Genomic DNA, 57,671 nt, shown 5'->3' on the forward strand with positions numbered 1-57,671 from the left:
GAGCGCTCCATCGCGTTCTCCGCGTAGCCGGTCATGAACAACACCGGCAAGGCGGGGCGCCAGGCGCGCGCGGCCTCGGCCAGTTCGCGGCCATCCATGCCCGGCATGCCGATGTCGGTCAGCAGCAGGTCGATGGGGTCGTCGCCGCGGAGCATGCGCAGGGCGTATTCCGTGTCACCGGTGGCGACGCAGGCATAGCCGGCCTGGGTAAGCAGTTCCGCGGCGAGGTTGCGTAAGGGCGCGGTATCTTCCACCAGCAGGATGCGCTCGCCCTGGCCGTTGGCCAGGACGTCCGGGAGGGACCCGGCCACCTCCACTTCGCGCTGGCTGGCCGGCAGGAAGAGCGACACGTCCGTGCCCCGTCCGACCGTGCTCCGGATGCGCGCTTCGCCGCCGGACTGGCGGGCGAAGCCGTAGATCATGGACAGGCCCAGCCCCGTGCCCTGCCCCATCGGCTTGGTGGTGAAGAAGGGCTCGAACACCTTCTCCAGCGTGGCCGGATCGATGCCCGAGCCATTGTCCGAGACCGTCAGTTCGACGTAGTCGCCTTCGCCCAGCGATGCATCCCGTGCGATCCGCTGCCGCCGCGTGCTGACCCGAATGATCCCACCTTCGGGCATGGCGTCGCGCGCGTTGATGACGAGGTTGATCACCGCGTTCTCGAGCTGGTTCGCGTCCACGTCCGCCACCATGGGCGACGATGCGAGGTCGAGGTCCAGCAAGACGCGCTCGCCGAGCGTCCGGCGCAACATGTCGTCGAGCGAACGGATGCACCGGTTCACGTCCGTCGCCTTCGCATCCAGGGGCTGCTGTCGCGCGAAGGCGAGCAGGCGGTGCGTGAGCGCGGCAGCGCGGCGCGCGGATCCGAGCGCGGCATCGGCGAAGCGCCTGAGCTTTTCCGGCTGTCCCGCCTCGAGCTGGCGATTGATGAGGTCGATGCCGGTGATGATGCTGGTGAGGAGGTTGTTGAAGTCGTGGGCGATGCCGCCGGTGAGCTTGCCCAGCGCGTCCATCTTCTGCGCCTGGAGCAACTGCGACTCGGTTCGCTCGCGCTCCGCGATCTCGATCGCCAGCTGGCTGTGCGCGCTGTCGATCTTCTCCAGCTGGTCGCGCTCGCGTCGGCGCTGCTCGGTCACGTCGTCCACGAAGACCAGTCCCGCCTCGTCGCGATACGGCGTGACGCGCCATTCGGTCTCCCGCGTGCCCGCCCGCGAGCGCATGCAGAGGATGCCGCGCCAGCGTTGCTTGCCCGCCAGGTTCCCGCGCATCTCGTCGAGGATGGCGTCCTGCCCCGGCTCGAAGCATGCGTCGAGCCTGCCATGGCACCCGGCGTCGTCGAGCAGCCGCTCGAAGGCCTGGTTGCAATCCACGATTTGCAGTTCGCCGTCCACCACGGCGATGGGCGCCGCGATGTTGGTGAATATCTCGCGGAAACGGGCCTCGGCGGCGCGCAGCGCATCCTCGGTGTCGCGCACGCGGATCAGGGTGCGCAGCGTCGCCAGCAGCACGTCCGGGTCCACGGGGTGGATGAGGTAGGCGTCGGCGCCGTTCTCCAGCCCGGTAATGAGGTCGCCGGTGTCGATGGATGCGGCCGACACGTGCACCACCGGCAGCAACATGGTCTCCGGCGCGTCGCGCAACTGCCGCACGATGTCGAAGCCGCTCATGTCCGGCAGGTTCACGTCCAGGATGACCGCGGCGAACTCCTGTTCCGCCAGTAGCGCCAGGCCCTCCGATCCGGTGCCGGCCTCCATCGCCTGGTAGCCGTGGCGCTCCACGGTCCGGCGCATGGCGTACCGGGTGGCGGCGTTGTCGTCGACGATCAGGAGGCGATTAATCCGCGGCATGCACAGCATCCATCGGCAACGTCAGGGGCAGCACCACGTGGAACACCGAGCCGGCACCGGGCGTGCTGGTCACGCCGACCTCGCCGCCCAGCAGGTGCGCGAACTGGCGGCACAGCGAAAGGCCCAGCCCGGTGCCGCGGAGGCGCTTCTGCAAGGGCGAGTCGACCTGGGTGAAATCCTCGAACAGCGAGCCCTGGAGTTCGGCGGGAATACCGATCCCGGTGTCGCTGACGGCGAAGCGGACGTGGTCGTCGCCCTCCAGGTGCGCTGACACCCGGATCTCCCCGCGCGGCGTGAACTTCATCGCGTTGGAGATGAAGTTGCGCAGGATCTGGGCAAGTTTCTTGTCGTCGGTGTAGAGCCGGGGCATGTTCTCCGGCTCCTCGAAGATCAGGTCGGCCTCGGTGGCGTCCATGATCGGCCGGAACATGCCGCGCAGGGCGGCGAACAGGTCCATCAGCTCGAACCACGCGGGCGAGATGGTGATGCGTCCGGCCTCGACCTTGGCCAGGTCGAGCAGGTCGTCCACCATGTCGCTGAGCTCGCGCGCGGCGCTGGCGACGAACGCCACCTGCTTGTGCTGCTCGGGCGCCAGCGCGCCGTCCAGTTCATCGGTAAGCAGGCGCGCGATGCTGAGGATCGAGCCCAGCGGCGTGCGGAACTCGTGGCTCATGTAGGACAGGAACCGGCTCTTGAGTTCCGAGGCCTGGCGCAATTGCTCGGCCTGCTTGTCCAGTTCGGCGTAGAGCGCGAGCACGCCCTGGTTGGTCTCTTCCAGCTCCGCGCGGAGGCCCGCGTTCTCCGCCTGCAGCCGCTCGACGTCGTCGTTCTCGGTCATGGGTCGGTTCCAAGGTGCATGGCGACGATGGTGACGTCATCGCGTCCGCGATTGAAGTCCCGGTGCAGCAGGGCCGTCACCACGGCCGGGTGGCGCGACGCCACCCCGGGGTAGTCACGAAGGTTCCAGCGCGAGATCAGGCCATCGCTGTACATCAGCATCAACTTGCCCTTCGCATCGGGGAAGTCGAAGGGCTGCGCGCGACGCGCCTGCACGCCCACGATCCCGGGATGCGACGCCAGTCCGCGAGAGCCCTCGAGCGTGGCCAGGCTGCCCGCGATGTTGCCGATGCCGGTATAGCGCAGGGATCCGCTCGCTCCGTCGAATTGCGCCACGGCGACCGCGCCGCCGCGCGTCCCATTCATGGCCGCGTGCAGCGTCGCCAGCAGCGACACCGGATCGTCGAAGGCCTGCGCCACGAAAGCCGCGGTGCCGGCCAGCGCGGCGTCATGGGCCGAGAGGCCATGGCCCAGTCCATCGACCACCAGGACCGAGGCCTTGTCTCCTTGCACGGCCACCGCCCAACCATCGCCGCAAACCGACTCGCCATCCATGCGCTGCTGGGTGGCGCCGAGACGGATGTCGGCCGTGCCGAAGCCTTTGGGGTACAGGCGCGCCATCACCACCGCGCCTCGCGCGTCGGCGTACATGTCCATGACATCGGACTGGCGCGAGACGGCACCCAGGCCTTCGCCGCGCGTCCCCCCCGTGGAAAAGCCATCGGCGAGGCATTCGGCCAGGTTGAAGCCCGGGCCACGATCCACGGCCACCACCTCGACCCCCATCGTGCCGTTGCCTGGCACCACCGCCACATGGATTTCCCCGACCTTCGCGTGCTTCAGCACGTTCGTGGCGAGTTCCGTGGCGACCAGGCCGACGCGGCCGCTATCGGTGGCATCGAATCCCGCATCGGCGGCCGCCTGCTGGGCGATGCGCCGGGCCTGCCCGACCTGGGTCGGCTCCTCGATCGTAACGATACGGCTATGGGTGCCGACGAACGTCAGGTCCATTTGCAGATCGTTACTCGGGTACCCGCGCCCGGCGCACTCTCCAGGGAGAACTCATCGACGAGCCGCTTTGCACCGGTGAGGCCGAGGCCGAGGCCGTGGCCGGACGTCCAGCCGTCGGTCATCGCCAGCTTCACGTCGGGGATGCCGGGGCCTTCGTCGCGAAACACGAGGCGCAGCCCTCGACGCGGGCCGTCTTCGAGGATCTCCCAATCCATATGCCCACCGCCCCCATAGATGACGGCGTTGCGGGCCAGCTCGCTGGCCGCCGTGATCAGCTTGGTCTGGTCGACCAGGCGCAGGCCGCACTCGATGGCCAGCTTGCGTGCCGTCTGCCGTGCCAGCACGACATCCTGCTCGACCCGCACCGCCTGTGTGCCGTCCATGACGGCGCTCATCGCGCGTGCACGCGTTCGCGCAGCAGGCTCATGCCGCGCTCGACGTTCAGCGCGGTGCTCACTCCGGGAAGGGTCAGGCCGAGCTCGACCAGGGTGATGGCGACGGCCGGCTGCATGCCCACCAGCACCGTCTCCGCGTCCATGATCTTGGACAGGCTGGAAATGGTGCCGATCATGCGGCCGATGAAGGAGTCGACGATGTCGAGCGCCGAGATGTCGATGAGGACGCCTTTTGATCCGTGCCGGTTGATGCTTTCGGACAGATCGTCCTGCAGGGTCAGCGCGAGCTGGTCGTGCATGTCGACCTGGATGGTGACGAGGAGAAACTCGCCCATGCGCAGGATAGGGATGCGATCCATGGCGTCGTCAGACCTTGCTGACCGTGAAGCCGGAACGCTTCAGCGCGAGCGCCAGCGCGTCGGCGAGGTTCGACTTGGTGACGATGCCCTGCAGGTCGAGGCCGAGATGGACGATGGTCTGGGCGATCTGCGGGCGCACGCCGCTGATGATCGCATCGGCACCCATCAACCGGATGGCCGTCACCGTCTTCAGCAGGTGCTGGGCCACGAGGGTGTCGACCGTCGGCACGCCGGTGATGTCGATGATGGCGATCTCCGCCCCCGTTTCGACGATCCGCTGCAGCAGCGACTCCATGACCACCTGGGTACGCTGCGAGTCGAGCGTCCCGATCATGGGCAGGGCGAGCACGCCGTCCCACAGCTTCACGACCGGAGTCGAGAGCTCCAGCAGTTCCTCCTGCTGGCGCGCGATCACTTCCTCGCGCGACTTCTGGAACGTGCGGATCGTGTGCATGCCCAGCGCGTCGAGCAGTTCCGAGATCGCCCACATCTGGGCGACGAGCTCGTTCGGGTCGGCGGCGTACTCGACCTGGAGCAGGTCGAACAGCGGGCGCTTCAGCGAGAAGATGAAGCTGGCCGTGGCCTGCGAATCGAAGCCCTGCAGCGCGCGACTGCGCGACAGGCGCTCGAGGAACGTGCGGGTCTCGCTCCAGTCGTTGCCCGAGATCGAGGTGTCCCCGACGCGGGCGTTGCTGGCGAGCAGGCGGATGAACTCGCGCGTCTGGTTGTCGATGTCGATGGCCGTGACGCGCGCGTCGCGCGACGCGCCCGTGGCTTCCAGGCTGGCCGTCCAATTCGCCTGCAGGTCGGCTTCGTTTTTGCGAATGACATCGATCGTGCGCTGGGTCAGAGTCGTCATGGGCATCCCCCTGAAAACCGTTATGATGCGTTGACGCACGGCACAATGGAATAGTGTCGAAGCCCGACATTTTTGTTGACGAAGCCTTCACGCGCGGCGGCGTATCTGCGTCGCGCACTACCCTCGAGAGCGGATTCCATGGCCACCGATCGTCCCCTCGTCGTACTCCTCGTCGAGGATGATGACGCGATTCGCGAACTCACCGCGATGATCCTCGAAGACGCGGGCCACGAAGTCCATGCCATGCCAGACGGCGACGCCGCCGATCGATGGCTGCAGGCGCACCGGGCCGATGTGCTGTTCACCGACGTGCGCATGCCGGGCACGGTCAGCGGGCGGGACCTCGCCGAGCGACACGCCGACATGCACGTCCTGGTGACCTCGGGCGAGATGCGGGAGCAGCACGCCTGGCTGACCGACGCCATGGACTACCTGCCCAAGCCCTACGACCGGAAGACCCTGCTCGCCGCCGTGGGACGCGCGATCGCCTGAAGGTGCCGCGTCAGGCCTTGTCGACCACGCGGCAGATCCTGCCGCCCGAGAAATCGAACTCCGAACGTCCCCGCATCTCGATGACCGTGCCTGCGCGGGGCCCTTCGGGAATGTCCTCGGCGACCTCGCCATGGAAGTCGATCGTCGCCACGAGCGTGTCGCCCACGGCTTCCACCGCCACGATGCTCTGTCGCCGCGCCGCGAACATCGCCGCGCCGACGCGCGCCAGCTTCTCGAAGTCTCCCTTGCCGTCCGTCGCCACGCCCAGTTCGCCGCCGGAGTGGTGCTCGAAGCGGACGTCGTCCGACAGGGTGGCGAGCATGCCGTCGATGTCGAAACGGTTGTACGCGTCGATGTAGGCCTCGATGAGTGCCTGGCGGTCGCGGTCGATCATGCGGGACTCCGTTGGGTGGTCGTGGGAAGCATGCGGCGATAGTACATAGACGCCCGTGTCCGCGGTGTCCGCCGTGCGTCCGAGGACACCGCACGGGACCCATGGGATGTTCGGGAGGCGAGTGCTGCCCTGTGCCGTCCTGCTGGCCTGGCGATTGCAAGGACGTCCCCGACCACCAAGGAGCGGCAATGGCAGGCAACCGTACCCGATATTCTTTTTTCCTGGCGGTCCTGTCCGCCTTCGCCACCGTCGCCACCGCCGGGGATGTCACGCCCTTGCGTTACGACCTCGCCTTCCACATGCAGGGCGACACCCTGGCGAACGTCGATGTTCGTCTGTCGACCCGGGCCGGTCCCGACGGCATCGTCGATGTCGCCGTTCCCTCCCGGCAAGCGACCGGCGTGGGTGTCGAACATGGCACCCTGGACACGTCCGTTCCGGGACGCTGGATCGTCCGCACCGCGCCCGAAGGCAACGTGGTGCTGGCGTGGCAGAGCCAGCTGGCGGGTGCGTCCCGGACACTCGACTGGGACACGGGCCAATCGGTGCTCGTGCGCTCCGACGCCCTGGCGGCGGCGGGCAATGTGTTGTTCGCACTGCCCGAAGGCCCTGCGAAGCGCCCTGTCGAGGTGCATTGGCAGGCACCCCACGGTTGGGTGGTATCGACCTCACTGGTGCAGGGCATGCAAGACCTCGAACAGGTCGCGGGCGGAACATTCCTGGCCGCGCGCCATGCCCGCAGCGCCACCCGGCGCATGGGCGACGCGACCGTCACGATCACGACGCTGGACGGCTCGCGCGACGTGGCGCGGATCGCGCGCGACGTCGCCAACGTGGTGTCGAACGTGACGCCACCCGCGTCGCGCCACGACTACACGCTCAACATCGTGGATGTCGACGGCACCGGTACGGGCGCGGGGATGGTCTCCTCGACCATCGGAGGGACGGCTTACCTCATGGCGGGTTCCGAGGACGACGCGTGGATGCCATGGCTCATCGCGTCCGCCGCGTTGCCGCGGCACGCACCGGAGGAGGCCTCCCTCGCTTGGTACACCCAGGGCGTCGCCGCCTTCCGAATCATCCGCAAGCTGTACGACAAGGGCCATCTGCCGCCGCCCGCGCTCGCCTACATGCTCAACGACGCGACGACGAGCTATGGCAACTCACCGCTCCGGCGCGCGCCAGGAAGCCAGGTCGCGGAGCTCTACGCAAGCTCGCGCGACATGCGGGACCTGGTCGCGCGCCGGGGCGAACTGCTCGCCTGGCTCCTCGACGCGCACATCCGCGCAGTCACCGGCGGAAGGAGATCTCTGGAGGATGCGCTGGCCCGGATGGGTGAGCCGACGGGGGACCCCGGCGCGGCGCTCGTCGACGCCACCGCCGCCATCGGCGCCGGCGACATCGGCCCGCTCTACCGCCGCTACATCGTGGACGGCGACCTGCTGCAACTCCCGCGCGACGCCCTCGGGCCCTGTTTCACCATCGGCACCGTCGCCGACTGGGGCGGTTGGCAAGTGCAGCACGTTTTTGCGAAGCCCGCGTGCCGACGCTAGGTTCGTGCCTTGCCGCCACCCCGCGCGACCCGTATGGTTCCGGCTTCCGTCCCGACCGAGCATCCCGATGTCGCATTCGCAGGAGCAGTCCCCCGAGCACCTCAGGCGTAGCCTGTCGAATCGCCACCTGCAACTGATCGCCATCGGCGGAGCCATCGGCACCGGCCTCTTCATGGGATCGGGCAAGACCATCAGCCTCGCCGGGCCGTCGATCCTGCTGGTGTACCTGATCATCGGCGTGATGCTGTTCTTCGTGATGCGGGCGATGGGCGAGCTGCTGCTCTCCAACCTCAACTACAAGTCATTCATCGACTTCTCCACCGACCTGCTCGGGCCATGGGCGGGCTTCTTCTGCGGCTGGACGTACTGGTTCTGCTGGATCATCACCGCGATCGCCGACGTGATCGCCATCGCCTCGTATGCGCAGTTCTGGTTTCCCGGCCTTGCGCCGTGGATACCGGCATTGCTGTGTGTCGCCCTGCTCCTGACCCTGAACCTCACCACCGTGCGACTGTTCGGTGAGCTGGAGTTCTGGTTCGCCCTGATCAAGATCGTTGCGATCTGCGCGCTCATCGTCACCGGCTTCGGCATGGTGGCGTGGGCGTTCCGTTCGCCGGACGGGCACGTGGCTTCGCTCGCCAACCTGTGGAACGACGGCGGCATGTTTCCCATGGGCATCGGTGGCTTCTTCGCCGGTTTCCAGATCGCCGTGTTCGCCTTCGTCGGCATCGAGCTGGTCGGCACCACCGCGGCCGAAACGGCGGACCCGGAACGCAACCTGCCCAAGGCGATCAACTCGATCCCCGTGCGCATCATCCTGTTCTACGTGCTCTCGCTCGTCGTGATCATGTCGGTGACGCCGTGGCGGCAGGTGCTGCCGGGCAAGAGCCCCTTCGTGGAGCTGTTCGTGCTCGCTGGCATCCCGGCCGCCGCCAGCCTCATCAACTTCGTCGTGCTCACCTCGGCCACCTCGTCGGCCAACAGCGGCATCTTCTCCACCAGCCGCATGCTTTACGGCCTGGCCGAAGAAGACCACGCGCCCAAGGGCTTCCACCAGCTGTCGAAAGCGGCCGTACCGTCGCGCGGACTGTTCTTCTCCTGCATCTGCCTGCTCGCCGGCGCGATGCTCGTGTACGTGATCCCCAACCTCGTCACAGCCTTCACCCTGGTGACGACGCTGGCGGCCATCCTCTTCATGTTCGTCTGGTCGTTGATCCTGGTGGCTTATATGGCGTACCGGAAAAACCGACCCGAGCTGCATGCGGTGTCGAGCTACAAGATGCCCGGCGGCGTGTTCATGTGCTGGGCGTGCCTCGTCTTCTTCGCTTTCGTGCTGGTCTTGCTGGCGCTGGAAAGCGACACACGCCAGGCCTTGATCGCCAGCCCGGTGTGGTTCGCCATCCTCGGTATCGGTTACGCGCTGCGCCGCCGCAAGGCCTGACCTCGCAGCGTTCTTCCGGAATGGAGATGGAAAGGCCGCCCCATGATGGGGCGGCCAGCGATTCGGCAGTGCCGCAATGCGCTCAGCGCGCTTCCGGCGGCGGCGGCGGAACCACCGCCGACAACAGCAGCGAGCCGCGCTTGACCTTCACGTACACCGAGGCCACGGGCTCCAGCTTTCCGCCGGTCAGACGCCAAGCCGAAATCAGCCAGTCGTCGTTGATGCGCCAGCCGACATGGCCGTGCCCGATGACACCGAGCAACGTCTCTCCCCGGAAATCGATCGGGAACAGGCTGGCCTCGGGCCCATACCCGGCCATCTCGCCATCCGCGAATCCCGCTCCGAAATCAGGCAGGTCCGCATAGGTGGCGGACCCGCCCTTCGGTACGATGCCCGACGGCGCCCGGGCGGCGGCGGCCATGGCATCGAAGTCCGTTTTGGCCGCGCCCTTCAGGGAGCGATCCAATGTGCCGGGCACTGGGCTGCGGTCATAGCGCGCCACGGCCGCCATGGCCGCCGTCGTGAAGTCGTCGCAGGGTGACTGTTTCGGCGCGCAGGCGCTGCCGAGCGGGCTCAGCGCGTGATCGAACCGCAGCGTGAGCTGCGCATCGGGACCGAACTTCCCGCCATCCCAACGGCTGGTTTCGAGGTTCATCTCGTCCGCCGACGGATTGGTCAGCACGGTCGCGACGATGTCGTCGCCAATGCGGGCCATGCCGTGCATCGTCATGCAGTCGCCATCCCACGCGCTCGGCACGACGACCGCGATCGCCTTCTTGCCTTCGATGCGAAAGGGCGCCTCCGTCCAGCAATGCGCCGTGCCGCCCACGGAAAACAACGAGCTCACCGGCATGCCGGCCAACTGACGGTAGCCCGACGAGGCGTCCAGCGCGCCGAGGGCCTTGCGCATACCGGCGTCCGGCTCGAACGGGAACGCTTTGGCGTCGTCGAGCGGAACGTCCGTCGCCACGGTGACGGGCAGGCCCGCCTTGCCGAGGTCGGCGAGGACGTCGGAGGAACCTGCCGGAAGATGCGACAGCGCGCCCTGCACCGCGTCCAGCGGCTCCGGCGCCTTCGCGTCGAGGCCGTGCAGGAAATCGATCCGCGCCGGGTACTGGCCGACGGTGGCGGCCAGGGGCTTGCCGGGGTTGTCACGCAGGAAATCGGCGATCGCCGCGTCCCGATCCGCGAGCCAATGAAGCTGGTCGAGCTTCAAGGCGATGCTCTTGTCGGGGTGGTTTTTCAGCGCGGTGCGAAAAGCCTCGCCCAACTGACCGTCCAGTGCCGACACCTTCGGCGAGGCGCAGATCGCCTTTTCCACGGCATTCGATGCCTTGCCGCAGTCGAACCCCGCCGCGCAAGCCATCCCGGCCGTCAGCAACAGCGGTGCTCCCACCATCCATCCCATCGTCTTCCTCACGCGCGTACCTCCATGCTGCCGGCCTCCCGGCGATCGAGGGACATTCTACGGAAAGACTATTTCCCGTTTGCCCATGGTGACTTCAGCATCAGGCTGCTGAAGTCCCGGCGGACGAACGTCGGGTCCTTGTACGCCATGATATCGGCGAGGCCGGTGCCCTGGGTCGCTTCGGGACGGTGCTTCATGCCGTCGTAGACGGCTTGCATGAAATCTTCCGCGAAGCCCGGCGGATGCGGATGCGCCGCCTCGACGGCGCTGCGTTCGGCCGCCGTGAAGCCGTCATAGCCTGCACCCACGAGGTCCATGTTCGCGCCCTCGGCGAGGAGCGTCGCGACGGGGAACAAATGCGGCGAAATGCCATTGGTGGTGTGCAACGCGATCGCCAGCCAGATGTTCTGGCTCTCCGCCTCCGATGCGCCGTGCTTGCGCAGGAAGTCGCGCGCGGCATCCGCGCCGTCCACCTCGAAGCGCGAGTGGCTCGTGCCGTAACGAGCCGTCAGGCCGTAATCGTGGAACATGGCGGCGACGTAAAGAAGCTCGGGATCCACACTGAGGCCCTTCCGCTTTCCCGCCAGGGCCGCCCAGTAGTAAACGCGCACCGAATGCTCATAAAGGAACTCGCCCTCTGCACGACGGACGAGGTCGGCGGCATCGCGAGCGAGCTTGCTGTCGGGAATTCGCATATCGGCGACGTCATGGCTGGCTTTCGGGGCCGTTGGAGCAGGTGCGCGCACCTGGGCCCGAACCTCCGCTGCCACCACGGCGGACAACAGGCAGCCTGCGGCGATGAGCATACGAATCAACATGACGGTCTCCGCAGTTCCTGGCGAATGGTGGCTCATCCGTGCCCCGGATGCTTGTAAAGAACAAGCGGCGAGCCCCGGGGGTCGCGCATGATGATGGTTCCGCCCCGAAGGAACCGTGCGATGCGTCAATTGACCGAAGAGAGCCTCACACACGCGGTGCTTGCCGCCACCGATACGAGCGTCGATCCGCGCACACGGGACGTCGCAAACGCGTTGATCCGCCATCTGCACGCGTTCGTCAGGGAGATCGAGCCGTCGGAAGCGGAGTGGCTGAAGGGAATCGAATTCCTGACGCGTACCGGTCACACTTGCGACGCGAACCGCCAGGAGTTCATCCTCCTCTCCGACACGCTCGGCGTCTCGATGCTCGTCGATGCGATCAATCATCGCCGCCCCGGCAACGTCACCGAAAGCACCGTGCTGGGTCCCTTCCACGTCCACGGCGCGCCGGCGTTGCCCATGGGGGCGAACCTCGCCGAGGGCGTCGACGGCGGCTCCCCCGCCTTCGTCGAAGGCCGAGTGCTGGACGGTAACGGGAAGCCCATCGCAGGCGCGCGCCTCGATGTGTGGCAGGTGCGGCCCGACCGTCTCTACGACGTGCAGGACCCGGAGCAACCATCGATGCAGCTAAGGGCCGTCTTTCACACCGCCGCCGACGGCCGGTACCGTTTCCGGACCGTCATGCCGGTGAGCTACGCCATCCCGGACGACGGACCGGTCGGCGAGATGCTGCGTGCCCTCGGGCGTCATCCGTGGCGTCCCGCGCATATCCATTTCATCGTGTCGGCGCCGGGCCATGCACCGGTGGTCACCCATGTCTTCGTCGAAGACGATCCCTATCTCGATTCAGACGCCGTTTTCGGTGTGAAAGATTCGCTCGTGGTCGCTTTTGAGGAACGCCCACCCGGTATGGCACCGGATGGCGCGCCCATGGAGACGCACTTCCACGTCGCGCACCACGACTTCAGCCTCTCGGCGCGATAGCTCTGCTAAACCAAAGCAATCCTTCACAAACGTCTTTTTTGGCTACCGGCCAATGTACTCCGCTTGCACGATTCGACAGGCATCCTCGCGCCAGCTTTGCATCCCAACCCGCGCGCGGCAGGCGCAACGGCCCGATCATGACTTCCTGAACAGGGAGGCGTGGACGTCGCAACGAGGAGTCTGCCGCATGTTGGAGCCACGACTTGTGTTGGCGTGCGCGGTCTCCGCCACCGTCACCGCGTCGATGATCGTGATCATGTGCCGCCTCGCCGGCCCCTGTGGCATGGTGGATCGTCCGGGCGGCCGGAAAACGCATGCCGGTGAGATTCCACTGATCGGCGGTCTCGCCATCCTGACGGGGCTCCTCGCCAGCCTGCCCCTGCTTAGCATTCCGCTGGGCCTGCAACTCCACCTCGTGGCGACGGCGGCCATCCTTTCGTTGGCCGGCGCAGTCGACGATCGCTTCGGCATGGGTGCGCGATCGCGGCTCGCCCTGGAAGTCTGCGCCGCCGCCTGGATGATCGTCGCCGGCGCGCCCCATATCGCCTGCCTGGGTCGCGTCGGCGACGCGGTGGTGCACACCGGCGATCTCGGTGTGCCATTGACCATCATCGCGGTGGTCGGCCTGGTGAACGCCTTCAACATGCTCGACGGCATCGATGGGCTGGCCGCGGCGCTCGCGCTCGTGGCCATCGGCGCGATGATCGTCTACGCCGATGGCAATGTCGCGATGGTCCATATCCTGCTCGTGCTCGCCGCGGGCATCCTCCCGTTCCTGCTCGCCAATCTCGGCGTCTTCCGGCAACGCATTTTCCTTGGCGACGCGGGCAGCATGCTGATCGGCTACCTCATCGCGTGGGCACTTATCGCCGTGAGCCAGGCGACGCCCCGCGACGTCTCCCTGCCTGCGGCCGCGTGGTGCGTCGCCCTTCCCGCATTCGATACCCTCGCGGTGGTGTACCGGCGCATGCGCAGCGGTCGCTCGCCATTCGCCGCCGACCGGAGCCATATCCATCACCTCCTCCTGGCCGCCGGGCTGGGGCCGCGGCAAACCTTGCTTGTCCTCGTCGTGCTGGCCAGCGCGTTCGCAGCGACCGGCTATGCGCTGCGGCACCTTGCGCCGGGAAGCAGCCTGCTGGCGCTCGCGGCATCCGCCCTGGCCTACGTGGGCGCGAGGAAACTCGCTTGCAGGGCCCTCGCGCGCAGGGCGCAGACGCGACAGGTCAATGCACCGATCCTCCGGCCACTCGAGCCGGAGTGACCATCGCTGCGCCCAGCTGCTGGCATCCCACCAGTTCGCCATACACGCGCAAGGTCTGGTCGATGACGATCGACTGGTCGAAGTGCGCCACCGCGTTTGCGCGGGCGCGCGTCGCCAGGCGGTGTAACAGCGACCGGTCCGCATCCAGCCTGACGATGGCATCGGCCAGTGCCACCGCGTCCTTGCAAGGCACATGCAGGCCATCCACGCCGTCCGTCGCGACGACCTCGCGGCAGCCGGGCCTGTTCGTCGTCACGATCGCGAGGCCCGCGGCGGCCCCCTCGATGAGCGAGCGGGGCACGCCTTCGCCGTAGTAACTCGGCAACACCATCACGTCGGCAGTGGCGAGCAGCGACGCCATGTCATCCACATGCCCCACCCAGCGAACGACGCCTTCATGGTTCCACGAGGCCACGCGCTCCGGCGAGATGGAATGGGGATTGCCCGGATCGGGCGCACCAGAGAGTACGAAGTCGATGTCGCGGCCGGCGCGTTTCAGCAATCGCGCCGCCTCCACGAACTCCTCGACGCCTTTTTCCCTGAGCAGCCGCGAGGCCAGCACCACACGCAGGCGTCCCTCCGGATGCGGCACCGGGTGGAACCGGCCGGTGTCGACACCGGAACCGCGGATCACCCGGATACGCAACGGATCGACGAGTCCCGCGCGCGCCACCGCCGCGGCATCGTCCGGGTTCTGCAGGACCAGCAGGGAGGAACGGCGATCCAGCGTCCGTCGCATCAGGAAGGTCAGCACGGGCCGGAGGGCATGCGCCAGCGCGTCGTCACCGGCGTAGACATAGCCCATGCCGGTGATGGCATTCACGACGGACGGAACACCCGCAATCCGCGCGGCGAACGAACCATAGACGGCGCAGCGGAGCGTGAAGTTGTGCAAGACGTCGGGCTGCTCGTCGCGAAGCGCGGACACCGTGGCGCGAACCGTCCGCGCTTCCCGCAGCGGATCGAGGTGCCCGCGACACATCGGTACTTCCCGCCAGCGCAGGCCGTGGTCCGCGAATCGTTCTGCGTAGGCGTCCGGTGGGGACGCGAGCAGCACGTCGTGGCCGAGCTCGTGCAAGCGTAGCGCCGTGCCGAGCCGGAAGTTGTAGAGGTACCACGCCGTATTGGCGAAGAGCATGATTTTCACGATGGACTCCGGGGAAGGTCGATCTTCACGTTCAGTCGCGGGTCCGTGCCGCTTGGCGTGGCGCGCCACTGCGTGCCGTTGTCGCTGACGTCGTTCGTGCCGAGCGTGGCGTCGCGCACGTTGCGCGCCAGCACCAGCCCTTGCCTGCCCTGCCGACGTATGGTGCAGCCGCGAATATCGATGCCCGTCACGCCACGCGCGAGGACGCCGTGCGTGCGATTGCCTTCGATGACGCAGTCGACGATCGCCAGGTCGTGCACGTCGCCGCTACACTCGATGCCGCATCCGTCATTCCGTGACAGCGTGCTGCGCAACACGCGGATGCCGCGTGCCGCGCCTTGTCGTTGTGGCTCGATGTCGATGCCGGACGAAGGCGCCGTGCCGCGAGTGTCCGTGAACGTACAGGCGTCGACGACCACGTCGCTCGCCACGGTGATCGAAAGGCCTTGCCGGCGGTTGTGGCTGCACGTCACCCGCTGCAGCCGGATGTCCTGGCTCGGCCTGGCCTCCCCCGCCTTTCCCAGCGCCCCGACGTAGACGCCGTCGCCCCAGCACTCGGCAATGGCGATATCCGCCAGCGCGATGCGGCTCGACGACACGATGCGTATGCCATGCCCCCATTCGCCCCCGCCGCCGTGCGTGCCACGGTTCCCCACCAGCCGCCCGCCGCGGATCGAGACGTCGCTCACGCTGGTCAGGTCGATGATGGCGGAACGCGGCGCGTTGTCGGGAAGTGCCTGGAGGACGGCACCGTCGTCGAGCACGATGGACGACCCCGGTCGGGGACGCAATGAGCGCAGTGCGTCGATACGATAGACCCCGGCTGGAATGTGCACCACGACGCCTGTGCGCGCCGCGTCGAGCACGGCCTGCAGGGCCTGGGTGTCGTCTGCCCGACCGTCGCCGCGCGCACCGAACGATCGGGCATCCATGGCCTGCGCCATGCGCACCGCAGGAATCGCCGCACCCGCAAGGACCGATGCGGCACCCATCAGGAAGCGGCGACGGTGGGTCGAGACGCGTGTGTTCGGACCCGGCATCGCGTCACTCCTAGCGATCCGCGGGGTGCAACCGGCTGTATACCCAAGGCAATACGACCGCCAACAGGTAAAACTTGGACGCGTGGTACTTGTTGTCGAGCCGGCGGCGATGGCCCTCCAGCCATGCCGTGGCACCGGGGACGACGTCCGCGCAGGCGACCGAGAATGCATGCACCTGGTCGAAACGCGCGTGGGCGAGTTGCCTCACGTCGAAGCGGAAGCAACCCTTGGCGCGAACGTAGGGAAGCCGCTCGAAGTAGCGCGCGATATGCGCGCGGACCAGGCGCTTGTTCTGGCCGTTCGGTCCCATCCGCCACGCGGGTGGCACTTCGCGCAGGACGAACCCGGAGATGGCGGGATCGCAATACGGGTATGCCACATCCATGCCCGTCGCCGCGGTGACGAACATGCCTTTGCCGAAGCTGGCCGCCTCGACGATCGTCGCGGCGAGGCCGCGCCGTGTCGCGAGCCGCGTGGCCGCGGCAATCTCAGGACGGAACAGCTCGAGGCGGTGGCGCGAAGCCAGCACGGGCCCCGGCGTACCGAGCAAGCCGTCGACTTCGCCGTCGCTGAAACGCGACCCCGGGAACAGCCGCTCGAAGGCGTTCATCTGCAAGGTACCCAGCGCGTAGCTCAACCGGAACCACTGCGTGAGCGGCTGCCAGTCGGCAAGTCCACGCGGCACCCGCATGCCTCGCGCCAGCAGCGCCAGCATGCGATGACGCAGGTGCGCGTGCATGCCGAAGTACGAGTCCGATCCCGTCGCATCGACGATGCCGTCGCCGCTATTCGACCCCACGTGCGCGACCAGGTCCGCGTAGGACAGCAAGGCGAAGTCCGCGGTGAGCAACGGCATGCGCGGGACCATCGCGAGGTAGCGATCGTAGGCTCGTGGCGCATCGCATACCAGGCACTCGTGCCGCAGTCCGAGGTGGCGCGCGACGAAGCGAGCGGAGTCCAGTTCGTCTTCCTCGCTGCCTCCACGGTACGTGATGCAGGTCGCGTCCGGACGGGCTTCGGCCAAGGCGATGGCCATGGAGGTCGAATCCTTGCCCCCACTTTGCAGCAACCAGGGCGACGCCATGCGGGCCGTCGAGGTCGCGGCCGCTTCGGCCAGCAGTGCGTGGTAACGCGCGACCAGTGCCGCATCGTCCACGTCCGACACCACCGCGGCCAGGGCCAGGTACGGAAACCGGAAACGAACCTCGCCGTGCAGGTCCGAGGCATCGTCGAAACCGGCGGTGATCGCCACCTTCACGTCCTCGTAGATCGAATGCGGCGGGTAAACGAAGGCGTTGCGCAGCAGGTCCGCGATGGAGGCCATGTCGATCGCACCCGTGCTCTGCACGAGGCTACTGAAGTCGGGTCGCCGCGTGCCGGGCGCAAGCCGCACCTGCACGCCACGCTTTGCCGAGCCGTCCGCCGGCACGTTCATAGCGCCACCCCTTGGCTTATGTAGAACGCGAACACGCCGGCGCTCATGAGCAGTCCCAGCCCGATGACCACGGGGTGGCGCAACAGGGGAAGACGCGAATGGACGCACAGGGCGGCCACCACCAGCGAGGCGAACAGCCATGCGGGTAACAGGAACCGGTTCGAGTAATTGCCCCAGCCGACCAACAGGAAAGGCAACACCAGCACCAGGTAGACGCCTTGCAGATCCACGATGCGCCCGGCCCACGGCTCGCGCACGGAACGCGCGACGAGCATCGGCAGCCCGTACCAGAACAGCGTGAAGACCGCGAAATCGAGGCGCACGCCGGCGCGGTAGACAGCGTACGGGCCATACGCCATGACCGCGGCGTACGCCGAGGGCGAGAGGATCCGCGTCGCGATCATGGTCAAGCCGGCGGCGTAGGCGGCGAAGGCCAGCGCGGCCACGCCCTGCAACCACCGGGGCGGCAAGAGCAGCACCGGCGCCAGTGCGATGTAAAGCAACGCCGAGTAATGAAACCCGGTCGCCACGGCGGACCACACGACGAAGGCCACCCAGCGTCGCCCCTGGAACGCCAGCAGCGCGGCGATGATGGGAAATGCCGCGAGCCCTTGGCGCGTCGCGTTGATGGATGCGTTGACGAACACCGGCGACAGCAGCAGGAACATCGTCGCCGCCGGCAGCAGTTTGTTTGCGGTGGACCCGAGGTCCCGCGCATAGGCCCGCGTTGCCACCGCACCGCCGCCGGCGAGGAGCAGGAACAGCAAGCCCTGCCATGCCGACACGCCGAGGCCCCCGGCGCTCGACAGGCGCGATGCCAGCACGAAGAGCGGCTCGAAACGTGTCACGACGACGCCGCTGCGCAGCGAGAGGTACCAGGCGGCGTAGATCGGTGTATCCGTACCCTGCCACGGCGCGCGCCAGGCCACGCTGCAAAGCGCGACCAAGCCCGCCAGGACCAGGGCGGACCCGCCAAGGACGACCCATGCGTTCGCGGCCGCGATGCGTCGGGAAGGAAGGACCACGCTATTCACGATGCACCTCCCTCCGCGCCCACGACGCACGGTGGGTCCGCTCCCGCATGCGCGTGATGACCCGCCTGCGCGCATACCGCGCGTTGGCGAGCAAATCGGCCGAGCGGTAGTGCCACCAGCCCAGGAAACCCTCGCGGTACAGCTCCGCGCGCGCGCGACGACCCGCGGCGTACATGGCCCGCAAGTCGCCACTGAGTCCACTCGCACCGAAGGCCGGTTTATGCAGCGATCCGAGCACGTGCTCGATCTTGGCGCAGCGGTAACCGGACAACAGGATCTGCGCCCAGAGCAGGAAATCCTCCGACCGCCGGAAGTTCTCGTTGAAGCGAAAGGGAACGTCACGGCGAAGCACGATCGACGGCGTCTGGAAGGGGCTCCGCCATTGCAGGAGATGCGGTTGCACCACGCGCACCCTCAACGGATAACGCTGGGGCGGCGGAGGCGCGCCGCGCTCCTGCACGTTCATACGGTGGGCCAGCAAGGCGAGGTCGGGCTGCTCCTCCAGCACACCCATCTGCACGGCGAGTTTCTGCGGATGCCACGTGTCATCGGCATCCAGGAAGGCGATGCAGGGCTGCGCGGCATGGCGCCATGCGAGGTTTCGGGCGGCTGCGGGACCGGCGTTCATGTCGGAACCCAGCACGCGGATCCATCCCGGCTCGTGCCGGCGCGCCACGGCGTGCAGGTACTCCAGCGTGCCGTCCCTGCTGCCGTCGTCGACCAGCAGCACTTCCGCCGGACGCAAGCGCTGGGCCGAGATCGACGCCACGGCGGCATCGATGGTGTCGGCGCAGCGGTAGCACGGGACGATCGTGCTGACGGGCGCGCAGGCCTTGTTCATGCCGCCCTCCCCGTCAATCCGAGTTCAACGGCTACCCTGCCGGCGGCTCGCCGTGCTTCGTCGCGCGCATGGGCCGCGCGCATCGCCAGGCGTGACCGCATGCGTTCCTCGCCCGCCTCCAGGCCGTCGAGTGCCGCGCGCAACGAGACCTCGTCGACGTCCTGGGCGTCCAACACCTCCTGTTCGTCGCCCAGGAGGTCGCGATGGATGCCCCGCGCCTTGACGCTGTAGGCGATCGACACGGTGGGCACGCCGCTGGACAGCGCGGCGATCGCCGCGTGCGTGCGCGCGCCGATGAAGAAGCGCGTTTGCGAGATGGCGGCCTTCGTTTGTGGCGCATTGAGTCCTTGCGGCAGCATCCGCACCGCGTGGCCGAGATCGTCGAGCGTGGCAAGCAGTCCCGCGAGGTAAGCACGATCGCCATCTTCGGCCGTGCGCAGGCCGTCGACGTGTGGGATGAGCAAGACGTCCATCCCCCGTTCCCGCACGGCGTGGCGCAGGAAGGCCGACGCTTCGCGGCGAAGGTCGCCGCCGTCCCGCCGATATCGCTCGAGCAAGGGGCTCAGGTTGAAACCCAGCGTTCCACCGGGCGCCGGCCTTTGCTGCGGCACATCGTTCGCATCCGGCGACAGCGCGAACGCCGGGTCGGCCATGCGCGTGACACGGTCCATGCGCATCGTGTCCTGCAGATAGGCCTCGCTGATCGATTCGCGGACGGCGAGCAGGTGCATGCGCGCAAGGTGGACCGCGACCGTGTCGATGAAATGGGGCTCGCGATCGAACGGGCCGACCGAGGCGCCCCACAACGCCACCGGGCGCTCCATGTCCATGGCCCAGGCATCCACGGCCATCACCGGCGTCGGCAGCTGGTAATCGAGGGAGTAGTTGTCGCCGCCGATGGCGAGCACCGCATCGACGGATTCCAGCTGCCGCCGTAACCATGCCGGCGGCGGCACAGGCCATCGGGCGCGCTTGAGCATGGGGACCGGCAACCGCTGCAGCCGTACCCACCAGCGGCCATGCCGTGGTTGCCACGCGCGGATGAAATGCACGCCCTGCTCCGCCGCGCCGGGCCATTGCCGGCCGTCGCGCGCCGGGTCCGTGCTTGGAACGAGGAATTCCGCTGACGGCACGTGCTCGCGCATCAGCGCCACCGTGGCGCGGACGATGGCTTCGCATCCGCGATTCCCGAACGTCCGCTGGCCGGAAAGGTAGATGCGCATCACGGCCCTCCGTCGAGGTCGGTGAGGATGTCGCGCGGCGCGCGACGCGCGGAATAGCAGACTTTCAGTGTGTCGCTGGGATGGCCGACGGCCAGCATCATGATCACCGTATGGTGCGGCGCCAGCGGCATCGCGCGGCGCAGCGCCCGGTCGTCGCGCGGTCCGCGGCTCCAGTTGAGGCAGCACGTGGCCAAGCCGAGCGAGTGCAGGGCCATCACCAGCGCCATAGCGAACATGCCGCCGTCGATCCAGTGCTGGTAGCGCTCGCCCAGCGTGTCGAAGGCGCGCAGGTCGGCCGTCAGCACCAGCAGGCACGGCACCGTATGCCCGAATCCCGCGTTGCCGTCCTGTCTGGCGAGGATGCGATCGATCGTTTCCCGGCGCTGCGTGCGGTAAACATGCCACGCCTGCCGGTTGCACACCGACGGCGACCGCATCGCCAGCGCGATGGCGCGCTCCACGGCGCCCGCCTCCACGCGTGCATCGCTGAAGTCGCGCACGGAGTGGCGGCTCTCGAAGAACCGCTCGGGATCGTCCAGACGACCCTGCCGGATGTAATCGGCGCTGGTGGACAGCGCACCGCCGCGCGTCGTGCGCGGGGGTACGGCGTCGACGAACGCCGGGACCCGCGATGCCGTGGGTGGGTCGCCCGCGGCCGCCCTGAAATCGTGCAACACCTTCACACCCACCGCCGCATGCATGCCCGCCGGTGCGGCCTCGCTTGGGGCACGCTGCAGCAGGGACACCAGGTCGTCCGCCGCGGCCCATCCGGCTCCCGCCCGACGCTGGGCGAAGGCGAGGCTCTTCTCGAGCCGGTGGTACGTCTTCACGGTGCGGAACTCGTGTCGCTCGGGCTCGCGCGGACCGGACCAGCCGCCGTATCGCGCGTAGCGCCATGCGTCATAAGCAAAACCCTCGAGCGCTCCCGCGAGATGCCGCCAGGGACGAAGCAAGCGAATGAGACGCTGCGGCCGGTTCATGGGCGCACCGCCGACAGCACGGGCACGGAGCGGCGAACCGCGAACCACGACGAGACCAGCAGCACGATTTCGCCGCCCACCGTGGCGAACGCCGTGCCCAGTGCCTGGTAACGCGGGATGAGGAGCAGGTTGAGGAGCACCACGGCGGCGGCGCTGCCACCCATCATCAGCACGCGAAGGCGCGCCTGCCGTTCGTCGAGCAATGCCGAGGCGATGGCGACGGAGAGGAAGCGCAGCGGCGCACAGATCGAAAGCACGACGATCACCGCGGCGGCACCGACGAAGGCCGGACCGAAGGCCGCCTGCACGAACAGGTGCGCGAGTCCGGCTACCAGCGCGCCGCAAACCAGACCCGCCACCAGCATGATCCACGCGCCGTGGCGATGCACGCGGCGGAATTTCTCCGGGTCATGCACCGCCCAGCGGTGCAACCGCGACAGCAGGTATTTCTGGTAGACGGTGGCGGGCAGGAGGTAGACGGCGGTCATGACGCCGAGCCCGATGCCGAACAGTCCGGCCTCCCGCGGTCCCGCCATGCGGTCGAGCATCACCGTGCCGACCTGGAAGAACACGGGATACAACAGGGCGGAGAGCCCATAGGCCCAGCCCATGCGCCACACGGCGCGTATCGACGCATCCCGGTGGTCACCGGCACGGTCCTCCCGGGGTGCATGGCCACGCAAGTTGAATTCGCCCCGGCGCATCGCCGCCAGCGCCGGCATGCCCGCTACCGCCACGGCCATGCCCACCAGGCCGAATCCGGCCGCGGCGGTGACGGCGCCGAACGTGTGCCACGGCCATACCGCGAGCACGAATGCGATGCGCGAGGCGGGCAAGGCGAGTTGCCACGCCGCGAGCCCCCGATCGTCTTCCTCGAGGCGTAACTTGCTCGACACCAAGCCGACGACGAGCGTGCAAGGAATGGCCGGCAACAACCACCAGACCAGCGCCGCCGTCCCTTCCGGCGCACCCGCCGCCGACCATGCGATGGCCGCGACGCAGGCGGCCAACGTCGTCCACACGACGAAGCGCAGCGAAGGCAGCAACCATCGCCTCGCCTGCCACCCTTCCGCGCCATACAGGCGTAGCCACAACTGTGGCAGGCCGAAGCCCGCCATCGGCGCGACCATGGTGACCGTCGCGAGCGCGGCGATGAAACGGCCGAAATCCACGGGGCCGAGCCGTCGCGCCAGCAATACCTGGACGAGGAAGGTCAGTACGGCGCCCAACGCGGTCGCCATCCACAGCAAGGAAATCCCAGCGGCGGCCTTCCGCCACGCCGGTGGCAACAGCGCCCACGGTGCGCGCAGGGTGTCGATGGATGGACGCACGGTCACGCCTGCGCCAGGGGATAGTTGTACCGCGTGTCCGTTTCATCGCGGCGCCGTGGCCGGTCCACGGCGTTGAAGATCGCGCCGCGCACGGTCGCCCGCCCCTGGGCCAGCCGCTGCCAGACGGCCGTGACATCGCGCGGCTGATCCACACCGTAACGGACCACCAGCAGCGTCGTGCCCGCATGCTTGCCGATGAGCGTGGCATCGGTGAAAGCCAGGGCCGGCGGTGCGTCAATGACGACCGTGCCATAGCGCGCACCAAGCTCGGCCAGGAGCGTCACGAAGCGCTCGTGCATGAGCAGCTCCGACGGATTCGGCGGCAGCGCGCCGCGCGGAATGAACATGAGCCGCCCCACCCCGGGCACCGGCCTCACCGCATCCTCGATGGTCGTATCACCGCGGATCAATTCCGAGAGTCCCGGGCCCGCGCCGCTGCTCAGGCTCTCATGCAGCTCGCCACCACGCATGTCGCCGTCGACGAGCAGTACCTCCTGGCCCGCATTGGCGATGACCGTCGCCAGGTTCGCGCTGACGAAACTCTTGCCGCTGCCCGTCCACGCGCTGGTCACCAGCAAGACGTTGTTTGGCGCGTCGAGGCGCGTGGCGTCGAGGCAGGTACGCAGGCCCCGCAGCGCCTCCACCGCCACTTCCCTCGGACGATTGGCGAGGAGCAGCGCGGGTGTGCGCGCATCGCGTGTCAGCCGTCGCGTCGAAACCGCGCGACCGGCGCGGCTCCAGGGGATGCAGGCGAATACAGGCAAACCGAGTTCCTCGATCTCCGCTTCGTCTTCGATGGCACGGCGGAGCAACTGGCGCAGGAACACGAAGGCCAGCCCGGCGACAGCCCCCAGCAAGATCGCGCCCGGGATAAGCAACAGCGGCAACGGCCACACCGGACGGGAAACGTCCACCGCGGCAGGATCGATGAGACGCGCATCGCCGATGGCGGATTCGCGCACCGCCTCCAACTGCTGGGACTGGTGCAGGAGGTTCGCATACGCCTGCTCGCTTTCCTGCACGTCCCGCGTCAGCCGTGGCAGCTCCTGCTGCGACGCGGGCAGCTGTTTCATCTTTCGCGCCAGCGCGGCCTTCCGCCCTTCGAGGATGCCGAGCTGCGTGTCGAGGGCCCGCATCACGGGATGGCCCGAGGCGAAGCGCTGGTCGGCGTCGACGCGTTGCAGGCGCAGTTGCTGGATGCTCGTTTCGAGCGTGGCGGTTTCATTGAGCAGGCTGCCCGCCTGCAGGTTGGTGTCGATCGCCCCTGTCCGACTCTGGTAATCGTTCAACGCGCGGCTCGTACGATCGAGGTCCGCCTTCGCACGCGGCAACTGCCGTTGCACGACTTCCAGGCTGCTCGTGGCTTCCGCCGTGTTCCGCTGGACGTTCTGCCGCAGGTACCCGCGCGTGATGCGATCTAGCAGCGCCGTCGCGGCGACGGGATCGATAGCGCGATAGGTCAGCGAAATGATGCCCGAATCCTTGCCCTGCTCCGTCGCGACCAGGTTCGCCTGGATCTGGCCCACCGTCGTCAGCGGCGCATGGCGAACCACGTCGAAACGCGCACCCGGGTTCGCACGAAGCCGATCGACGAGAAGCGACACGTTGTGACCGTTCGCGATTGCGCCGATGCGTCCAGACAGGAGCGTGTCCCCGTCGTCGCCGAGCAAACGGTACGTTCCGCCTTCACCGACGACGAGCTCCATGCGCTGGTCGAGTAGCGCCGGCGGCACGTCGAGACGCGCGATCGCCAGCTGCGACCCACCCCAGTCGTACTGCGGCATGCCCAGCCAGGGTTCCGAGACGAGACTCGGATTCGCCGTTCGGAAACGCCGCGCGAGCCATCCACCGACCAGCGGAAAACGTTGCGGGCGCACCTCCGTGAGCAGACCGAGCTCAATGACCGCCCGGTTGATGACGCTGCGCGAAGTCAGCAGGGGAATCTCGGTGGAGGCGCGCGAGCCGGACGCGTCCAGCATTTTTGCGACGTCATCGACGGCGGGCATGCCCTGGCCCACCTGGATGACGGCGTTGGCTTCGTAAACGGGAGACGCGAAGGTCGAATAGAGCAACGCGGCGAAGGCGAACGCCGCGGCGAATCCGATCACCATCCAGCGATGATCGTGCACCGTACGCAGCAACGCGCGAAGGTCGATGTCGTCCTGGCGCGGCGGATTCTGCACGTCGACATACGCCTGCACGCGCGGCGCGGCGGAAATGGGCAAGTTGTTGAACACGGTTCGCTCCCTCGTCTAGCGAGAAGAAGAACGAGCCGCGGAACCCTGCCTGATCCGGGCACTGATGTAGCGGAGAGGAGCATACGCACGTGCGAACGGCGAAGGCAAACGTCCATTCGTGATCGCGTGGTGAACGACGGAACGTGAGAACGCGCCGAAATTTCCTTGACGCGTGCATCACGCGGCGCGTGGCTTAACTTCCGCACCCTCGCTTACCGAGGGCCCGCCGGCAGGGCGGTCAGCGCCAGCTTCCAAGGAGCCCTGCCGATGCATCGCCTCGTCCTGCTCGTCGTCTGCTGCATGGCCTTCAGCGCCTGCGCCATCGTCCCCGGCCAACGCATGGACGTCGGCGAACTCAAGGGCGATCCTCACGTCACTTTCGTTCCCATCACGTACGAACTCGTCACGTCGACGCAACAGGACGCGACGGTCCCCGCGGACTTCGGCGAGACCAAACCGGTCGACTACACCATCGGTCCGGGCGACACGCTCTACATCACCGTGTGGAACCATCCGGAACTCACATCCCCCGCGGGCACGCAACAGCAGACGGTGGCAAATGGCCGTCCGGTGGGCACGGATGGCACGTTCTACTTCCCCCATGTCGGCGTGGTGCGTGCCTCGGGAAAAACGGTGCCGCAGCTACGCGACGAGCTTTCGAAGGCACTCACGGATTACGTGAAGGAGCCACAGGTCGACGTGACCGTCGTGCAGTACGCCAGCCAGCGCATCTCGCTCGAGGGCGCGTTCCGCCGCACCGATCCGGCCGTGATCGGCGCGGTGCCGCTGACGCTGGGCGAGGCCATGGGCACGGCGGGCGTGGATCCCGCACTCGCCGACCTCTCCGGCCTCACCCTGACCCGGAACGGCAAGACATACCGCATCGACGCGAGCGGCACCTCCGGGCAACCGCTGCCGGTGATATGGCTGCAACCGGGCGACCGCATCTACCTGCCGTTCAACGACAACCACGAGGTCTACGTGGTGGGCGAGGTGATGCGACCCGCGGCGCTGTCGTTCCGCACGGCGCACATCAGCCTGACCCAGGCCATCGGCCGCGCGGGCGGACTCAGTCCCGTCACGGCGAATGCGAACGAGGTGTACGTCATTCGCGGCTCGAAGAATCTGTCGCAGACGCCGACGCAGGTGTTCCACCTCGAGGCACGCTCGCCGGCCGCGTTCGGGCTGGCAGATGCTTTCCCCGTGGAGGCCGGCGACGTCGTCTTCGTCGGGGCCTCCGGCGTCACCAAATGGAACCGTGTCCTGAGCCAGTTGCTGCCGTTGTCGGGCTTCATCTACAACGCGTCCCGCGTCGACAATCCGGCCAACTAGAACGCCCAGTTCAAGCTCAATCTCGCGGACTGGTCCTTGGCATCGTTCGCGAACTGGCCCGAGTACGAGGCATCGATCGTGACCGATGCCGCGGGCTTGAAGCGCAGACCGAACGTGGCGACGCCGGCGTTCTCCGCGATCGGCGTGCCGGCCACCTGGAACGCATCGCCGCCGCTGGCGAACCGCTGGCGGCTCAGCGTCTCGGTATCGCCCCACGCATGTTGCCAACCGACGCTGCCGAAGAGGCCGATGCCACCTTCCGCGGAGAGGTCCCAGCGACCGCGCAGCCCCACCGTGCCGAAGGTCTGCGCGCTCTTGTCGCCCATCACGTCCAGCGCGGCGTCGCCACCGCGCTCATGCAGGCCGCCCGTGCGCAGTTCCTGCCGGGCGAGGTTGAGGTACGGCGCCAGCGAGGCGCGGTCGAAGCGGAACTCATACGCGCCTTCGACGAAAACTTGCGCCGACCGCGCACGCAGGTTTCCGTTGAGACGATCCTGGAAGTCGCCTTCGTCCAGGGAGCGATGCGTGTCGATGTCGCGATGACTGTAGAGCGCACCGGCCTGCAGGAGCACGTTGCCGTAGTGGCCGCTGCCGTACAGGCCGGCCGTGCGCGTGTCGCCACTGGCCGAATCGGCGCGGGCCGACGCGGAAACATGACCCGTGCCGAGCGCGAAGCCGAGGCGCGTGTCGCTGCCGACGCCGGTATCGGCACCAACGAGCACACCGCTGCCGTTCGCGCTCAGGCGCGCGGCGTTGCCGTCGCCGTCATGGTTGCCCCAATGGCCCCACGTCGATGCCCATGCCGTCGTCGCCTCGCCCGTTCCGTCCGCGTACTGCGTGAGGAGATGCTGGTTGATCGCGTCGCGCTGGTAGCGGTCGTCGTCGGTGAGCGCCCCGCGCAGGTTGGCGTGGATCTCGCCGGACAGCGCGTCGAAGCCACGGCGTGCGCCGGCGGCGTCCAGTTGCAGGAAGGCGTCATAAAGCGGCGCGCCCAGGCCCAACGACTGCAGGGCGCCCGCGGTCGCGCGCTGGTTGCGCGTGGCGGCCACTTCCGCGAAGTCGACATTGTTGCGGGTGAGCGTGAGGTTCACGGCAGTCGCGGCATAGGCCAACGAAGGCGTGAGGAAGGCCAGGTCCGAGGAAACATCCGCGAACGTGCCGTCGACGCCGCCGCGCGCCGAGAGGATCGTGTACGTCGTGAGCGTATTCCAATGGCCACCCGTGCCCAGGCTGACGACGGAACCGCCATGCAACATGGCCTTGCCGTCGACCGCCACCGAATCGCCTTGTCCCGCATCCGAGACATCGACCGTGTAGCGGACGCCAGACGCCATCTGCAGGTCGCCCCCGAACGACAGCGTGCCGATGGCACCGCTGCCACCCGGTGAGAGTTCGCTTCCGGACGCGAGCGATGCCGAGCCGGCTTTGCCGGTACCGCTGAGCACGGACCCGCTCGCCATGGCGAGCGAGCCGCCGAGGGATCCATCGAGTTGCAGGGTGCCACCGTCGATGGTCGTCGTTCCCGCGAACGCACTGCTGTCGCCGGTCAGGTGCAGATCGTTGCCACCCAGCTTGTGGAACGTGCCGGTGCCCGAAAGTATGCCTGCGTAGTCCACCGCGTCGGAACGGTCGAGAACGAGGGTCGCATTGTCGGCGATGGTGTTCGACAAGGTGCCGCGCGTACCGCCATCGCCGACGTGCAAGACGCCCTCGGCGACCGTCGTGGCGCCCGTGTTGGCCGCCGTACCGAGCAGCACCAGCGTGCCGGCGCCGGTCTTGGTCAGCGAGCCCGCCACCGGCGCACCGGTTGTGCCCGGTAGCGCGCTGTCGGAGATACTGCCAGCCAGCGTCGCCGTATCACCTGCGTCCACATCGACGGTCGCGGCGCCCGCCAGCCGCACGGCATTGGCGAACGACAGGCCGTCCTTGGCGAGCTCCAGCGTGCCGCCGCTCAACACCAGATCGCCCGCGGCGATGGCACCGCTGTCGCCCAGGCGCAGCGTGCCGTCGGCGAGCCAGGTCAAGCCGCCGTAGTTGTTCGCATGGTTGAGCACCAGCGTGCCCGCACCCGTCTTTTCCCAGGTGCCCGGCCCCCTGATCGGCCCGTTCCAGGTGAAGACGTTGGAGGCATCGTCGATGTCGATTCCGCCGCCCGTCTGCAGCGTCAACGGACGATCGGTCGACGTGTAGCCTGTTCCCGTGATCCGCAATTCGCCGCCGCCCAGGTTGACATCGTTGGCGGCGTCGCCAAGGTTCCGGTCGTCGCTCACCGAGAGCGTGCCGCCGTGGATGGCCACGCCGCCGGCGAACGTGTTGGCACCGTTCAACACGAGCGTGCCGGCATCCGTCTTCGTCAGGCCCTGTACACCCGTCAGGACTGAATCGATCGTGGCGACATAGTCCCTGCCCGCTTGCGATCCGTCGCCCACGCGTACGATCACCGGGCCGCCCGAGGCTACGAGGTCCAAGGGACCGCCGGTGATGCGATACCCGTCGCTCAGGAACTGCATGCCCGTGGCACTGACCGCACCGCCTGTGTTGTCGATGGTGACCGTGCCTGGCGCACCACCGAAAATGGCGAAGCCGGGCTGCGGATTCATCGGAGCAGTGACGCTGCCCTGGCCGTCGGTCCAGGTCGCCGACGTGCGCGACCACGTCCCATCACCGCCACCCATCTGCGCCGGGCTCGCAAGCCCGTTCGCGTTCCAGTACTGCAAGGTGACGTTCGAGTAATCGACCAGGTTGATGCGCTTGTCGCCGATCAGGTATTGCAGTGTCAGGAGGTGCCCGTTCGGCGTCGTGCCGAGCGTCATGCCGCCATTGACCAACGAGAGCGTGCCGTCGTAGTCGAAGAGGTTGTAGACGCCAGGACCCATGCCGCCGGCATCGGAAACGTTGAGCGTGACGTCGTTGAGCAGGAGGTTACCGCCGACGATCACCTTGTCGCCCGCACCGGCCGCACCGAATTCCGCATCGAACGTCGTGCCCTGGCTCATCGTCAGGTCGCCGCCCACGGTGAGGGTGCCGACGGAATTGCCGGGGGAAAGGGTGGACCCCGTGTTCATCAGCACGTCGCCGCCGATCGTGCCGTGGCCGCCAAGGGAGGCGCCGCTCGATACGGTGACGTCGCCCGCCAGGTCAGCCGCACTGCCCGCCGTCGTACCGACGACCAATCCGCCCGCCTGCACCTGCGTGCTGCCGAGGAAGGGCGCGCCGGCGCCATCGAAGAGCAACCTGCCGGCACCCAGCTTCACGAGCTGTCCGCTACCGCCCAGCGCGCCGTCGAACGCGACGTCATCGCTGCGGTTGAAGACGAGCGTGCCATTGGCTGCGATGTCCGAATCGAGCGTGCCCGTCGTGCCTCCATTGCCCACGGACAGGATCGAGCCGCCGGCGAGGTTCGTGTAGAGATCGGTCTGGATCGTGCCGGTGAGGGTCGTGTTCGGGCCATTGAGCGTCAGGCTGCCGGCATGGAGGACGCCCGTGATGCCCATGGGGATGCTGCTGGTCAACGAGGCGTCGCCTCCGACCTGGAGGTCGCCGATCGCTATGATGTTGTTCGCCGCGCTCGTCAGCGACAGGTTCCCGCCGATCGTGCCGGAGAAGGCACTGGCCGTGATGGCACCGGCCGCCTGTATCGCGGACGCCGCCTCCAGGTTGAAGGATGACAGTGCGGTGACGTCGCCCGTGAGCGTGAGGGCACCGCCGGTATGGAGGTTGATGGTGCTGGCAGACAATTCGTGCGCCGTGACACTTCCGAAACCCGAGTAGAGGTCGAGCACGGCGGGTGAGCTCACGATTGTCGGGAGGGTGAGCAAGCCTTCGCTATGCAGCGTGACGTTGCCGTTCCCCACCACGGAGGCGACATTGAGGTCCGCGCTGGCCATCACATCCACGTTCTGGCCCGACAGTGTCACGCTGCCCCCGAACGCATTGCCGGCATTACTGAGCGTGATGTCGCCGTTCGACTGGAAGCGGCTGTTACCGCTCACGTTGAAGGCACCGGTCTGGCTGATCGACGATCCAATAGTCAAGTCCATCGATGCCGCGTTAACGGCGCCGATAGCCATCGCCGGCGCCGACGCAGTGAATGCCTGCAGCTGCGTGGCTCCCCCGAGGACATCAGAGAACAGGAGTGTTCCGTTGGCCAGCACGTTCAAGTCGTGTGCGCCGTCGATGGTGCCGGCAAAGGTCGTCGTTCCACTGTCACTGATGACGGTCGTGTCGGCGGCGAGCGCCACCGGCGTGCCGTAGCGCTGCGAGCCGGTCGTGTGCAGCGTCCCGGCGAGCGTCGTGCTGCCCGGATGGGACAGGTTGAGGGAGCCGTCGATATTGACGCCCTGAAGGCTGAGGTTCCCCCCGCCACTCGTACTCGTGACGGTGCCTGTGCCGGTGATGTTTCCGATCGTCAGGTTCTGCGCCGTGGCGGCACCCGGCGAAAGATCGACGGTCGCCGTGCTGCCATCGAGTTGCACGGTGCCGACCGACGCGTCGTTGACGGCGATCACGTGCGCGTTCGACGCATCGGCGACTTCGACGGCGCCCGTGATAACGGAACCCGTCAGCAACGACAGCACGTTGTTGGCGCCATTAAAGAGGATGGCCGAAGCACGTGCGCCGCCGGAGCCGGAGCCGCCTTCGATGGTACCGGCGTTCTGGATGCTGCCCGCGCCCTGCGTGATGATGCCGATGCCCGCCAGGCCATCCCCGGTCCCGGCGCCGCCACTGATCGTGCCGGTGTTTGTGACCCTCAGGCCGCCAGCAAGGGCACGAATACCCGCGCCCGCCTCGCCGGCGATGCCTGGGGTCTGCGCCACGCCACCCGCGCCGCCAGCGCCGCCTGTGATGGTGCCCCCGGTATTGGTCACCAGCGTATTGCTGCCGAACAGCAGGACGCCGTCACCGCCGCCGCCACCGCCACCTCCAAATGCCTGGAAGTCGGTGTCGCCCGATCCGCCGGCGCCTCCCGCGCCTCCGAACACCTTGGTACCGGCGTCGAGCGTCAGGGTGAAATTACCGGCCGTGGCGATGAAGCCCGCGCCACCGCCGCCGCCGCCACCGCCGCCCGCGCCGCTATCGGTCGTCGCCGCGCCGCCGGTTCCACCTTGGCCACCCGTAACGACGACATTGGCATTGATGCTGACGCCAGCCGCGGCCGTGTACAGGCCAGTGCCGCCACCGCCACCGCCGCCTGCGGCAGCGATACTTTGCCCACCGTCACCACCACGGCCCGCAGTGATCGCTCCAGCAGTCTCCACGCCTGCCACCCCTCCGGCACCGCCCGCGCCCTCTGGGAAGCCGTCCCTGAATCCGTCCGCGCCCGCGCCACCCACGCCGCTCGCGGGAAGGCCGCCGGGGGAGGGAGTGAAGGTCGTGTCGTTGAGGATCACGCTCCAGCCGCCCTGGCCGTTACCCGCGCCACCCCTGCCCGTACGATCGCTGAAAGACACACCGCCCTGGGCGCTGCATGCGGTGCTGTCCGAAGGGGTGCATACCTGGGCAAAGGCCGGCGATGCGGCCGCGCAGAGTCCCAGGGCCGCCATGGCCGTCCATAGTGTCCGGCGCCGAGGCACCGTCGGCGCCGCTCCCACCGCCATGCCGCTCCGTGAAGACGACAACTCGGAAGCCACCTGAACGACGCGCAGCGCGCCGTTCCACACGAGACGGAAAATGCGATTCATCTTGGGACCCCTGAGGACAGCGCCTCCCGGCCGGGCCGGCGCAACGGGCGCATCTTACCCCCGTTCCCCTTCGCCCGCGTCACGGGGGCACTACCGCAAGAACGGCACCCTCTCCGCCGCCCTCAACGAGTCCAGGTCACGGCCGATCGTTGCAACGGCGACCACCTTCCCGTCCTTCACATAACGCACCTCCGCGTCCCGCGCCGCCACGGAGCCGATCTCTTCGATCGCGTCCCACGACTCGGCATGGCCGACATAGCGGATCGTCACGTCGTAATGGACGCTCCAGAAGAACGGTGCCTCTTCATACGCATCCGCCTCGCCCAGCATCGCGGCCGCGGCCACCTGCCCCTGCCGTTCGGCGACCACCCAGTGCTCGATGCGCATCGACTCGCCCGACGCACCCGGGAAACGCGCGATGTCGCCGGCGGCGAAAATGGCGGGGTCGGAGCTGCGCATGGAGGCGTCCACGAGCACCCCACGGTCGACCTCCAGTCCGGCGCTTTGGGCAAGCTCCAGACGCGGGCTCACGCCGATGCCGAGCACAACGCGGGACGCCGCGACCACGCTGCCGTCATCCAGCAGCACACCGCCATCCTGGTAGGCCAGTGCGCGCCGGCCAAGGTGGAAGTGGACGCCGTTGGTCTCGTGCAGCACCTTGATCAGCGCCCCGATCTGCGGCCCGAGCTTGCTCGCCAGCGGCACTGGCTCCGGCCCGATGACGTGCACGATGAGATCGCGGTTGCGCAATGACGCGGCGACTTCCATCCCGATGAAACTGCTACCGATCACGGCGACGACCTCGGACGGGCCGAGGTCGGCCAGGACACGATCGGCGTCCTTCATCGTACGCAGGGTGTGCACGTGCGGTCCGTCGAAACCCGGCGCGGAAGGTTTGATCGGCTCGGCGCCTGTGGCAAGGAGCAGCTTTTCGTACGGAAGGGTCTCGCCCGACGCAAGGGTGACCGTGCGCGCCTTCGCGTCGATGGCCGTCACGCGTGTCTCCAGCCGCACATCGATGCCGAGGTCCTTGTAGACGGACTCGTCCTTCAACGGCATCCACTCGGGCTCCGCGGTGCCGGCGAGGTAATCCTTGGAGACATTCGGGCGATCGTAAGGCGCGCTCGCGTCCGCGCTGAGCACGGTGATCGTGCCGCCGAAACCGAGGGATCGCAGGCGCTGCGCGGCCGCGAATCCCGCCGCGCCACCACCGACGATGACCATGCGCGAGTCACCGCGCGGCTCCGGGCAGGAGGGCGTCGGCGTCTCCATGCGCTCGCGAACGAACACCTTCCCGTCCACCTCCTCCACTCGCCAGCACGCGACAGGCGCCAATGCGGGCGCCCGGGTGGCCCGGCCGGTACGCAGGTCGAAACAGGCGTGGTGCCAGGGACAATGGATCGCATCGCCTACGCGCAGGCCCTCGTGAAGCGGGCCGCTGTAGTGACTGCACGTGGCCGCCATGGCGACGAGGCCGGCGCTGGTCCGGGCGAGCATGACGGCCTCACCGTCCACGTGCCCGGGAAAGACCCCGTCGTCGGGAATGGCCGCGGCATCGACACCCTGCGCAAGGTCCGGACCGAGGGTGGCGGAATCGTCGGTCATGGCGGGCTCCGGGCTGGCGTGGCTGGCTACCCGTGAATCTAGAGGCCCCGCCAGGCGCTGACTAGGCGAATCCGGGTGTGCGGGGTGTTGCGCCCGTGGCAACCATGTCCAAGCCGCGCCCCGTAAGGCCATTCAGGAAAATCTACAGTCTTCTCGCACCCGGGGAACGCAGCCTGCACCGGGCCATGGCTAGGTTCGGACTTTCTGCCGGGGCCATGCGATGGATGTCCTGCTCTCAGTGAACGGCCGGCGCGAGTCTCTCTCGCTGGACAACCGCACCACCCTGCTGGACGCGCTGCGGGAGTCGCTGGGCCTTACCGGTACCAAGAAGGGATGCGATCAAGGCCAGTGTGGTGCCTGCACCGTGCTGATCGACGGTCGCCGCGTGCTCTCGTGCCTGGTGCTCGCGGCGACCGTCCGGGGCGAGGTCACCACCATCGAAGGGCTGGCGCGCGGCGGCGAGCTGCATCCCATGCAGCGTGCCTTCCTCGACTGCGACGCATTCCAGTGCGGTTACTGCACACCGGGGCAGATCGTGAGCGCGGTGGCCTGCGTGCTGGAAGGCCACGCGTCGAACGAGGACGACGTCAAGGAATTCATGAGCGGCAACCTGTGCCGCTGCGGCGCGTACCCGCGCATCGTGGAGGCCGTGCTCGGTGCGGCGGACGCGACGCGGAAAGCGGCAGGGGCCTGACGCATGCGTCCCTTCGTACTCGAGCAGGCCGGCACCCTGCAGGACATCCTGCAGCGAGGGCGTTATCCCGGCGACGAGGTGCCATCCGCCACGGCGCCCGTGGAGTTCCTCGCGGGTGGCACCACGGTCCTCGACCTGATGAAGATCGACGTGATGCGACCGGCCCGCCTCGTGCCGCTCGACGCCATCGAGGGACTGCGCGAGATCGACGCCTCCGACGCCGGTCTCACCATCGGCGCCCTCGCGACGATGGCCGACGTGGCCGCGCATGCCGACGTCGCACGCGACTACCCGGCCCTGGCCGAGTCGCTGCTGCTGGCGGCGAGCCCGCAATTGCGCAACATGGCCACGATGGGCGGCAACGTATTGCAACGCACGCGCTGCCCGTACTTCCGCGACGTTCGCTGGCTCGCGTGCAACAAGCGCACCCCCGGCAGCGGTTGCGCCGCGATCGGCGGTAACGACCGGCGCCTCGCCGTATTGGGTACCAGCGAGCACTGCATCGCCAACTATCCAGGCGACCTGGCCATCGCCTTGGTGGCGCTCGACGCCGAACTGGAAACCGTCGATGCCGAAGGCATGACGCGAACCCTTCCCGTCGCGGAACTGCATCGTCTGCCCGGCGACACGCCACATGTGGAAACCTGGCTTCGTCCCGGCGAACTGATCGTACGTTTCCTCGTTCCCGCCAGCGCGCGTGCCCGCCGCTCCGTGTATGTAAAAGTGCGCGACCGGGCATCCTACGATTTCGCGCTGGCCTCGGCAGCCGTGGCCCTCGATCTCGATGACGACGTAACCGTGCGAAGTGTGGGTATCGGCATCGGCGGCATGGCCACACGACCGTGGCGTGCGCGCGACGCCGAACATTGGCTGGAGGGACGACATCTCGACGAAGAGTCCGCCACCAAGGCGGCGCGCCTCGCATTCTCCAAAGCACATGCCGATGGGGACCGCGCGCGCAAACCCGAACTGGGACGCCGCACCCTGGTGCGCGCGCTCCTGCAGGCAGCGGAGCGGCACGGCGCATGAACCTGTCAACGAACGGCCAAGTGCGTATCGACGGGCTGGCGAAGGTTACGGGGGCCGCCCGTTATCCCTCGGACGAGCCCGTCGAGAATGCGGCCTATGCCTATTTGGTGACGAGCCGCATCGCCCGGGGGAAGGTCACCCGTGTCGATACGACGCAAGCCCTCGCCGTCGATGGGGTACGCGACGTGCTGACGCACGAGAACGTGGGATCGGAAGCGACGCCGCCTCCGCCGCAAGGCGCCGGTGGCAGCACCACCACGATGGAGAGCGACCGTGTCTGGCACGACGGCCAGATCGTCGCCATGGTGGTGGCCGACACGTACGGGGCCGCGCGTGAAGCGGCACGAAAGGTGATCGTGGTGTACGACGTCGAAGCACCGTCGGCGAGCTTCGACAGCCCTGGCGCGGGGTACATGCCCCGCCAACCGAGCGAGCACAAGGACGCCGACGTCGGTGACATCGACAGCGGATTCTCCCGCGCCACCGCGACCATCGACGCGTGGTACGAAACGCCGACCCAACACCACAATCCCATCGAATTGTTTACCACCACCTGCGCCTGGGACGGCGACACGCTCACCATCTGGGAGCCGAGCCAGTTCGTGTACGGCCTGCGCGCGTCAGTGGCGAAGCAACTCGGCATCGACCAGGCGCAAGTCAGGGTGTTATCGCGCTTCATCGGCGGCGCGTTCGGCAGCAAGGGTGGCGCCACGGCACGCACGGCGTGGGTCGCGATCGCCGCCCATCGACTTGGCCGTGCGGTGAAACTGGTGCCGACACGCGGCCAGGGCTTCACCATCGTCACTTATCGCGCGCCGACACGACACCACATGCGGCTTGCCGCTGACGCGGACGGGCGCCTGGTCAGCCTATGCCATGAAGGCTGGGAACTCACCAGCCGGCCGAGCGACTACAACGTTTCCGGCACCGAGACCACCGCACGCATGTATGCGTGCCCGAACATCCGCACGCGGGTAAACGTGGTGCACACGGACCGGAACACGCCAGGCTTCATGCGCGCACCGCCCGAGACGCCGTACATGTTCGCGCTGGAGTGCGCCATGGACGAACTTGCAGAGAAGCTGGGCCTCGACCCCATCGAGTTGCGCCGGCGCAACGAACCGACGGCGGACCCGGTGTCGGGGCTTCCCTGGTCCGGTCGGCAGCTCATGGCCTGTTTCGAGCAGGGGGCGCAGCATTTTCGTTGGAACGCGCGCGACCCGCGGCCGGGTTCCATGGGCGACGCGGAATGGGAGCATGGTTTTGGCTGCGCCGCGGCCGCCTACCCCGCGAATATCGCACCCGCCGCGGCGCGCGTGACGCGGCAGTCAGACGGCAGCGTGCGCGTGCAGATCGCAGGGCACGACATCGGCACGGGCGCATACACCGTCGTCGCCATGATCGCCGGCGAGGCGCTCGGCATCGATCCGTCGCGTGTGTCCGTGGAGATGGGCGACACCGACCTGCCACCGGCGGGACTCGCGGCGGGTTCCAGCCACACGGCCACGATCAGCCATGCGGTGCGAAAGGCATGCGACCAGTTGATCCGTAGTGGCTCCATGGAAGCGTATGCGGAGCACACCCCGGCATCGCTGCCCGACGATGCCATGAAGAAGCTTCATTCCGGCCAAATGTCCATCGAACGCGGCCACGGGAGGAAGGACGTGACGTCGTACTCCTTCGGCGCGCAGTTCGTCGAAGTACGCGTGCACCGCCGCACGCGCGAAATTCGCATCGAACGCATGCTCGGCGTCTTCGCCTGCGGACGCATCGTCAACCCGCTCACCGCGTACAGCCAGTTCATGGGCGGCCTGGTCTGGGGCATCGGCGCGGGGCTGCTCGAGAAGACGGACGTCGACGAGCGCGTGGCACGCTACACCAACGACAACCTCTCGGAATACCACATCCCCGTCAACGCCGACGTAGGCCGCGTGGAAGTCATCATGCTCCCCGAAGACGACCAGGCGACGAATGCGCTCGGCATCAAGGGCATCGGCGAGATCGGCATCGTGGGGGTGAACGCGGCGATCGCCAACGCCGTTTACCACGCCACGGGGCGTCGTATTCGGCGGTTGCCGGTGAGGATGGAGGATCTTCTTTCGGAGGATCGGGGAGCCTCGTAACATCGCCCTTATTTTGGGCATTTCTTCCATTGATGACTCGTAACGGTGGCTGATAACGTCCACCGTTTTGTGGCGATCCGGTCGGACCGCCACGCTTTCCACACAAGGAGTCGTCGTGAAGAAGTCCAACATGGTTGCCGTCGCCGCGGCGGTCACCCTGATGATCAGTGGCTGCAGTGTGATGTCGAAGCTGGATGCAACATCAGGGGCCGAGGTCACGCAGGAGACTTTGAAGTCGTTCAAGACAGGGAAGACACGCCGTGAGGACGTGATTGCGGTACTGGGTCATCCGCCGCAAAAGTCGGAAGTACTGGGCAACGAGGTTTGGACTTATCCATATACCCGTATCACGGCGATGCCGTTCGCACCTAATGTCAGTGAAAGTACCGTCTTTGAGTTCGGCAAGAATGGGTTGCTACTCAAAGCGTACAAGTCCGGTGGCGTTCCAGGAAAGAGCGGTAATCCGATGCTTGATGCAGCGGGGATGTAGTAACAGGTACGAGCCTCGGCGCAAGCGGCAAGTGCCGGGCTGCCCCGACACTTGCCACCTCGTTACGTCAGGCGAAGCTCCCAGCAGATAACCGGGCCGTCATCGGGATCTATGTCATTGCCGATACGCCCGAAGCAATTCCGCTCCAGTACCTTCTGCGAGGGGATGTTATCCACGGCGGTATTCGCCGTGATCCGCTCGACGCGCCTGTCCATTCGCGCCCATGCGACCAGCGAAGCGATCGCACCCGTGGCCGCGCCACCGCCCTGCCGGGACGGCGCCACGCCATACCCGATGTGAAGTTCACCATCGGTCGGTACGCGCACCGCGGAACACAACCCCACCACTTCGTCGTTCTCCACCACTAGCCAGGCGGAGGGTTCGAACGAGAGGGCTATCCGGGCTGCAAGGTCGCCCAGCATCTGCAACACCTCCAGAGGAGCGATGACGCTGTCGGGAACGAGTCGGAGGCCGCGTGGAGCACGCGAGCTAAGGAGCGCGGCGAAATCGGCCGCGTTGGCTTGGATGATCATGTGTGTCTCTCATGGGAAGTTGCCCGTGACGGGCATTCGCATCGAGAGGCGAGCTCAGCGTGGCCGGGTTACGGAAGCGTCCGGCACCAGCACGATGTCCCCGCCTTCTCGACCGGCGCGGTCCAGGAAGTGTTTGGCGTGGACAAAGGCGTATCTCCCGTTGGTTGTGGGGAATATAGCAACGTTGATTGTTAAGGCGTACTGCCGGGTCGAACTGCTGATCTGAAGGATTCCTAGGCGCGGCTCGCGAACCGTCTCGAGCTGTCGCACGAGCAGGATTAAGACCCCCGTGCAAAGGCCGAAGATCACCGCGAATGCCCCATGCTCATCTGAGCCTGCTGCATCCGAACCTCTTCCATGACCTGTGCCTGCTGCTGGTCGTTTTGCTGGATCTGGGCAATGGCCTGTTCGGGATAAGGCGGCGCGCTGTCCAGATCGATCCGGGCGGGCCTGGTGAGCGGCCCGGTGCCAATGAACGTGAGTGTGCCCCTGTCCTCGTCCAGTCGGGCTTCGACTAAGTTGTCCGCCGTGATCTGGCTTTCATGACAGGCCGCCGTGAACTGGAGAAGACGATCTTCCGAGGCATCGGGGACCCTACGCTGAAGCTCGTTGTAGAGCTCGTGGTTCGCGCTCTCCGGATGACGTGGATCCTTTCGACCATGCCCGGCTGCCACAGGGTCGGCGTACCTGTTCGTCGACACCTCAGGCATCGCAGCGATGGGCTGCACACGGACCTGCTCACGCGAAGCCTCCTCGAGCATCTCATACGCCTGCATGGCATCAGGCCATCGATCGGAACTGCGTTCCATCGGCAGGTTCAAAGACGCCATGATGGGAACCTCGGCGCGCTTGTCCGGCTCGCCGAGCGACGACTGGACAGCGGACAGGTGCGAGGCGTTCTTGGTTAGTTCGATACCGTCAATACGGCAAAGCCCCTCGGACCGAGCGGCGACTACCAGAGCGGCGCTCAAATTGTCGCTGTACTGGTCAGGCTCTTTCGCATACTGGCGGTCCAGATTGTGCACATACGCCTGCGCCTCTTGGTAAAGACCGTTGTCGGGATGGGCGGGGTCGTCCAGACGAAGCACCGGCATGACGGGAGAGGCTACGGGCTCGGGTGACAGCGTTCGATACGCCGAGAGCGACTCGGTGGATTGCTCCGACCGGAGGTAGGGGGCATCCGGCTGTCCGATGGACCGCAGCTCGGTCTCTATCGCGTGCTGCAAGGTGGCCATGGTGAGCGGACCGGCTATGCCATCGGCAACCAGATCGTATCTGCGCTGGAAGTCTTCGACGGCTAGCACCCGAATCGAATGCTGAAATCTCGCGATGATTTCCCGCTGCAGTTCGACGTTCCCCGAGGGCGCGAATTGTCGAAAGCCTAATTCATCATCTTTATCATCGGCGCCAAAGTCTGGTGCTGGAGGTGCCGGAGCGCCTGATTGCGAAGGATGAAATGGGCATTCGCATAGCTTAGGGCGCCGGTGAACCGACTTCACAGTGACGACTGGCGCGAATCGGCTTGAATGGCGCACTTAACTCGCGGCAGTTGCCGGTGACCTGGCCCACATCCGGCGCACACTTATCACTGGCTGAGGAGCAACAGTCCGGTGTCTTGATCCTGCCTCTGCGCTGGGGGCAGTAAATAACTTGCGCGGCCTGCTCTCACCCGCACTTCGAATACCCACAATTCAAACAAGTCTGGCACCCATCCATCAGCACCAACGCCTGCGTATTGCACTTCACGCAAAGCGTAGCGCCAGGCGGGAAGCCTGAGGCATTCGTGGAGCTCGAGGCACTCTGGCTATCACCGACAGGGTCGGCTCCCACCGAGCTGGAGCTGGCGGGCGTCGAAGCAGCAGGCTTCGCAGCAGCCTTCTCATAAGCCGCGCGCTTCTCAGCAATCAGCTGGCGCGTCGCGTCGCTCATTTCGGGATCGTGGATCAGCCCGATCGACTTCATGTGCTGTTCGATCACGCCGCCGATCTCGGCGACGATGCTGGGCATGTAGATGCCGCCGGCCTTGAAGTAGCCGCCGCGGGGGTCGAAGACGGCCTTGAGCTCTTCGACGATGAAGGTCACGTCGCCACCCTTGCGGAAGACGGCGGACAGGATGCGGGTGAGCGCCACGATCCACTGGAAGTGGTCCATGTTCTTCGAGTTGATGAAGAGCTCGAAGGGACGGCGCTGTTCGTGCGGGGTGCCGGCGTTCAGGACGATGTCGTTGATGGTCACGTACAGCGCGTGCTCGAAGAGCGGCGACTTGATCTTGTACGTGTTGCCGACGAGGGTCTCCGGGCGCTCCAGGCTTTCGTGCATCTGGATGACCTCGGCCACGGGCGCGGTGTCTTTCACCGGCGCGGGGGCGGGGGCCGCTGCGGCCTTGTCCTCGGGCTTAACGACGTTGTAGCCCTTGATCTTCTTTTCGATCTTGATCGCCATGACTCTTCTCTCTTGGATATCCGGCCCGGCGCGGACGCCGGGCCGGATGGGGTACTACTTACTTGCGACGGCCACGGCCGGCGGACTTGCGCGCCGACGTACGGCCGGTCTTGCTGGCAGTGGACCTCTTTGCCGCCTTGGAGGCGGTTTTCTTACCAACCGCCTTGCGGGCGGTCGTCTTGCCGGCGGCCTTGCGGGCCGTCTTCTTCGTAGCAACGCGGCCCGCGGACTTGCGGGTAGCCTTCTTCGCGGCGACGCGACCGGCGCTCTTGCGAGCGACCTTCTTCGCGACGCGGCCGGCACCCTTGCGAGCGCTGGTCTTCTTCGCCGCGCCCTTGCGGGCGACCTTCTTCGCGGCGACCTTGCGGCCAGCCGACTTCTTGACGGCCGACTTGCGCGTCGCCTTCTTTGCAGCCGACTTCTTCGACGCGACCTTCTTGGCCGAAGCCTTCTTCACAGCCGACTTCTTGGCGACGGACTTCTTGGCAGCCGCCTTCTTGCCGGCGACCTTCTTCGTCGCGGCCTTCTTGGCAGCCGTCTTCTTCACGGCAGCCTTCTTGCCGACGGCCTTCTTGGCAGCCGACTTCTTGGCGGTCGCCTTCTTCGCAGTCGCCTTCTTGGCCGAAGCCTTCTTGGCGGCACCCTTCTTGGCGACGGCGGTCTTCGCCGTGCCCTTCTTCGCGGCAGCGGCCTTCTTCGCCGGTGCACGCTTGGCAGCCTTCTTCGCCGCCGGGGCCGCCGGCATGGCCGTGGTCTCGGTCGACTCAGCGGAACCGCTGCTCTGTGCAGCAGCCTTCTTCGGCGCCTTCACCGCGCGCGTGGTGCGCATGGCGGGCTTGCTGGTCTCGTCTTCCACCGGAGCGTTGGCGCCCGGTGCAGGCATCGGGTCGATCACCTTGCGGGCGACAGGCTTGCGCTTGACGACCTTCTTGGCGACCGCCGGCGCCGGGGTCACGTCGGCCGTGGTGGCGTCGGTGTCCGGCGTGGTGTCTGAATCATTGGTATCGGTCGAGGGCAGTTCGCCCTCGATGGTCTCGTTCTCGATCGACATACTTTTTCCCTCTCCGCGGGGTCAGAACTTGCCGTAGTAGCCTTCCTTCAAGGCATCGAAGAGGTTCGCGGCGGTGTGCATTTCACCGTCGTACTCGACCTCGTCGTTACCCTTCAGTTCGACAACGCTACCGTCTTCCAATTCGAAGCGATAGAGGGTGTTCTCGAGATCGGTTTCCTTGACCAGCACACCCTGGAACGCGGCCGGGTTGAAACGGAAGGTGGTGCACCCCTTCAGACCCTGCTTGTACGCGTAGAAATAGATGTCCTTGAAGTCTTCGTACGGGTAGTCCGTGGGGACGTTGGCTGTCTTGGAGATGGAGGAGTCGATCCACTTCTGCGACGCGGCCTGGATGTCCACGTGCTCCTTCGGGCTGATGTCGTCGGCCGAGACGAAGTACTCCGGCAGGCGGGTCTTCGGGTCGTCGGAGAACGGCAGGGCGTCGCCGTTGATGAGGGCGCGGTAGGCCAGCAGCTCGTAGCTGAAGACCTCGACCTTCTCCTTCGACTTCTTGCCCTCGCGGATCACGTTGCGCGAGTAGTGGTGCGCGAAGCTGGGCTCGATGCCGTTGGAGGCATTGTTGGCCAGGCTCAGTGAAATGGTGCCGGTGGGCGCGATGGACGAGTGGTGGGTGAAGCGCGCGCCGGTCTCGGCCAGGGCGGCGACCAGGTTCGGGGCCACCTCGGCCACGCGCTGCATGTAGCGCGAGTACTTGGCGTGCAGCACGCTGCCCTTGATGGCCTGGCCGACCTTCCAGCCGTCCTTCACCATCTCCGGGCGCTTGCGCAGCATGTCGCCGGTGACTTCGTACTCACGCGACAGGACGGGCGCCGGGCCCTTTTCCTTGGCGAGCTCGAGGGCCACTTCCCAGCCGGCCACGGCCATCTCGCGGGACACTTCCTCGGTGAAGGCCACGGCTTCGGCGGCGCCGTAGCGCATCTTCAGCATGGTGAGGGTGGAACCCAGGCCGAGGAAGCCCATGCCGTGGCGACGCTTGGAGAGGATCTCCTCGCGCTGCTGCGGCAGCGGCAGGCCGTTGATCTCCACGACGTTGTCGAGCATGCGGGTGAACACGCGCACCACTTCGCGGTACTCGTCCCACTCGAAGCGGGCCTTCGGGCCGAACGGGTCGCGCACGAAGGTGGTGAGGTTCACCGAGCCCAGCAGGCACGAGCCATACGGCGGCAGGGGCTGCTCGCCGCAGGGGTTGGTGGCGCGGATGTGCTCGCACCACCAGTTGTTGTTCATCTCGTTGACGCGGTCGATGAGGATGAAACCGGGCTCGGCGTAGTCATACGTCGAGACCATGATCATGTCCCACAGGTGGCGGGCGCGGATGTGGCCGTAGATCTTGCAGGCCACCAGGCCGTCTTCGCGGGTGACGTAATTTTCCCGCGTGGGCCACTCGCGCCAGACGACCTTGGAAGCGTCGGTCAGGTCGATCTCGCCCTGTTCCTTAACGTGGATCGGGAAGACGGTCGGCCAGTCCTCGTCGTTTTCCACGGCGTCCATGAAGCCGTCGGTGATCAGCAGCGACAGGTTGAACTGGCGCAGGCGGCCGTCCTCGCGCTTGGCGCGGATGAATTCCTTGGCGTCCGGATGCGCGATGTCGAAGGTGCCCATCTGCGCGCCGCGGCGACCGCCGGCGGACGAGACGGTGAAGCACATCTTGTCGTAGATATCCATGAACGACAGCGGGCCCGACGTGTGGGCGCCGGCGCCGGACACGTACGCGCCGCGCGGGCGCAGCGTCGAGAACTCGTAGCCGATGCCGCAGCCGGCCTTCAGCGTGAGGCCCGCCTCGTGCACCTTCTCGAGGATGTCGTCCATCGAGTCGTGGATGGTGCCCGACACGGTGCAGTTGATCGTGGAGGTGGCGGGCTTGTGTTCCAGCGCGCCGGCGTTGGACGTGATGCGGCCGGCGGGGATCGCACCGCGGCGCAGGGCCCAGAGGAAACGCTCGAACCAGTGGCTGCGCAGCTCGTCGGTGGCTTCCACGTCGGAGAGCGCGCGCGCCACGCGCTTGTAGGTCTCGTCGACGGAGCCGTCCACGGGCTCGCCCGTCTTGGCCTTCAGACGGTACTTCTTGTCCCAGATGTCATACGAGGCGGGCTGAAGCGGAATGGCCGCGGTCTCAAGCCCCATGGCTTGCGCACGTGCAGTGCTCATGTGTGTGTCGTCCTCGAGTCTTGGCCTTTGTCGGGCCTTTCTTATGTGGCTTTGCGTCGGCGCAACACCGTCGACGGTCCCTCCCCCCGGAGACACCTGTCGACCATCCTTGGGCTTCCTCCGTCGGGCTCCGAAAAAAGCCTTTGCCGACGATGGTTTGAAGCTTGAACCTGACTATCCGCAGCACCAGCACTTGGTAAGTAGCGAACGACGGAACACAAGATGTTGTGGTTGCGGCCGAAGTGAACCTTAAACCGGCAAGGGGTCGATGTAAAGTATCCGCGACGTGCGTCTCAAGGACTGAAACCCGCGCGGCGGGTTGTTGTCGAAGCGCCGATCCATGTGCCCGGAGCACACCAGCCAAGGAGTTTTCCCATGCCTGCCAAGCGTTACCGGCAAACCACCGTTCTCAGCCTCGGGGCTGCCCTCGCCATGGCCCTGGCATCGCCCGCCTTCGCGTCCCTTCCCCCGGCCGTCGACGGTCAGCCGATGCCTTCGCTGGCGCCGATGCTCGCGAAGGTGACGCCGGCGGTGGTGAACATCTCGACGAAGACGCACGTCCGCGTGCGCGACCCGTATTTCGACGACCCACTGTTCCGCCAGCTGTTCGGCGGCGGTGGCATGCCGCGCGAGCGCGTGGAGCAGAGCCTGGGCTCGGGCGTGGTGATCGATGCGGCCAAGGGCTACGTGCTCACCAACAACCATGTCGTCGGGGGCGCGGACGATATCACCGTCACCTTGCAGGACGGCCGCGACCTGAAGGCGAAGCTGATCGGCAGCGATCCGGACACCGATGTGGCGGTGCTGCAGATCCCGGCCGAGCGTTTGCAGGCGCTGCCGATCGCCGATTCATCGCAGCTGCGCGTGGGCGACTTCGTGGTGGCCGTGGGCGATCCGTTCGGGCTGGGGCAGACGGCGACGTCCGGCATGGTGTCGGCACTCGGTCGTTCCGGCCTGGGTAAGGGCATCCAGAACTTCATCCAGACCGACGCCTCGATCAACCCCGGCAACTCCGGCGGCGCACTGGTGAACCTGCGCGGCGAGCTGGTGGGCATCAACTCGATGATCTTCACGCCCTCGGGCGGCAACGTGGGCATCGGCTTCGCCATACCCACCGACCTCGCGACGGGCGTGATGAAGCAACTGCTCGCCTACGGCAAGGTCCGCCGCGGCAACCTCGGCGTGGAGGTGCAGGACATCACGCCGCGCATCGCGAAGGCGCTGGGACTGAAGGACACCAACGGCGCGGTGGTGACACGGATCAACGAGGATTCCCCGGCGGAAGGCGCGGGCTTGCAGCCGGGCGACGTGCTGATTGCCGTGAACGGCAAGCCGGTGCGCGCGGCGCAGGACCTGCGCAATGCCGAGGGGCTGCTGCCGCTCGGGGCGAAGGTGAAGCTCACGGTGCGGCGCGACGGCGCGGCGCGGGATGTCGAGGCGACGGTGGCCGCGGAGAAGCTGGCGACGCTGGATGGCGCGAAGGTGGACCGGCGGTTGGCGGGCGTCACCTTGAGCGACCTGTCGCCGGAGCAGAAGGCACAGGGGCTTTACGGCGTGGTGCTGAATGGGGTGAAGCGCGGTTCCGCGGCGGCGTCCGCGGGGCTGGCGGATGGCGATATCGTCGTGGCGATCGCGCAGCGGCGAATCACCGGAGTGAAGAGCCTGCCGACCACCGGCTCGCTGGGCGGGCGGCAGCTGCTGCTCACGGTGGTCCGAGACGACGCGGTGTATTACGCGGTGCTGTGACCCCCATCGCCGCCCCTACAGCCTACGTTCCGTTTCCCGACGGCAGGATGCTGAATGATGTCAATGCTGCGCGCGGCGGCGGGATGCCCCACAATTGCGGCTTGCTTGCCTATTAGCCCCGTCCCGAGGTCCCAGCCGTCCATGTCTCTTCGTTTCGCGCGACTGTTCACCGCCACGCTGATCGGCCTTAGTGCCTCCGCCACCGTCCTCGCCGCCGGCCCGCAGCTCGTCTGGCGCGGCGACATCACGACCGCGCGCGGCGTGGTCACCGACGTTGCCAAGGCCTGGGAAAAGGCCGGCAAGGGCAAGATCGAACTGCAGCCGTTCAATACGGCGTCCGGCATCGACGCCGTCGTGAAGGGCACCGCCGACCTCGCCGGTTCGGCCCGCCCCGCGGTCGGTGCCGCCGAGCAGTCGCTCACCTTCACGCCGGTGGCATGGGACGCCCTGGTGATGGTCACCTACCCGTCCAATCCGGTCAGCAACATCACGCTGAAGCAGCTCCATGAGATCTACATGGGGCACATCACCAACTGGAAGGAACTCGGCGGCAACGATGCCCCGATCAATCTCTACGCGGTGGCCAGCCCGGCCGACGGCGTGGAATACAGCATGCGTCGCCTGCTCTTCGGACGCGGCAACCAGCCGGTGGCCGCGCCGCGCCTGTACGTCAACGTGGCGAAGCTCGAAGAGGGCGTCACCCTCGACAAGCAGGGCCTGGGCGCCAGCACGCTCGCCGGTGCATCGGCGAACAAGAAGGTGAAGATCCTTTCCATCGATGGCGTCGCGCCGTCGATGTCCACGGTCGGCAGCGGCGCCTACCCGCTGTACACCGAGCTCTACCTGGTCACCAACGACAGCGGCCCGAAGGCGGCCGAGGTGAAGGATTTCATTTCCTTCGTCACCTCCAGCCAGGGCAGTTCGCTGCTCCGTTCGCACAGCCTCGTGCCGTACGCCGACGGTGCCGCGCTGGCCTCGAAGGATGCCGCGCGTCGCGCCGCCATCGCGTCCACGGTGGGCACGCGTGCCAATGTCGGCCAGCCGATGACCACGCCGACCGCCGTCGCCGCCGCGCCGAAGCCGGTCGACACCGCGAAGGAAACCGCGCTCGCCAAGGCCCAGGTCGCCGGCAAGGGCGCCAAGGCCGCGAAGACCACCAAGGGCTCCGTCGCCGCTACCACCGCCGAGCCGTCGCAGTTCGCGCGCGTGGTCGCCAGCGTCAGCACCACGGCGCACATGGGCTTCGCGGGCGTGCGCTCGGAAGCCTTCACCGTGTCGGATAACGCGAAGATCGGCGGCCGTTTCGCCAAGGTGCGCGCCGATGCCGTCACCGTGCGTGGAAAGGTCGTCGCCAAGGCCGCCAGCAAGCCCGCCGATGCGTCGGAGAAGTCGACCGCCATCGCCACGCCGAAGGTCGCGGAAGCCAAGCCGGCCGCCAAGCCGGCGAGGGCCGCCGAGAAGCCGGCCGCCACGCGTACCTACAAGGTGGCGGCGGGCGACACGCTCTACTCCATCGCGAAGAAGAACGCGGTCGACGTCAACAAGCTGCGCGCCATGAATGGCCTGAAGGACAACAACGTCCGGCTCGGCCAGGTGCTCAAAGTCAGCGCGCGCTGAGCCGTGACGGTTCGCGCAGTCTCCCTCGATCTCGACGACACCCTCTGGCCGGTGCTCCCGGCCCTGATCGAGGCCGAGCACTGCGTGAACCGCTGGCTCCGGCAACACCATCCCGATGTAGCGGACGCATGGCCCATCGAGGCCATGCGCGAGCTGCGCGAGAAGATCGCGCAGGAAAACACCCACCTCTCGCACGACTTCAGCGCGCAACGGCGCCTGACCATCCGCCATGCCTTCGCCGCCTGCGGCATCGACGACGCGCCGGTGGACGAGCTGTGGCGCATCTATTTCGCGGCGCGCAACGCCGTGGAGCTCTACCCGGACACCCTGCCCGCGCTCGAGCGCATCGCCGCTCGCGTGCCGCTGGTCAGCATCTCCAACGGCAATGCCGACCTGGAAGTGATCGGCCTCCACCACCTCTTCCACACGCGCCTCAACGCCAGCGGCGTGGGCGTGGCGAAGCCGGACCCGCAGATCTTCCTCGCCGCCGCCGAGGCCCTGGACCTCGCGCCCGCCGACATCCTCCACGTGGGCGACGATCCGCTGCTCGACGTGGTGGGCGCGCGCAAGGCCGGAATGAAGACGGCGTGGCTCAACCGCACGGGCGAGCGCTGGTCGCACGGCCCCGCGCCGGACTACGAATTCCCCGACATGACCCACCTTGCCGACTGGATTGACGCGTCAGTCGCAGAGGGCAGCTAGAATGGTGGTTCACCGATAGCAAGAACCCTTTGACGCGGTCGCCTGCGACCGCGAGGCACGGGAGGCCTGATGTCACCGCTGATCGATCGCAAATCCGGAAAACGCGCCGTCCCCATCGAAACCGTCGATGCAGGCAGCATGGCTGCCACCGAGGCGCGCCTGGATGCGGCGCAGCGCCAGTGGCTGGCCTCCACCGGGTTCCGGCCGAAACCGGGCGCACTGGCGGTATTGCCGGGTTCGTCGGGCGAGATCGCACTCGTGCTCGTCGGCGTCGATCGACACAACCCGACGGCTGCGCTGGGCGGCCTTCCGTACCGGCTGCCGGAAGGCATCTACGAACTCTCGTCGGAAGGCGTTTTCGAGGATCGCGAGCTCGCGGTGCTCGGCTGGGCCCTGGGCGCGTACCGCTTCGACCGTTATCGCTCGCGCGAGCGCAAGCCGGCGCAGCTCGTCGTGACCCCCGCCCTGCTTCGTTCCCTGCAGCCGATCGTCGACGCCACGACCGAAGTGCGCGACTTGGTGAACACGCCCACGGAAGACATGGGTCCCGAGCAGCTCTCGCAAGCCATCCGTGCCCACGCCGACCTGCACAAGGCCACGGTGCGTGAGTGGGTGGGCGACGAGCTGCTGGAAGGCAACTTCCCCACCATCCACGCCGTGGGCCGCGCCAGCCATCGACCGCCGCGCCTCATCGAACTGACCTGGGGCAAGAACTCGAACCCGAAACTGGTGATCGTCGGCAAGGGCGTGTGCTTCGACACCGGCGGCCTCGACATCAAGCCGGCCGACGGCATGCGCTGGATGAAGAAGGACATGGGCGGCGCGGCGCATGCGATCGCGCTGGCCGGCCTCGTCATGAAGGCGAAACTCCCGGTGCGGCTGACGCTGCTGGTGCCGGCCGTGGAGAACGCCATCGCCGGCAACGCCATGCGTCCCGGCGAAGTAATTCGGACGCGTGCGGGCCACACGGTGGAGGTGGATAACACCGATGCCGAAGGTCGCCTTGTGCTGTGTGATGCACTCGCCCTGGCCGTCGAGCAGGTGCCCGACCTGATCGTGGACTTCGCCACCCTCACCGGTGCCGCCCGCGTGGCGCTCGGCCCGGAGCTGCCGGCGCTGTTCACCAACCGTGACCAGCTCGCCGACCACGTCATCGGCTCCGCGGAACTGGTGCACGACCCCCTGTGGCGCCTGCCGCTGTGGCGCCCGTACCGCCGCATGCTGGAGTCGTACGTGGCGGACTTCGCCAACGCGGGCCCGTCACGCCATGCCGGTGCGATCACCGCCGCGCTGTACCTCGAACGCTTCGTCCCCGACAACCAGAACTGGATGCACATGGACACCTACGCGTGGAACGACGGCGACCGCCCCGGGCACCCCCGCGGTGGCGAAGCCCAAGGCCTCCGCGCCTTCTTCCGCTTCCTGTCGGAACGCTATTCCTGAAATCCGGGTAAGACCTGCTCCGTTCGGTAGCAGCCTGCTCGACAGTATCCATAGGTGGGGCCTGCCAGAAGCCTGCTCGGTGGGAGCCGACCCTGTCGGCGATGGAGGCCCTCAGTCCGCAGCGTCACCGCCAGGATCATCGGTGCCCTGCTCCCGCTTCGCCTTCCAAGCCACCACCGAGCGCAGGTTCCGCTCCAACTCCGCAATCGTCAGCGGAAAATAATTCTCGTCACTGTCGGTCACCTGCCAACTCGACATGCGCTTCTCGGTGACAGCCACGCCGCTCGCATTCAACGCGTCGCGAACATCGGTCGGATCCAGGTCGGTCGCCTGGAGAATCAACTGCCACAGCCAGTTCATCCGCTGCGGATCGACGCCGCGAGTCATGGGCGGGCGCGTGTAAGGCCGGGTCGGCGCGTCGAAGTCGGTCATGGTTTACTCCCTGCGTGCACGTAAGGCCAAGTATGGCATCGGCCTCCTCCATGGCTATCGGCACGTACCCCGGATTTCCTCAGCCCCGCCCTCCCGTGCTGTAGCCAGCGCAGCAAGTTGCTTGCGCCCGGTTTAACGTGGGCTCGGATAGCCTTGCCGCATCCCCCGTTACATGGAGTTCGTGATGCGCCAGCCCCTCACCCCAGCGCTTCTTCTCGTCCTCGCACTGTCGACCTTCGCGCTGCCGGCATCCGCCGACGATGCCCCGAAAGTCGAAGCGCTCGGCGCCCGACTCGAGCACTTCGAGTACCCCTACCCCGTCACCCTGTTCCCCGTGAAAAACCAGGGCCAATCCCTGCAGATGGCCTACATGGACCTGAAGCCGGAGCACGCCAACGGCCGCACGGCGGTGCTGCTGCACGGCAAGAATTTCTGCGGTCCCTACTGGGCGGCCACGGCGGAACACCTGCGCGCCGAAGGCTACCGCGTGGTGATTCCCGACCAGATCGGCTTCTGCAAATCGTCCAAGCCGCACACGTTCCAGTACAGCTTCCAGCAGCTCGCCGCCAACACGCACGACCTTCTGGCGAGCCTCGGCGTCGACAAGGTCACCGTCATCGCGCATTCGATGGGCGGCATGGTGGGTTCGCGCTACGCGCTGATGTATCCGCAGGGTGTGGAAAAGCTCGTACTGGTGAACCCTATCGGCCTGGAAGATTGGAAGGCCAAGGGCGTGCCCTGGCAGAGCGTCGACGCGTGGTATGCGCGCGAACTGAAGACCTCGTACGCCGGCATCAAACGCTACCAGCTGGCGCACTACTACGACGGCAAGTGGAAGCCCGACTACGACCGCTGGGCGCTGATGCAAGCCGGCCAGTACGAAGGCGACGGCAAGGAGACCTCGGCATGGGCCGGCGCGCTCACCTACGACATGGTGATGACGCAGCCGGTGGTCTACGAGTTCCCGCTCATCAAGGTGCCGACGGTGCTGATCATCGGGCAACGCGACACGACGGCCCTCGCCGAAGGCGCACCTCCCGACGTTGCAGCGAAGCTCGGCGATTATCCGGCGCTGGGCAAGGAAGCCGCTGCGCGCATTCCCGGCGCGAAGCTGATCCCGTTGGAGGGCCTGGCGCACTCGCCGATGATCGAGGCGCCCGAGCGTTTCTATAAGGCGCTGGACGAGGCGCTCAAGTAAGTCATCCCGGTTCTCCGCGAGCGCAGGACCTCACTGCGTAAACGTAATCTCTCGCTGCACCGGGCGGATCACATAGCCGACGGGGAGCCAGTTCAGGCTCCCCGGACCGCCGGGCGCCAGTGAAACGGTCTCGAAGAGCACCGCCCGCGTGTAATGCGAGACGAAGATCACGTTGAGGTAATCGCCGGCGGGCAGGCCGACAGGGTCGCGCACGCGCGTCACCTCGAACCATTCGCGGCCGACGAGCTGCCCGCGATCGAGGCGGATCTTGCGCAGGTAGCGCACCCATTCCGCGCGCGGAACCATCTTCTGCATCATCGCGCCGGCTTCGAGCCACATGGCGTCCGCGCGTCGACCGTCCGACATGCGAACCCAATGGGTGGCGCAACTCACGGCGTTATCCAGCGAGTTCGGCTGCGGGCCGAGCCGCGGGGCGTTGCTGATGCTCAACAGCGAGCCGAGCGCGTTCGTTCCGGGAACGCCGGTCGGGGCCAACTTTCGTACGTTTGCAGGCACCGTGGACATGGTCCCTCCTCCGTCATGGGGACGGACCCCAGCTTCCGGCTCCCGGCACCCGGTGCCAAGTCGGCCGGAAGGGATAAGCGGCTTGGCCGGGGCTAACGGCGATCAGCGCCGCCCGAAGGCGAGGACTTCAGAGGTGTAAGTCTCTACAACGAGGCTGAAAGGCCGGTTCGCCCCGGTATAAAGCACCGCCCGGTGGCGCAGCACCTCGTGCGGGATCGCCAGCGGCCCCTTGTGCGGCGGCGGCAGCGGCGCGTCCATTTCCCAGCCGACCGGCAGGGGCGACCAGAGCAGGTCGGCGCTGAGGGTCTGGCGGCGGAAATGCAGGGCCTGCACGACCTTGCCGAACGGCTGGTCCGTGCTGTCGAGGATCCGGTTCATTTCCGGTGTGAGACGCGACGGGACGTACCAGTTATCCGCTTCGGACAGAACGTGCGTCCCGCAGGCGAGCTGCACGCGACGGTAGCGCACCGGCTCGTCGGCACCGATCCCCAGCGTGGCGCGCTCCGCTTCCGGCAACGGCTTGTCCTGCCCCTTCACGCGGCGAGCGAGGATCTTCGCCTCCGGCGCCAGCGCGTGGCCGCCACACCAGCGTTCCAGCGTCAGCGTGGCACTCGGGTGGCTGAGCAAATCGGCATTGAGCGATTGCAGTAGCGCCAGCGCCTGCGTGCGCGACGCCACGTCGTCACTCCACGGCTCGCGCGCCTGCGCGGTGGCCGCGAGTACCGCGAACGACGTCGCGGCGATGATCGTACGGCTGTTCATTCAGAGGCCCTTCGCGGCCTGGGCCACGGCACGGAACAGTGCGCGACCCTTGTTCATGGTTTCTTCCCACTCGGCCGCGGGATCGGAGTCGTAAACGACGCCGCCGCCGGCCTGCACGTGGAGGCGGCCGTCCTGGATGACGGCCGTGCGAATGGCGATCGCGGTGTCCGCGTCGCCCCACCAGCCGAGCCAGCCGATCGCGCCCGCGTAGATGTTGCGCTTGAACGGCTCCAGCTCCTGGATGATCTCCAGCGCGCGGATCTTCGGCGCGCCACTGACCGTGCCGGCGGGGAACGTGGCCTTGATCACGTCCATGTAGGACAGGTCGCCGCGGATATCGCCTTCCACCTGCGACACGATGTGCATCACGTGCGAGTAGCGCTCTACGACGAACGATTCCGCGAGTTCGACCGTGCCCGTCTGGCTGACGCGGCCCACGTCGTTGCGGCCGAGGTCGATCAGCATGAGGTGCTCGGCACGCTCCTTCGGATCGGCCAGCAACTCGGTTTCGAGCGCGACGTCTTCCGCCTCGTCCTTGCCGCGCCGGCGCGTGCCGGCGATCGGGCGCAGTACCACGCGGCCGTTCTTCAGGCGCACGAGGATCTCTGGCGAGGAGCCGACGATCTGCGTGGGGCCGATGTCGATGAAGAACATGTACGGCGAGGGATTCGTCGCGCGCAGCGCGCGGTACACGTCCACCGGCCGCGCGTTGAAACCGATGCTGAGGCGCTGCGACGGCACGACCTGGAAGATGTCGCCGGCGCGGATGTATTCCTGCGCCTTGCGGACCATCGCCTCGTATTCCTCGCGGGTGAACGAGGACTTGAAGTCCGATTCGTCGAGTGCCTCGGGCCGCAGCAACTGCGGATACGACACGCCGCCCTGGCGCAGGCGGAAGGCCAGTGTGTCGAGGCGGCGCGAGGCCTCCGCGTACGCCTGTGGTCGCGACGGATCGGCGTGGACGATGAGGTAGAGCCGCCCCTTGAGGTTGTCGAACACGGCCACTTCGTCGGCCAGCATCAGCAGTACGTCGGGCGTGCCGAGCTCGTCCTTCTTGTCCCACTGCGCGAGGCGCTGCTCGATGTAGCCGATGGTCTCGAAACCGAAGTAACCGACGAGCCCGCCGGTGAAGTCGGGAAGACCGGGCAGCTTCGGCACGTCGTACTGCTTGCGCAGCGTTTCGATCTCGGCGAGCGGGTCGTCGAGGTGGCGCCGTTCGACGACCTCGCCGCTCTCCTCCACTTCCAGCTCGTGCCCCCGCAGGCGGTACACGCGGCGGGCCGGCAGGCCGATGATCGAATGGCGCCCCCAGGTCGCCCCGCCCTCGACCGACTCGAACAGGAAGGTGTACGGGCCATCGGCCAGCTTGAGGTACACGGACAGCGGCGTGTCGAGGTCCGAAAAGACCTCGCGCACCAGCGGGATGCGCGTGTGACCCTGCGCGGCGTAAGCGTCGAACTGTTCGCGGGTGATCATGGGGCGAGGGGATGTTGGGGTGATCGTCGATTGTAGGGGATGTTGGCCGGGACGATCTCGCAAGTTCTGTCGATGGGGCCGCCTCAGGCCAACCGCTGGCGCGGCAGCCCCTTGAGGTGCAGGGTGAAGGCCACGCCGTCGTCGAGGTTGCGGGCGCTGGCGCTGCCCTGGTGGCGTTCGGCGACGAGGCGCACGACGTAGAGGCCGAGGCCCAGGTGGGGCGCGTCGCCGGGCGTCGCCTTGTCGCGGAGGCTGACCAGCGAGTCGAACAAGCGGCCCTGCATCGCGGCCGGGAGCGGCGGCCCCTGGTTGGCCAGCTCGATGTCCGCGCCCTCGGCGGTGGGCCGGAGCGCGATGCGCATCCATCCATCCGGCGGCGTAAACGACAGCGCGTTGTCGAACAACTTGTCCAGCGCCTGCGCGATGAGCTCCGGCGATACGTGCATGAACACCGGCGTGGACGGCAACTCGGCGTCGAGGCGACGGTCCCCTGCCAGCGCCCGGTAACCTTCCGCACAGCCGCGCACGATGTCGGCGAGGTTCACGTCCTCGGCCTCTGCGGAGGCGATGGCGCGCTCCATGCGACTCGCCTCGCTCATGGCACGTACGAGGGCGCCGAGCCTGGCGACACCGTCCCGGGCGCGCGCAAGGTAAGGCTCGGCTTCCGCAGGCAGTCCCGCGTGGTCGAGGTTGTCCAGCGACGACTTGACGATCGCCAGCGGCGTGTTGAGCTCGTGCGAGAGCTTCGATGCCAGCGTGCGCAGGTAGTCGGTATAGCCACCGATGACGTCGAACAGGCGCTCGAAGCTGCGCGCGAGGTCGCCGAGTTCGTCGGCGGCGTCGGTGAGCGGGAACGGACCGTCGAGTTTCCCGTCGTTGGCCTGCGCACGCTCCGCGGCGTTGCGCAGGCGGCGCAGGCGAAACGTGAGTCGCGTGGCGAACAGCAACAGCACGCCGCCCGCGACGAGCAGCACGGCGAAGCTCGTGAGCAACAGGCCGAACAGCGCACGGTTCGCCAGCAGCGGGACCGCGCGACTCGGCTGTTCCAGCAACACCACGCCATGCAACTTGCCGCGCATCTGCACCGGCATCGCCACCGCGAGCACCACGCTCCCGCGCGACTCGCCCGCGCGCCACGCCGTGGCCGGCTTGCCCTGGAGGGCCGCGCGCACTTCCGGCAGCTCGATGCGTGGCGCGTCTTCCGCCCAGGCGCTTTCGGCGGCGAACCGCGTTGCCAGGAGCGATCGATAAACCAGCGACGCGAACCAGCCCGGACGTTCCGACGCCGGGAGGTCCGGCAGGTCAAGCCTCCCGCTCTGCGCGACGAGCCACGCCTCGGGCGAAAGCATCCGCACGCGCACGCCGTCCGGCGCGAGGCGCGCCAGTTCCTGCGAGAGCGACGCGGAGAACTCGATCAGCGGCCGGTTCTCGGCGCTGAGCGGTTCGTTGTCGCCCGCGGCGGCGATGTGCACGCCAAGCCCGAAGCGATCCAGCCGCAACCCGCGAGGCAGGCGAAACTCGGCGCGGAAACCGCCGCCATCTTCCTGCCACTGTGCATTGATGCGATCGGGAAGCACGCCGGCTTCCGCATCGAGCGCGATGGCCGTGGTGGGGCCGGGCGCGGCACTGGCGAGCACGTAGCGCTGCGCATCCTCGCCGCTCGCGATGGAAACGATAAGGTGGTCGGCGCTGAGCACGAGCCGGTCGCCCGCGTCCGCGCGATGACGCTGCGGTGCGCGCACTTCGACGCTGAAGTACAGCCAGTGGTCGTCTTCCGCGAGCATCACCTTGGCGTTGTTGCCGAAGGACTGCGCCCACGGGCTGAGCGACGCCCAGTCGTCGCCGTAACCGTCGATCGTGATCGGCACCGGCGTGCGCTGCACGTACCAGGCAGGCCCCGCCGGCGGCAACGGCGCGTCGACCACGACGAGGCTGCGTGCCATCGCCCGCGCGGAAGCCACCAGTGCCTGCGCCTGGCCCTCGCGCAACAGCGTCTCCATCTGTCGCACGTAAAGCCACCCGGCGACAGGAAGCGCCAGGGTGCAAAGGGCGACGAGGAGGAGTTTCTGGCGGAGGGTCATGGGCTGTCGCGGCGTGCTCTCGCCGCTATAGCGGCGAGGCTGTTCAAGGCGTCCAGCGGTAGCCCACCCCGTGCACCGTTTCGATCGCATCGAAGTCCGGCGCCAGCGCCACGAACTTCTTGCGGATGCGCTTGATGTGCGAGGTGATGGTCGCGTCGTCCACCACCAGCTCGGCTTCGCGCATGAGCTGGTCGCGATTCTTCACGTGGCCGGGAAAACGCACCAGCGTGTGCACCATCCAGAATTCCGTGACGGTAAGCGGGATCTCGATGCCGTTCCACTGCACGCGCATGCGCTCGGATTCCAGCTTCAGCGGCCCGTGCTCGATCACCGTCTCGCTCGCGGCAGGGGTCTTCAGCGACTCGATGCGGCGGAACAGCGCCGCGATGCGCGCGGCGAGCTGGTGCAGGCTGGTGTCCTTGGACAAGTAATCGTCGGCGCCGAGGCGCAGGCCCGAGATCACGTCGAAATCGGAATCGCGCGCCGTGAGGAAGATGATCGGCAGCGTCGCCGACTTGGCACGCAGTTCGCGGCAGAGGTCGAAGCCGCCTTCGGGCTCGTCGCCCAGGCCGATGTCGATGATCACCAGCTCCGGCAGGCGCATGGCGAACGCCATGGAGGCGTCGCCGCGAGAGCCATAGCCCCGCGTTTCATAACCGAAACGATTCAGCGCCTCCACGTAGTTGGCGCGGATGAGGGGTTCGTCTTCGACGATGGCGATACTGCGGGCCATGGGCATTCCATGAGAGGGATCGGCGTGCGCAGCGTGCTATGCGCCCGCCCCCGCCGCAAGACCCGGGCAACGATTGCCCGCGTTTCGCCTTCCTTAACGCCGTCCGCACGCCCTGGATCGACACCCCCGGCCGTGCACGAAGCCTTTGCCCTTCCTTTGCCATAAACGATCCGCGGATTGCCTCGAACAAGGCGCTCCGTCCGCCGCGTGCGGCATTCCAATGTGCATGACGGCGCGCCATCCGGCGCCGGAGGAGAAACCATGAAGACCAAACCCGACGCCGACAACACCGAACTGGAACGCGACTTCGAGCCGCTGCGCGTGGCGCTCGCCCTGGGCGCGCTGCTCCTGGGCCTGCTGTTCGGCATGCACTGACGGGAGAACGCCATGGATCTCTTCGACGACTTCGTGGAACCGGCCATGGAAGGCCTTGGCGCGGCCGGCGCGCAGGGAAGCGCGCCGGTCGCCGGGCCGGTGGAACCCGACCCGAACTGGCAACCCGTTTAACCGTTTCCCCTGAGCTCTCCCCCCCGGGAGCCTCCTTCACTCCCCCATCCGCATGGACGGGGGAGCTTTTTCCGTACCTTATCGCGGAGCCGCGACCTGCGACGCCACCTGCCCGATCGGCACGAGGTCCGTCTGCACTTCGCCCACGGTGACCGTACCGGCCATGCCGCGGAAGAAGTCGTCGCCGGCGCGCGCCAGCAAGCGGTTCATGCTGAAACTCGACCCGCCACCCACGCGGTTGGCATCCCCGTCGGCTCCGAACTGACCGGCGGAATCGCCATTGGGCGGCGACAAGCCGGCGATGAAGACGGAGCCACCCACGGCGGTCGCGGCATCGATCATGCGTGTCTCGGCGAGGTAACGCCGGTGCGCA

General features: G+C 67.2%; 46 protein-coding genes and 1 pseudogene (2 of these 47 only partly in view). 15 read left to right on the plus strand and 32 right to left on the minus strand.

Annotation, left to right across the window (positions count from 1 at the left end; all coding sequences use genetic code 11):
- The 6 genes in view from ACQKIE_RS16775 to ACQKIE_RS16800 are tightly spaced (at most 7 nt apart) and all read right to left on the minus strand, a layout consistent with a single transcriptional unit that may run on beyond the window.
- Nucleotides 1-1,847 carry the 5' portion of a response regulator gene (locus ACQKIE_RS16775; RefSeq protein WP_427461204.1) on the minus strand. 88 nt of this gene lie to the left of the window's left edge, so 1,847 of the gene's 1,935 nt are visible here — the first part of the coding sequence; the start codon lies at nucleotides 1,845-1,847; its stop codon lies beyond the left edge, outside the window.
- A complete protein-coding gene (locus ACQKIE_RS16780; protein ID WP_427461206.1) occupies nucleotides 1,834-2,685 on the minus strand; it encodes a sensor histidine kinase in 852 nt (283 codons plus the stop codon). Before ACQKIE_RS16780 ends, ACQKIE_RS16775 begins: the two co-directional genes overlap by 14 nt.
- Entirely contained in the window at nucleotides 2,682-3,695 is a 1,014-nt protein-coding gene (locus ACQKIE_RS16785; RefSeq protein ID WP_427461208.1) for an ATP-binding protein, read from the minus strand. The genes ACQKIE_RS16780 and ACQKIE_RS16785 overlap by 4 nt, the downstream gene beginning before the upstream one ends.
- On the minus strand, nucleotides 3,686-4,090 hold the full coding sequence (locus ACQKIE_RS16790) for an anti-sigma regulatory factor (protein WP_427461210.1): 405 nt from the start codon (nucleotides 4,088-4,090) through the stop codon (nucleotides 3,686-3,688). Before ACQKIE_RS16790 ends, ACQKIE_RS16785 begins: the two co-directional genes overlap by 10 nt.
- Nucleotides 4,087-4,449, minus strand: a complete 363-nt coding sequence (locus ACQKIE_RS16795) for an STAS domain-containing protein (protein WP_427461212.1) — start codon at nucleotides 4,447-4,449, stop codon at nucleotides 4,087-4,089. Before ACQKIE_RS16795 ends, ACQKIE_RS16790 begins: the two co-directional genes overlap by 4 nt.
- 7 nt (nucleotides 4,450-4,456) lie before the next feature.
- Entirely contained in the window at nucleotides 4,457-5,308 is an 852-nt protein-coding gene (locus tag ACQKIE_RS16800; protein WP_427461214.1) for an STAS domain-containing protein, read from the minus strand.
- 138 nt (nucleotides 5,309-5,446) lie between these two features.
- Here ACQKIE_RS16800 and ACQKIE_RS16805 point away from each other — a divergent pair, with 138 nt between their 5' ends.
- Entirely contained in the window at nucleotides 5,447-5,800 is a 354-nt protein-coding gene (locus ACQKIE_RS16805) for a response regulator (protein ID WP_427461216.1), read from the plus strand.
- Nucleotides 5,801-5,810: 10 nt separating this feature from the next.
- On the opposite strand, the gene ACQKIE_RS16810 is transcribed toward ACQKIE_RS16805, so the two are convergent.
- Nucleotides 5,811-6,194 carry a nuclear transport factor 2 family protein gene (locus ACQKIE_RS16810; RefSeq protein ID WP_427461218.1) on the minus strand — a complete coding sequence of 128 codons (384 nt, stop codon included), beginning with the start codon at nucleotides 6,192-6,194 and terminating at the stop codon, nucleotides 5,811-5,813.
- A gap of 188 nt (nucleotides 6,195-6,382) precedes the next feature.
- On the opposite strand from ACQKIE_RS16810, the gene ACQKIE_RS16815 reads away from it, so the two are divergent.
- Both ACQKIE_RS16815 and cycA read left to right on the plus strand, forming a co-directional pair.
- On the plus strand, nucleotides 6,383-7,747 hold the full coding sequence (locus ACQKIE_RS16815; RefSeq protein ID WP_427461220.1) for a hypothetical protein: 1,365 nt from the start codon (nucleotides 6,383-6,385) through the stop codon (nucleotides 7,745-7,747).
- Between the two features lie 67 nt (nucleotides 7,748-7,814).
- Nucleotides 7,815-9,188 (plus strand): D-serine/D-alanine/glycine transporter, encoded by a 1,374-nt coding sequence (gene cycA, locus ACQKIE_RS16820; RefSeq protein WP_427461222.1) that lies wholly within the window; start codon nucleotides 7,815-7,817, stop codon nucleotides 9,186-9,188.
- An 82-nt stretch (nucleotides 9,189-9,270) separates the two neighbouring features.
- Here the strand turns inward: cycA and ACQKIE_RS16825 are convergent, their stop codons facing one another.
- On the minus strand, nucleotides 9,271-10,608 hold the full coding sequence (locus ACQKIE_RS16825) for a lysozyme inhibitor LprI family protein (RefSeq protein WP_427461224.1): 1,338 nt from the start codon (nucleotides 10,606-10,608) through the stop codon (nucleotides 9,271-9,273).
- A 56-nt stretch (nucleotides 10,609-10,664) separates the two neighbouring features.
- The gene (locus tag ACQKIE_RS16830; protein ID WP_427461227.1) at nucleotides 10,665-11,414 is read right to left on the minus strand and encodes an HD domain-containing protein; all 750 of its coding nucleotides are present in this window, start codon (nucleotides 11,412-11,414) and stop codon (nucleotides 10,665-10,667) included.
- Between the two features lie 120 nt (nucleotides 11,415-11,534).
- Here ACQKIE_RS16830 and ACQKIE_RS16835 point away from each other — a divergent pair, with 120 nt between their 5' ends.
- Nucleotides 11,535-12,398, plus strand: a complete 864-nt coding sequence (locus tag ACQKIE_RS16835) for an intradiol ring-cleavage dioxygenase (protein WP_427461229.1) — start codon at nucleotides 11,535-11,537, stop codon at nucleotides 12,396-12,398.
- A 187-nt stretch (nucleotides 12,399-12,585) separates the two neighbouring features.
- Complete coding sequence (locus ACQKIE_RS16840) at nucleotides 12,586-13,659, plus strand: MraY family glycosyltransferase (RefSeq protein ID WP_427461230.1); 1,074 nt, start codon at nucleotides 12,586-12,588, stop codon at nucleotides 13,657-13,659.
- Here the strand turns inward: ACQKIE_RS16840 and ACQKIE_RS16845 are convergent.
- The 9 genes from ACQKIE_RS16845 to ACQKIE_RS16885 are packed head-to-tail and all read right to left on the minus strand — an operon-like array spanning nucleotide 13,622 to nucleotide 24,927.
- Nucleotides 13,622-14,797, minus strand: a complete 1,176-nt coding sequence (locus ACQKIE_RS16845; protein WP_427461363.1) for a glycosyltransferase family 4 protein — start codon at nucleotides 14,795-14,797, stop codon at nucleotides 13,622-13,624. The genes ACQKIE_RS16840 and ACQKIE_RS16845 overlap by 38 nt on opposite strands.
- A gap of 5 nt (nucleotides 14,798-14,802) precedes the next feature.
- On the minus strand, nucleotides 14,803-15,846 hold the full coding sequence (locus tag ACQKIE_RS16850) for a right-handed parallel beta-helix repeat-containing protein (RefSeq protein ID WP_427461232.1): 1,044 nt from the start codon (nucleotides 15,844-15,846) through the stop codon (nucleotides 14,803-14,805).
- A 10-nt stretch (nucleotides 15,847-15,856) separates the two neighbouring features.
- Complete coding sequence (locus ACQKIE_RS16855) at nucleotides 15,857-17,281, minus strand: asparagine synthase-related protein (RefSeq protein WP_427461235.1); 1,425 nt, start codon at nucleotides 17,279-17,281, stop codon at nucleotides 15,857-15,859.
- The gene (locus ACQKIE_RS16860; RefSeq protein WP_427461237.1) at nucleotides 17,278-18,315 is read right to left on the minus strand and encodes an EpsG family protein; all 1,038 of its coding nucleotides are present in this window, start codon (nucleotides 18,313-18,315) and stop codon (nucleotides 17,278-17,280) included. Before ACQKIE_RS16860 ends, ACQKIE_RS16855 begins: the two co-directional genes overlap by 4 nt.
- Nucleotides 18,308-19,156, minus strand: coding sequence for a glycosyltransferase family 2 protein (locus ACQKIE_RS16865; protein ID WP_427461239.1), 849 nt, complete (start codon nucleotides 19,154-19,156; stop codon nucleotides 18,308-18,310). The genes ACQKIE_RS16860 and ACQKIE_RS16865 overlap by 8 nt, the downstream gene beginning before the upstream one ends.
- Nucleotides 19,153-20,379 (minus strand): polysaccharide pyruvyl transferase family protein, encoded by a 1,227-nt coding sequence (locus ACQKIE_RS16870; protein ID WP_427461241.1) that lies wholly within the window; start codon nucleotides 20,377-20,379, stop codon nucleotides 19,153-19,155. Before ACQKIE_RS16870 ends, ACQKIE_RS16865 begins: the two co-directional genes overlap by 4 nt.
- The gene (locus tag ACQKIE_RS16875; protein ID WP_427461243.1) at nucleotides 20,379-21,359 is read right to left on the minus strand and encodes a nitroreductase family protein; all 981 of its coding nucleotides are present in this window, start codon (nucleotides 21,357-21,359) and stop codon (nucleotides 20,379-20,381) included. Before ACQKIE_RS16875 ends, ACQKIE_RS16870 begins: the two co-directional genes overlap by 1 nt.
- The gene (locus ACQKIE_RS16880; RefSeq protein ID WP_427461245.1) at nucleotides 21,356-22,690 is read right to left on the minus strand and encodes a lipopolysaccharide biosynthesis protein; all 1,335 of its coding nucleotides are present in this window, start codon (nucleotides 22,688-22,690) and stop codon (nucleotides 21,356-21,358) included. Before ACQKIE_RS16880 ends, ACQKIE_RS16875 begins: the two co-directional genes overlap by 4 nt.
- Before the next feature lie 2 nt (nucleotides 22,691-22,692).
- Nucleotides 22,693-24,927 (minus strand): polysaccharide biosynthesis tyrosine autokinase, encoded by a 2,235-nt coding sequence (locus tag ACQKIE_RS16885; RefSeq protein ID WP_427461247.1) that lies wholly within the window; start codon nucleotides 24,925-24,927, stop codon nucleotides 22,693-22,695.
- Between the two features lie 267 nt (nucleotides 24,928-25,194).
- Here ACQKIE_RS16885 and ACQKIE_RS16890 point away from each other — a divergent pair, with 267 nt between their 5' ends.
- Nucleotides 25,195-26,259, plus strand: coding sequence for a polysaccharide biosynthesis/export family protein (locus ACQKIE_RS16890; RefSeq protein ID WP_427461249.1), 1,065 nt, complete (start codon nucleotides 25,195-25,197; stop codon nucleotides 26,257-26,259).
- Here ACQKIE_RS16890 and ACQKIE_RS16895 read toward each other — a convergent pair.
- Both ACQKIE_RS16895 and ACQKIE_RS16900 read right to left on the minus strand, forming a co-directional pair.
- Nucleotides 26,256-31,940, minus strand: a complete 5,685-nt coding sequence (locus ACQKIE_RS16895; RefSeq protein ID WP_427461252.1) for an autotransporter domain-containing protein — start codon at nucleotides 31,938-31,940, stop codon at nucleotides 26,256-26,258. The two genes, ACQKIE_RS16890 and ACQKIE_RS16895, sit on opposite strands and share 4 nt — an antisense overlap.
- Nucleotides 31,941-32,030: 90 nt before the next feature.
- Nucleotides 32,031-33,545, minus strand: a complete 1,515-nt coding sequence (locus ACQKIE_RS16900) for an FAD-dependent oxidoreductase (RefSeq protein WP_427461254.1) — start codon at nucleotides 33,543-33,545, stop codon at nucleotides 32,031-32,033.
- A 226-nt stretch (nucleotides 33,546-33,771) separates the two neighbouring features.
- Here ACQKIE_RS16900 and ACQKIE_RS16905 point away from each other — a divergent pair.
- The 4 genes and pseudogenes from ACQKIE_RS16905 to ACQKIE_RS16920 all read left to right on the plus strand — a co-directional run.
- A pseudogene (locus ACQKIE_RS16905) lies at nucleotides 33,772-34,239 on the plus strand ((2Fe-2S)-binding protein); the annotation flags it as partial.
- Nucleotides 34,240-34,242: 3 nt separating this feature from the next.
- Nucleotides 34,243-35,268 carry an FAD binding domain-containing protein gene (locus ACQKIE_RS16910; RefSeq protein ID WP_427461256.1) on the plus strand — a complete coding sequence of 342 codons (1,026 nt, stop codon included), beginning with the start codon at nucleotides 34,243-34,245 and terminating at the stop codon, nucleotides 35,266-35,268.
- On the plus strand, nucleotides 35,265-37,391 hold the full coding sequence (locus tag ACQKIE_RS16915; protein WP_427461258.1) for a xanthine dehydrogenase family protein molybdopterin-binding subunit: 2,127 nt from the start codon (nucleotides 35,265-35,267) through the stop codon (nucleotides 37,389-37,391). The genes ACQKIE_RS16910 and ACQKIE_RS16915 overlap by 4 nt, the downstream gene beginning before the upstream one ends.
- A gap of 115 nt (nucleotides 37,392-37,506) precedes the next feature.
- The gene (locus ACQKIE_RS16920; RefSeq protein WP_427461261.1) at nucleotides 37,507-37,881 is read left to right on the plus strand and encodes an outer membrane protein assembly factor BamE; all 375 of its coding nucleotides are present in this window, start codon (nucleotides 37,507-37,509) and stop codon (nucleotides 37,879-37,881) included.
- Between the two features lie 62 nt (nucleotides 37,882-37,943).
- Here ACQKIE_RS16920 and ACQKIE_RS16925 read toward each other — a convergent pair whose 3' ends face one another.
- The 5 genes from ACQKIE_RS16925 to ACQKIE_RS16945 form a co-directional block, all read right to left on the minus strand.
- On the minus strand, nucleotides 37,944-38,414 hold the full coding sequence (locus ACQKIE_RS16925; RefSeq protein ID WP_427461263.1) for a GNAT family N-acetyltransferase: 471 nt from the start codon (nucleotides 38,412-38,414) through the stop codon (nucleotides 37,944-37,946).
- A gap of 305 nt (nucleotides 38,415-38,719) precedes the next feature.
- Nucleotides 38,720-39,949 (minus strand): XVIPCD domain-containing protein, encoded by a 1,230-nt coding sequence (locus ACQKIE_RS16930; RefSeq protein WP_427461265.1) that lies wholly within the window; start codon nucleotides 39,947-39,949, stop codon nucleotides 38,720-38,722.
- Nucleotides 39,950-40,079: 130 nt separating this feature from the next.
- Nucleotides 40,080-40,856, minus strand: coding sequence for an NrdJb (locus ACQKIE_RS16935; RefSeq protein ID WP_427461267.1), 777 nt, complete (start codon nucleotides 40,854-40,856; stop codon nucleotides 40,080-40,082).
- 58 nt (nucleotides 40,857-40,914) lie between these two features.
- Nucleotides 40,915-41,907, minus strand: coding sequence for a hypothetical protein (locus tag ACQKIE_RS16940; protein WP_427461269.1), 993 nt, complete (start codon nucleotides 41,905-41,907; stop codon nucleotides 40,915-40,917).
- A 21-nt stretch (nucleotides 41,908-41,928) separates the two neighbouring features.
- On the minus strand, nucleotides 41,929-44,076 hold the full coding sequence (locus tag ACQKIE_RS16945) for an adenosylcobalamin-dependent ribonucleoside-diphosphate reductase (protein ID WP_427461271.1): 2,148 nt from the start codon (nucleotides 44,074-44,076) through the stop codon (nucleotides 41,929-41,931).
- Nucleotides 44,077-44,451: 375 nt separating this feature from the next.
- On the opposite strand from ACQKIE_RS16945, the gene ACQKIE_RS16950 reads away from it, so the two are divergent.
- From ACQKIE_RS16950 to ACQKIE_RS16965, 4 genes are all read left to right on the plus strand, one after another.
- On the plus strand, nucleotides 44,452-45,822 hold the full coding sequence (locus ACQKIE_RS16950) for a Do family serine endopeptidase (RefSeq protein ID WP_427461274.1): 1,371 nt from the start codon (nucleotides 44,452-44,454) through the stop codon (nucleotides 45,820-45,822).
- A gap of 141 nt (nucleotides 45,823-45,963) precedes the next feature.
- A complete protein-coding gene (locus ACQKIE_RS16955) occupies nucleotides 45,964-47,439 on the plus strand; it encodes a substrate-binding domain-containing protein (RefSeq protein WP_427461276.1) in 1,476 nt (491 codons plus the stop codon).
- Nucleotides 47,440-47,442: 3 nt separating this feature from the next.
- Nucleotides 47,443-48,141 carry an HAD family hydrolase gene (locus tag ACQKIE_RS16960; RefSeq protein ID WP_427461278.1) on the plus strand — a complete coding sequence of 233 codons (699 nt, stop codon included), beginning with the start codon at nucleotides 47,443-47,445 and terminating at the stop codon, nucleotides 48,139-48,141.
- Nucleotides 48,142-48,210: 69 nt separating this feature from the next.
- Nucleotides 48,211-49,584 carry a leucyl aminopeptidase family protein gene (locus ACQKIE_RS16965; RefSeq protein ID WP_427461280.1) on the plus strand — a complete coding sequence of 458 codons (1,374 nt, stop codon included), beginning with the start codon at nucleotides 48,211-48,213 and terminating at the stop codon, nucleotides 49,582-49,584.
- A gap of 111 nt (nucleotides 49,585-49,695) precedes the next feature.
- Here ACQKIE_RS16965 and ACQKIE_RS16970 read toward each other — a convergent pair whose 3' ends face one another.
- Complete coding sequence (locus ACQKIE_RS16970; RefSeq protein ID WP_427461282.1) at nucleotides 49,696-50,016, minus strand: hypothetical protein; 321 nt, start codon at nucleotides 50,014-50,016, stop codon at nucleotides 49,696-49,698.
- A 184-nt stretch (nucleotides 50,017-50,200) separates the two neighbouring features.
- On the opposite strand from ACQKIE_RS16970, the gene ACQKIE_RS16975 reads away from it, so the two are divergent.
- Nucleotides 50,201-51,214: an alpha/beta fold hydrolase gene (locus ACQKIE_RS16975; RefSeq protein ID WP_427461284.1), complete on the plus strand. Its 1,014-nt coding sequence runs from the start codon at nucleotides 50,201-50,203 to the stop codon at nucleotides 51,212-51,214.
- Nucleotides 51,215-51,244: 30 nt separating this feature from the next.
- Here ACQKIE_RS16975 and ACQKIE_RS16980 read toward each other — a convergent pair whose 3' ends face one another.
- The 6 genes from ACQKIE_RS16980 to ACQKIE_RS17005 form a co-directional block, all read right to left on the minus strand.
- The gene (locus tag ACQKIE_RS16980; protein ID WP_427461286.1) at nucleotides 51,245-51,739 is read right to left on the minus strand and encodes a DUF4019 domain-containing protein; all 495 of its coding nucleotides are present in this window, start codon (nucleotides 51,737-51,739) and stop codon (nucleotides 51,245-51,247) included.
- 102 nt (nucleotides 51,740-51,841) lie between these two features.
- Entirely contained in the window at nucleotides 51,842-52,501 is a 660-nt protein-coding gene (locus ACQKIE_RS16985; protein ID WP_427461288.1) for a hypothetical protein, read from the minus strand.
- The gene (gene trpE / locus ACQKIE_RS16990) at nucleotides 52,502-53,977 is read right to left on the minus strand and encodes an anthranilate synthase component I (RefSeq protein WP_427461290.1); all 1,476 of its coding nucleotides are present in this window, start codon (nucleotides 53,975-53,977) and stop codon (nucleotides 52,502-52,504) included.
- An 83-nt stretch (nucleotides 53,978-54,060) separates the two neighbouring features.
- On the minus strand, nucleotides 54,061-56,058 hold the full coding sequence (locus ACQKIE_RS16995) for an ATP-binding protein (RefSeq protein WP_427461292.1): 1,998 nt from the start codon (nucleotides 56,056-56,058) through the stop codon (nucleotides 54,061-54,063).
- A gap of 43 nt (nucleotides 56,059-56,101) precedes the next feature.
- Nucleotides 56,102-56,791: a proteobacterial dedicated sortase system response regulator gene (gene pdsR / locus ACQKIE_RS17000; protein ID WP_427461294.1), complete on the minus strand. Its 690-nt coding sequence runs from the start codon at nucleotides 56,789-56,791 to the stop codon at nucleotides 56,102-56,104.
- Between the two features lie 585 nt (nucleotides 56,792-57,376).
- On the minus strand, nucleotides 57,377-57,671 hold the 3' portion of the coding sequence (locus ACQKIE_RS17005) for a hypothetical protein (RefSeq protein ID WP_427461296.1). The gene runs 470 nt beyond the window's last position; the window shows 295 of its 765 coding nt (coding positions 471-765); the start codon falls outside the window, past its right edge — the gene reads right to left on this strand; it ends in the stop codon at nucleotides 57,377-57,379.

The organism is Luteibacter sp. NPDC031894 (assembly GCF_050273135.1).
In the GTDB taxonomy this organism is placed as follows: Bacteria; Pseudomonadota; Gammaproteobacteria; order Xanthomonadales; family Rhodanobacteraceae; genus Luteibacter.

Bases quoted from the DNA above. Each gene is read 5' to 3' on its own strand.
- ACQKIE_RS16780 (WP_427461206.1), bottom strand. From the start codon at position 2,685: ATGACCGAGAACGACGACGTCGAGCGGCTGCAGGCGGAGAACGCGGGC.
- ACQKIE_RS16785 (WP_427461208.1), bottom strand. From the start codon at position 3,695: ATGGACCTGACGTTCGTCGGCACCCATAGCCGTATCGTTACGATCGAG.
- ACQKIE_RS16790 (WP_427461210.1), bottom strand. From the start codon at position 4,090: ATGAGCGCCGTCATGGACGGCACACAGGCGGTGCGGGTCGAGCAGGAT.
- ACQKIE_RS16795 (WP_427461212.1), bottom strand. From the start codon at position 4,449: ATGGATCGCATCCCTATCCTGCGCATGGGCGAGTTTCTCCTCGTCACC.
- ACQKIE_RS16800 (WP_427461214.1), bottom strand. From the start codon at position 5,308: ATGACGACTCTGACCCAGCGCACGATCGATGTCATTCGCAAAAACGAA.
- ACQKIE_RS16805 (WP_427461216.1), top strand. From the start codon at position 5,447: ATGGCCACCGATCGTCCCCTCGTCGTACTCCTCGTCGAGGATGATGAC.
- ACQKIE_RS16810 (WP_427461218.1), bottom strand. From the start codon at position 6,194: ATGATCGACCGCGACCGCCAGGCACTCATCGAGGCCTACATCGACGCG.
- ACQKIE_RS16815 (WP_427461220.1), top strand. From the start codon at position 6,383: ATGGCAGGCAACCGTACCCGATATTCTTTTTTCCTGGCGGTCCTGTCC.
- cycA (WP_427461222.1), top strand. From the start codon at position 7,815: ATGTCGCATTCGCAGGAGCAGTCCCCCGAGCACCTCAGGCGTAGCCTG.
- ACQKIE_RS16830 (WP_427461227.1), bottom strand. From the start codon at position 11,414: ATGTTGATTCGTATGCTCATCGCCGCAGGCTGCCTGTTGTCCGCCGTG.
- ACQKIE_RS16835 (WP_427461229.1), top strand. From the start codon at position 11,535: ATGCGTCAATTGACCGAAGAGAGCCTCACACACGCGGTGCTTGCCGCC.
- ACQKIE_RS16840 (WP_427461230.1), top strand. From the start codon at position 12,586: ATGTTGGAGCCACGACTTGTGTTGGCGTGCGCGGTCTCCGCCACCGTC.
- ACQKIE_RS16845 (WP_427461363.1), bottom strand. From the start codon at position 14,797: ATGCTCTTCGCCAATACGGCGTGGTACCTCTACAACTTCCGGCTCGGC.
- ACQKIE_RS16850 (WP_427461232.1), bottom strand. From the start codon at position 15,846: ATGCCGGGTCCGAACACACGCGTCTCGACCCACCGTCGCCGCTTCCTG.
- ACQKIE_RS16855 (WP_427461235.1), bottom strand. From the start codon at position 17,281: ATGAACGTGCCGGCGGACGGCTCGGCAAAGCGTGGCGTGCAGGTGCGG.
- ACQKIE_RS16865 (WP_427461239.1), bottom strand. From the start codon at position 19,156: ATGAACAAGGCCTGCGCGCCCGTCAGCACGATCGTCCCGTGCTACCGC.
- ACQKIE_RS16870 (WP_427461241.1), bottom strand. From the start codon at position 20,379: ATGCGCATCTACCTTTCCGGCCAGCGGACGTTCGGGAATCGCGGATGC.
- ACQKIE_RS16875 (WP_427461243.1), bottom strand. From the start codon at position 21,359: ATGAACCGGCCGCAGCGTCTCATTCGCTTGCTTCGTCCCTGGCGGCAT.
- ACQKIE_RS16890 (WP_427461249.1), top strand. From the start codon at position 25,195: ATGCATCGCCTCGTCCTGCTCGTCGTCTGCTGCATGGCCTTCAGCGCC.
- ACQKIE_RS16895 (WP_427461252.1), bottom strand. From the start codon at position 31,940: ATGAATCGCATTTTCCGTCTCGTGTGGAACGGCGCGCTGCGCGTCGTT.
- ACQKIE_RS16900 (WP_427461254.1), bottom strand. From the start codon at position 33,545: ATGACCGACGATTCCGCCACCCTCGGTCCGGACCTTGCGCAGGGTGTC.
- ACQKIE_RS16910 (WP_427461256.1), top strand. From the start codon at position 34,243: ATGCGTCCCTTCGTACTCGAGCAGGCCGGCACCCTGCAGGACATCCTG.
- ACQKIE_RS16915 (WP_427461258.1), top strand. From the start codon at position 35,265: ATGAACCTGTCAACGAACGGCCAAGTGCGTATCGACGGGCTGGCGAAG.
- ACQKIE_RS16925 (WP_427461263.1), bottom strand. From the start codon at position 38,414: ATGATCATCCAAGCCAACGCGGCCGATTTCGCCGCGCTCCTTAGCTCG.
- ACQKIE_RS16935 (WP_427461267.1), bottom strand. From the start codon at position 40,856: ATGGCGATCAAGATCGAAAAGAAGATCAAGGGCTACAACGTCGTTAAG.
- ACQKIE_RS16940 (WP_427461269.1), bottom strand. From the start codon at position 41,907: ATGTCGATCGAGAACGAGACCATCGAGGGCGAACTGCCCTCGACCGAT.
- ACQKIE_RS16945 (WP_427461271.1), bottom strand. From the start codon at position 44,076: ATGAGCACTGCACGTGCGCAAGCCATGGGGCTTGAGACCGCGGCCATT.
- ACQKIE_RS16950 (WP_427461274.1), top strand. From the start codon at position 44,452: ATGCCTGCCAAGCGTTACCGGCAAACCACCGTTCTCAGCCTCGGGGCT.
- ACQKIE_RS16955 (WP_427461276.1), top strand. From the start codon at position 45,964: ATGTCTCTTCGTTTCGCGCGACTGTTCACCGCCACGCTGATCGGCCTT.
- ACQKIE_RS16965 (WP_427461280.1), top strand. From the start codon at position 48,211: ATGTCACCGCTGATCGATCGCAAATCCGGAAAACGCGCCGTCCCCATC.
- ACQKIE_RS16970 (WP_427461282.1), bottom strand. From the start codon at position 50,016: ATGACCGACTTCGACGCGCCGACCCGGCCTTACACGCGCCCGCCCATG.
- ACQKIE_RS16975 (WP_427461284.1), top strand. From the start codon at position 50,201: ATGCGCCAGCCCCTCACCCCAGCGCTTCTTCTCGTCCTCGCACTGTCG.
- ACQKIE_RS16980 (WP_427461286.1), bottom strand. From the start codon at position 51,739: ATGTCCACGGTGCCTGCAAACGTACGAAAGTTGGCCCCGACCGGCGTT.
- ACQKIE_RS16985 (WP_427461288.1), bottom strand. From the start codon at position 52,501: ATGAACAGCCGTACGATCATCGCCGCGACGTCGTTCGCGGTACTCGCG.
- trpE (WP_427461290.1), bottom strand. From the start codon at position 53,977: ATGATCACCCGCGAACAGTTCGACGCTTACGCCGCGCAGGGTCACACG.
- ACQKIE_RS16995 (WP_427461292.1), bottom strand. From the start codon at position 56,058: ATGACCCTCCGCCAGAAACTCCTCCTCGTCGCCCTTTGCACCCTGGCG.
- pdsR (WP_427461294.1), bottom strand. From the start codon at position 56,791: ATGGCCCGCAGTATCGCCATCGTCGAAGACGAACCCCTCATCCGCGCC.